Source organism: Bartonella sp. OC68QHHN (genome assembly GCF_042193875.1).
GTDB classification, from domain to species: Bacteria; Pseudomonadota; Alphaproteobacteria; order Rhizobiales; family Rhizobiaceae; genus Bartonella; species Bartonella grahamii_A.
Genome location: NZ_JBHIME010000017.1, coordinates 57,672 through 115,342 on the forward strand (window position 1 = coordinate 57,672; position 57,671 = coordinate 115,342).

At 37.5% G+C, this 57,671-nt stretch carries 43 protein-coding genes; 20 read left to right on the plus strand and 23 right to left on the minus strand.

All coding sequences use genetic code 11. The annotated features are described in order from the left end of the window. Window positions 1-246 precede the first annotated feature (246 nt). Together uvrB and ACFIJ0_RS01450 are read right to left on the minus strand one after the other, a co-directional pair. Window positions 247-2,589 carry an excinuclease ABC subunit UvrB gene (gene uvrB, locus ACFIJ0_RS01445; protein WP_375644056.1) on the minus strand — a complete coding sequence of 781 codons (2,343 nt, stop codon included), beginning with the start codon at window positions 2,587-2,589 and terminating at the stop codon, window positions 247-249. Between the two features lie 260 nt (window positions 2,590-2,849). Further along, window positions 2,850-3,164 carry an SH3 domain-containing protein gene (locus tag ACFIJ0_RS01450; RefSeq protein ID WP_375623421.1) on the minus strand — a complete coding sequence of 105 codons (315 nt, stop codon included), beginning with the start codon at window positions 3,162-3,164 and terminating at the stop codon, window positions 2,850-2,852. A 338-nt stretch (window positions 3,165-3,502) separates the two neighbouring features. Between ACFIJ0_RS01450 and greA the strand changes: the two genes are divergently transcribed. Continuing rightward, window positions 3,503-3,976, plus strand: coding sequence for a transcription elongation factor GreA (greA, locus tag ACFIJ0_RS01455; RefSeq protein WP_007347010.1), 474 nt, complete (start codon window positions 3,503-3,505; stop codon window positions 3,974-3,976). 17 nt (window positions 3,977-3,993) lie between these two features. After that, complete coding sequence (locus tag ACFIJ0_RS01460; RefSeq protein ID WP_375623423.1) at window positions 3,994-5,082, plus strand: glycosyltransferase family 4 protein; 1,089 nt, start codon at window positions 3,994-3,996, stop codon at window positions 5,080-5,082. Window positions 5,083-6,080: 998 nt separating this feature from the next. Here the strand turns inward: ACFIJ0_RS01460 and ACFIJ0_RS01465 are convergent. After that, window positions 6,081-7,475, minus strand: a complete 1,395-nt coding sequence (locus ACFIJ0_RS01465; RefSeq protein ID WP_375644057.1) for a TrkH family potassium uptake protein — start codon at window positions 7,473-7,475, stop codon at window positions 6,081-6,083. Window positions 7,476-7,785: 310 nt separating this feature from the next. On the opposite strand from ACFIJ0_RS01465, the gene trxB reads away from it, so the two are divergent. Both trxB and ACFIJ0_RS01475 read left to right on the plus strand, forming a co-directional pair. Beyond that, entirely contained in the window at window positions 7,786-8,742 is a 957-nt protein-coding gene (gene trxB / locus ACFIJ0_RS01470; RefSeq protein WP_375644058.1) for a thioredoxin-disulfide reductase, read from the plus strand. 42 nt (window positions 8,743-8,784) lie between these two features. Continuing rightward, window positions 8,785-9,690: a LysR family transcriptional regulator gene (locus ACFIJ0_RS01475; RefSeq protein ID WP_375623429.1), complete on the plus strand. Its 906-nt coding sequence runs from the start codon at window positions 8,785-8,787 to the stop codon at window positions 9,688-9,690. 1,148 nt (window positions 9,691-10,838) lie between these two features. Here the strand turns inward: ACFIJ0_RS01475 and ACFIJ0_RS01480 are convergent. From ACFIJ0_RS01480 to ACFIJ0_RS01495, 4 genes are all read right to left on the minus strand, one after another. Continuing rightward, the gene (locus ACFIJ0_RS01480; protein WP_375623431.1) at window positions 10,839-12,041 is read right to left on the minus strand and encodes a pyridoxal phosphate-dependent aminotransferase; all 1,203 of its coding nucleotides are present in this window, start codon (window positions 12,039-12,041) and stop codon (window positions 10,839-10,841) included. Between the two features lie 321 nt (window positions 12,042-12,362). After that, a complete protein-coding gene (locus ACFIJ0_RS01485) occupies window positions 12,363-12,572 on the minus strand; it encodes a cold-shock protein (protein ID WP_012754908.1) in 210 nt (69 codons plus the stop codon). Window positions 12,573-12,818: 246 nt separating this feature from the next. Then, complete coding sequence (gene carB, locus ACFIJ0_RS01490; protein ID WP_375623433.1) at window positions 12,819-16,304, minus strand: carbamoyl-phosphate synthase large subunit; 3,486 nt, start codon at window positions 16,302-16,304, stop codon at window positions 12,819-12,821. Window positions 16,305-16,544: 240 nt separating this feature from the next. After that, complete coding sequence (locus ACFIJ0_RS01495) at window positions 16,545-16,673, minus strand: hypothetical protein (RefSeq protein WP_375623526.1); 129 nt, start codon at window positions 16,671-16,673, stop codon at window positions 16,545-16,547. Window positions 16,674-17,117: 444 nt separating this feature from the next. On the opposite strand from ACFIJ0_RS01495, the gene ACFIJ0_RS01500 reads away from it, so the two are divergent. Next, window positions 17,118-17,642 carry a methylated-DNA--[protein]-cysteine S-methyltransferase gene (locus ACFIJ0_RS01500; RefSeq protein ID WP_375623435.1) on the plus strand — a complete coding sequence of 175 codons (525 nt, stop codon included), beginning with the start codon at window positions 17,118-17,120 and terminating at the stop codon, window positions 17,640-17,642. Here ACFIJ0_RS01500 and ACFIJ0_RS01505 read toward each other — a convergent pair. The 9 genes from ACFIJ0_RS01505 to thiC all read right to left on the minus strand — a co-directional run bounded on the left by ACFIJ0_RS01505 (window position 17,639) and on the right by thiC (window position 29,261). Beyond that, window positions 17,639-19,960, minus strand: a complete 2,322-nt coding sequence (locus ACFIJ0_RS01505; protein WP_375644060.1) for an ATP-binding protein — start codon at window positions 19,958-19,960, stop codon at window positions 17,639-17,641. The two genes, ACFIJ0_RS01500 and ACFIJ0_RS01505, sit on opposite strands and share 4 nt — an antisense overlap. A gap of 285 nt (window positions 19,961-20,245) precedes the next feature. Continuing rightward, complete coding sequence (pepN, locus tag ACFIJ0_RS01510; RefSeq protein ID WP_375623439.1) at window positions 20,246-22,870, minus strand: aminopeptidase N; 2,625 nt, start codon at window positions 22,868-22,870, stop codon at window positions 20,246-20,248. A 69-nt stretch (window positions 22,871-22,939) separates the two neighbouring features. Then, complete coding sequence (locus ACFIJ0_RS01515) at window positions 22,940-23,767, minus strand: uracil-DNA glycosylase family protein (RefSeq protein ID WP_375644061.1); 828 nt, start codon at window positions 23,765-23,767, stop codon at window positions 22,940-22,942. A gap of 381 nt (window positions 23,768-24,148) precedes the next feature. Further along, the gene (locus ACFIJ0_RS01520; protein ID WP_375644070.1) at window positions 24,149-24,907 is read right to left on the minus strand and encodes a hydroxymethylpyrimidine/phosphomethylpyrimidine kinase; all 759 of its coding nucleotides are present in this window, start codon (window positions 24,905-24,907) and stop codon (window positions 24,149-24,151) included. Beyond that, window positions 24,898-25,503: a thiamine phosphate synthase gene (locus tag ACFIJ0_RS01525; RefSeq protein ID WP_375623443.1), complete on the minus strand. Its 606-nt coding sequence runs from the start codon at window positions 25,501-25,503 to the stop codon at window positions 24,898-24,900. Before ACFIJ0_RS01525 ends, ACFIJ0_RS01520 begins: the two co-directional genes overlap by 10 nt. Beyond that, the gene (locus ACFIJ0_RS01530; protein WP_375644062.1) at window positions 25,500-26,273 is read right to left on the minus strand and encodes a thiazole synthase; all 774 of its coding nucleotides are present in this window, start codon (window positions 26,271-26,273) and stop codon (window positions 25,500-25,502) included. Before ACFIJ0_RS01530 ends, ACFIJ0_RS01525 begins: the two co-directional genes overlap by 4 nt. Before the next feature lie 4 nt (window positions 26,274-26,277). Further along, window positions 26,278-26,475: a sulfur carrier protein ThiS gene (thiS, locus tag ACFIJ0_RS01535; RefSeq protein WP_375623447.1), complete on the minus strand. Its 198-nt coding sequence runs from the start codon at window positions 26,473-26,475 to the stop codon at window positions 26,278-26,280. A gap of 3 nt (window positions 26,476-26,478) precedes the next feature. Beyond that, window positions 26,479-27,429 (minus strand): FAD-dependent oxidoreductase, encoded by a 951-nt coding sequence (locus ACFIJ0_RS01540; RefSeq protein WP_375623449.1) that lies wholly within the window; start codon window positions 27,427-27,429, stop codon window positions 26,479-26,481. After that, window positions 27,426-29,261 carry a phosphomethylpyrimidine synthase ThiC gene (gene thiC / locus ACFIJ0_RS01545; RefSeq protein WP_375623451.1) on the minus strand — a complete coding sequence of 612 codons (1,836 nt, stop codon included), beginning with the start codon at window positions 29,259-29,261 and terminating at the stop codon, window positions 27,426-27,428. Before thiC ends, ACFIJ0_RS01540 begins: the two co-directional genes overlap by 4 nt. A 3,336-nt stretch (window positions 29,262-32,597) precedes the next feature. Between thiC and ACFIJ0_RS01550 the strand changes: the two genes are divergently transcribed. Then, window positions 32,598-33,572, plus strand: coding sequence for a tail fiber protein (locus ACFIJ0_RS01550; protein WP_375623453.1), 975 nt, complete (start codon window positions 32,598-32,600; stop codon window positions 33,570-33,572). A 1,141-nt stretch (window positions 33,573-34,713) separates the two neighbouring features. Here ACFIJ0_RS01550 and ACFIJ0_RS01555 read toward each other — a convergent pair. The 5 genes from ACFIJ0_RS01555 to ACFIJ0_RS01575 form a co-directional block, all read right to left on the minus strand. Continuing rightward, window positions 34,714-35,547: a heme ABC transporter ATP-binding protein gene (locus ACFIJ0_RS01555; protein ID WP_375623455.1), complete on the minus strand. Its 834-nt coding sequence runs from the start codon at window positions 35,545-35,547 to the stop codon at window positions 34,714-34,716. Then, the gene (locus ACFIJ0_RS01560) at window positions 35,544-36,644 is read right to left on the minus strand and encodes a FecCD family ABC transporter permease (RefSeq protein WP_375623457.1); all 1,101 of its coding nucleotides are present in this window, start codon (window positions 36,642-36,644) and stop codon (window positions 35,544-35,546) included. The genes ACFIJ0_RS01555 and ACFIJ0_RS01560 overlap by 4 nt, the downstream gene beginning before the upstream one ends. Window positions 36,645-36,649: 5 nt before the next feature. Then, window positions 36,650-37,552: a hemin ABC transporter substrate-binding protein gene (locus ACFIJ0_RS01565; RefSeq protein ID WP_375623459.1), complete on the minus strand. Its 903-nt coding sequence runs from the start codon at window positions 37,550-37,552 to the stop codon at window positions 36,650-36,652. A gap of 22 nt (window positions 37,553-37,574) precedes the next feature. Continuing rightward, window positions 37,575-38,615 carry a hemin-degrading factor gene (locus ACFIJ0_RS01570; RefSeq protein WP_375623461.1) on the minus strand — a complete coding sequence of 347 codons (1,041 nt, stop codon included), beginning with the start codon at window positions 38,613-38,615 and terminating at the stop codon, window positions 37,575-37,577. Between the two features lie 263 nt (window positions 38,616-38,878). Continuing rightward, on the minus strand, window positions 38,879-41,056 hold the full coding sequence (locus ACFIJ0_RS01575) for a TonB-dependent hemoglobin/transferrin/lactoferrin family receptor (RefSeq protein WP_375644064.1): 2,178 nt from the start codon (window positions 41,054-41,056) through the stop codon (window positions 38,879-38,881). Window positions 41,057-41,302: 246 nt separating this feature from the next. Between ACFIJ0_RS01575 and ACFIJ0_RS01580 the strand changes: the two genes are divergently transcribed. Next, window positions 41,303-42,073 (plus strand): energy transducer TonB, encoded by a 771-nt coding sequence (locus ACFIJ0_RS01580; RefSeq protein ID WP_375623518.1) that lies wholly within the window; start codon window positions 41,303-41,305, stop codon window positions 42,071-42,073. 1,032 nt (window positions 42,074-43,105) lie between these two features. On the opposite strand, the gene ACFIJ0_RS01585 is transcribed toward ACFIJ0_RS01580, so the two are convergent. Beyond that, window positions 43,106-45,196 (minus strand): lytic transglycosylase domain-containing protein, encoded by a 2,091-nt coding sequence (locus ACFIJ0_RS01585; RefSeq protein ID WP_375623463.1) that lies wholly within the window; start codon window positions 45,194-45,196, stop codon window positions 43,106-43,108. 251 nt (window positions 45,197-45,447) lie between these two features. Between ACFIJ0_RS01585 and dapA the strand changes: the two genes are divergently transcribed. Together dapA and smpB are read left to right on the plus strand one after the other, a co-directional pair. Next, a complete protein-coding gene (dapA, locus tag ACFIJ0_RS01590; RefSeq protein WP_375623465.1) occupies window positions 45,448-46,332 on the plus strand; it encodes a 4-hydroxy-tetrahydrodipicolinate synthase in 885 nt (294 codons plus the stop codon). Between the two features lie 18 nt (window positions 46,333-46,350). Further along, window positions 46,351-46,827 (plus strand): SsrA-binding protein SmpB, encoded by a 477-nt coding sequence (gene smpB, locus ACFIJ0_RS01595; RefSeq protein ID WP_375623467.1) that lies wholly within the window; start codon window positions 46,351-46,353, stop codon window positions 46,825-46,827. A 49-nt stretch (window positions 46,828-46,876) separates the two neighbouring features. Here the strand turns inward: smpB and ACFIJ0_RS01600 are convergent, their stop codons facing one another. Further along, entirely contained in the window at window positions 46,877-47,545 is a 669-nt protein-coding gene (locus tag ACFIJ0_RS01600) for a uracil-DNA glycosylase (protein WP_375644072.1), read from the minus strand. Between the two features lie 557 nt (window positions 47,546-48,102). Here ACFIJ0_RS01600 and rpoZ point away from each other — a divergent pair. From rpoZ to panB, 11 genes are all read left to right on the plus strand, one after another. Then, complete coding sequence (gene rpoZ / locus ACFIJ0_RS01605) at window positions 48,103-48,501, plus strand: DNA-directed RNA polymerase subunit omega (protein WP_273791104.1); 399 nt, start codon at window positions 48,103-48,105, stop codon at window positions 48,499-48,501. A 127-nt stretch (window positions 48,502-48,628) separates the two neighbouring features. Then, the gene (locus tag ACFIJ0_RS01610) at window positions 48,629-50,854 is read left to right on the plus strand and encodes a RelA/SpoT family protein (protein ID WP_375623469.1); all 2,226 of its coding nucleotides are present in this window, start codon (window positions 48,629-48,631) and stop codon (window positions 50,852-50,854) included. A 16-nt stretch (window positions 50,855-50,870) separates the two neighbouring features. Then, window positions 50,871-51,449, plus strand: coding sequence for an orotate phosphoribosyltransferase (gene pyrE, locus ACFIJ0_RS01615; protein ID WP_375623522.1), 579 nt, complete (start codon window positions 50,871-50,873; stop codon window positions 51,447-51,449). Window positions 51,450-51,543: 94 nt separating this feature from the next. Beyond that, entirely contained in the window at window positions 51,544-52,134 is a 591-nt protein-coding gene (locus tag ACFIJ0_RS01620) for a DUF2062 domain-containing protein (protein ID WP_375623471.1), read from the plus strand. 20 nt (window positions 52,135-52,154) lie between these two features. Continuing rightward, window positions 52,155-52,556: a holo-ACP synthase gene (gene acpS, locus ACFIJ0_RS01625; RefSeq protein WP_375623473.1), complete on the plus strand. Its 402-nt coding sequence runs from the start codon at window positions 52,155-52,157 to the stop codon at window positions 52,554-52,556. Between the two features lie 80 nt (window positions 52,557-52,636). After that, the gene (gene lepB / locus ACFIJ0_RS01630) at window positions 52,637-53,449 is read left to right on the plus strand and encodes a signal peptidase I (protein WP_375623475.1); all 813 of its coding nucleotides are present in this window, start codon (window positions 52,637-52,639) and stop codon (window positions 53,447-53,449) included. After that, on the plus strand, window positions 53,430-54,137 hold the full coding sequence (rnc, locus tag ACFIJ0_RS01635; RefSeq protein WP_375623477.1) for a ribonuclease III: 708 nt from the start codon (window positions 53,430-53,432) through the stop codon (window positions 54,135-54,137). The genes lepB and rnc overlap by 20 nt, the downstream gene beginning before the upstream one ends. Beyond that, entirely contained in the window at window positions 54,130-55,035 is a 906-nt protein-coding gene (gene era, locus ACFIJ0_RS01640; RefSeq protein ID WP_375623524.1) for a GTPase Era, read from the plus strand. Before rnc ends, era begins: the two co-directional genes overlap by 8 nt. A gap of 25 nt (window positions 55,036-55,060) precedes the next feature. Continuing rightward, window positions 55,061-55,807 carry a DNA repair protein RecO gene (gene recO / locus ACFIJ0_RS01645; RefSeq protein WP_375644065.1) on the plus strand — a complete coding sequence of 249 codons (747 nt, stop codon included), beginning with the start codon at window positions 55,061-55,063 and terminating at the stop codon, window positions 55,805-55,807. 23 nt (window positions 55,808-55,830) lie between these two features. Next, a complete protein-coding gene (gene panC, locus ACFIJ0_RS01650) occupies window positions 55,831-56,691 on the plus strand; it encodes a pantoate--beta-alanine ligase (protein WP_375623481.1) in 861 nt (286 codons plus the stop codon). Continuing rightward, window positions 56,688-57,503 carry a 3-methyl-2-oxobutanoate hydroxymethyltransferase gene (panB, locus tag ACFIJ0_RS01655; RefSeq protein ID WP_375623483.1) on the plus strand — a complete coding sequence of 272 codons (816 nt, stop codon included), beginning with the start codon at window positions 56,688-56,690 and terminating at the stop codon, window positions 57,501-57,503. Before panC ends, panB begins: the two co-directional genes overlap by 4 nt. The last annotated feature ends 168 nt before the right edge of the window (window positions 57,504-57,671 follow it).

Consider the following 57,671-nt stretch of genomic DNA (forward strand, 5'->3'; position numbering starts at 1 on the left):
CATTCTCTTTAAATTTGTCTGCGTTTTTTAGAGTTTAGAAGTTTTTTAAAGTTTTAGAGATTTTTTATAACGTGGTTTAACAAGAAAAATTGCTTAAAAAGTCAATAATTTTAAGCGTTTTTTGTAAAATTTTCTTTCTTATGTTGTTTTAGACAAATTGGAGCATCCTTGATGTTTGAGGTTATCTATTTTTCGGATAATGCTGTTTGCTTTTGAGCTTTAGTCGTTTTTTAGAAGAGCAAAAGCTTATTTTAGGCGGTTTGAAATTTCTTGCTCCTTTGTTGGTTGCGTTTTTTTTCGTTTTATTGTTGCTTGATTAGGGGTACTTTTTCGAGATTTTCCTTTTTGTTTTTTCAAAATACCAGTGTCCATGGTTGGTCCCATGTGTGCAAGGTCTGGTTTGGAGAAAAGACTTGGTTGTAACACGGGTTCACGAGTGGATTGTTCGCTATGATTTGTTAAGGGATTCTCTGCGATTTCTAGTTCTATTTTTTGTAGCTGTTTGATTTCATCACGAAGCCGTGCTGCTTCTTCGAAGTTGAGATCAGCAGCTGCTTCATGCATTGATTTTTCAAGGTGTTTAATATGAGATGCCAAATTGTTGCCGACCATATTTTTTCTCTCGATGACATCAGGGATATTTGTGCGAATATGGTTGTTTTCATAGCCTGAATTGAGAATATCTCCGATATTTTTTTTGATACTTTTCGGTGTGATGTGGTGTTCTTCATTATAGGCTATTTGTTTTTGTCGACGTCTTTGTGTCTCCTGTAAGGCTCGTTCTATGGAACCAGTGATTGTATCTGCATAGAGGATGACACGGCCATCTACGTTACGTGCAGCACGTCCGATTGTTTGTATAAGGGAAGTTTCAGAGCGCAAAAAACCTTCTTTATCGGCATCTAGAATGGCAACAAAACCACATTCTGGAATATCTAAGCCTTCTCGGAGCAAGTTGATACCGATGAGGACATCAAAGGTGCCAAGCCGCAAATCGCGTAGAATTTCAATACGTTCTAATGTGTCAATGTCAGAATGCATATAGCGTACGCGAATGCCTTGCTCGTGGAGATATTCAGTTAAATCCTCTGCCATACGCTTTGTTAGAACAGTCACCAATGTGCGGTAGCCTTTTTGAATTGTTTTACGAATTTCATTCACAACATTATCGACTTGATTACTGGCTGGACGAACCTCTGTTGGTGGATCAACAAGTCCTGTCGGGCGAATAATTTGTTCAGCAAAAGTGCCGTGAGATTGTTCTATTTCCCAGCGTCCTGGTGTTGCAGAGACGGCAATAGTTTGCGGGCGCATGGCATCCCATTCTTCAAAGCGTAAAGGACGATTATCCATACAGGAGGGGAGGCGAAAACCATATTCTGCGAGAGTTGCTTTTCTTCGAAAGTCTCCTCGGTACATACCACCAATTTGGGGAATGGTTACATGGCTTTCATCGATAAAAACAAGAGCATTGTTTGGAATATATTCGAACAAGGTTGGTGGTGGTTCACCAGGTTTTCGTCCTGTTAAATAGCGTGAATAATTTTCGATTCCAGAGCACGAGCCGGTAGTTTCCAACATTTCTAAATCAAAAATTGTACGCTGTTCCAAACGTTGTGCTTCTAAAAGACGTCCAGCTGCGTTTAATTCAGCGAGGCGTTGTACCAGTTCTGCTTTGATTGATTTCATTGCTTGGTTGAGTGTTGGGCGTGGTGTTACGTAGTGTGAATTGGCATAAATTTTAATCGATTGAAGGTCATCTGTTTTTTGCCCTGTGAGAGGATCAAATTCAGTAATTGTTTCTACTTCATCGCCAAAGAGCGAAATACGCCAAGCTCGATCTTCAAGGTGGGCAGGAAAAATTTCGATTGTATCTCCTCGGACACGAAAAGAACCGCGAATGAAGTTAATATCTTGTCGATGATAGTGTTGGGCAACTAAATCAGTCAGGAATTGTTGTTGATCGAGTTTGTCACCTTTTTTTATTTGCAAGGTCATCGCAGTATAGGTTTCTACTGAACCAATTCCGTAGATACAAGATACGGATGCAACAATAATGACGTCATCACGTTCAAGTACGGCCCGTGTGGCAGCATGGCGCATACGATCGATTTGTTCATTAATAGAAGATTCTTTTTCAATATAGGTGTCAGAGCGTGCAACATAAGCTTCTGGCTGATAATAGTCGTAATAAGAAACAAAATATTCGACAGCATTATGGGGAAAAAAACTTTTAAATTCACCGTATAGTTGTGCTGCTAGAGTTTTATTTGGTGCTAAGATCAGAGCTGGACGCTGTGTTTTTTCAATGACTTTGGCCATGGTATAGGTTTTTCCTGAGCCGGTAACACCTAAAAGCACTTGAGTGCGCTCATTCTTCTCAATTCCCTCAACCAAAGCTTTAATTGCTTTAGGTTGGTCCCCTGCAGGCTCAAAGGATGTTGCAAGTTGAAATGGAATACCACCTTCAGATTTTTCAGGACGAACAGGGCGGTGGGGTGTCCATAATGCGCCATTCTTAAAAAGAGGGTTGCCTGAGGCAATTAGAGCAGAAAGAGCTTCTACGGTTGCTGTAACACCATTTTTCATTGTTGTATCCTTTGATAGAAAAGTGCTGGTGATTTTAAAGAAAACACTAATTTTTACAATTTCATTACGACAACAGCAAAACGTTATTGAACAGATTTATTTTGGTTTATTGGAGCTTTCATTAGGATATTGACCAAGTTTTTTCTATGAGACGAATTCTTCGAAGTGTTTCTTTGGAAGGGGCATATTTGTGGTTGTTCGTGGACACTATTGCATTTTTGCCATGATGATATTCAAGATGGCATAAGTTATTATGGCTGTTATGGAGAATAATCGGTACGTTTGGGCACTAAAGACATTGTGTATGTGTGATAAAGATCATTTCCATCTTTAAATGAAAGATAACGAGATGACACCCAACCTATTTGAGTGTTATATCGAATATGGCACCAATTTCCTGCACAGTTTTTAACAAAAACCAATTCTCCAGCAGAGATTAAGCCGCAACGTGCATACTGAGTGCTGGGACCTGTTCTAAAATTAAGATTTCTTGTAACAAAAGCATCTGCAGCTTCAGATACTGTTGTGGCGAAAAAGAGAGAGCCAAATATAAAAAAAATGACGATTTTTTTCATTTTTCTGTAAAGAATTTCTTTAGAGATTTTCTATCCTTCTCTCTTCGTATCTCATATGAGTTCTTTTTCTAGATTATGATAAAATAGAAAAAAATACAATTCTTTCTTCTTTAGGTCAATTTAAAGAGAAGAGTGAAGTTTAACGTTTTAAACACCAAAATGAGATGTTTTAATCACTATTTGTGCATGTTTTGTTTCCTTTATTTATTTTTGTATGGAAAATAGCGATACTGTACTATATAATGAAAAAGATCGTAGTTTTCGGATTCCAAAAGTAATTTTGGAAGCCGTTTTTTGTGTTTTTATTAAACCTTCCGTGTAATAGAAAGGGACGGATTATGGAAAAAGTTCCGATGACTACAGCTGGTTTTGAGAGTCTTAAAGAAGAGTTGCGTTGGCGTCAACAACAGGAGCGTCCGCGAATTATTGAAGCAATTTCTGAGGCGCGTGCACATGGTGATTTATCAGAAAATGCTGAGTATCATGCAGCGAAAGAAGCGCAAAGTCATAATGAGGGGCGTATAAATGAGCTTGAAGATTATATCGCTCGAGCAGAAGTTATAGATGTCTCGCGTCTTTCAGGCGACAAAATAAAATTTGGAGCAACCATTAAACTTTTGGATGAGGATACCGAAGAAAAAAAAGTGTATCAGATCGTAGGAGATCAAGAAGCTGATGTAAAGGTTGGTAAAATCTCTATTTCTTCGCCTATTGCACGTGCACTCATTGGCAAGCAAGAAGGTGATGTGATTGAGGTGAATGCACCCGGTGGTGCGCATAATTACGAGATCATTAAGGTTCAGTACATCTAAATAACATATGGATTATTATGCGTGTATCTTTGGACGAAACTGAGATTATTGCGCCTCACTTTAAAAGGCGTTTATCGGGAGTGACATCTACGATTATTCAGCTTATTCCACTGCAACGCGAACAGGGGGTGCGTATATCCGCTTTGGGATTTGGTTTACCACAAACTTTGCCGACTCTTGCCTTTAGAGACCTTTTCGGACTTTGGAAAAGTCCGAAAGGGAAGCCATTTCGTATTTGGCATGCACGACGCAATATTGAGATGCTTTGCGGGGTTTTTTTACGCGATGTTTTGCGAATGAAGCTTAAACTCATCTTTACTTCGGCATCTCGACGCAAACACAAGCCTTTTACCAAATGGTTGCTTCGTCGTATGGATAAGGTTATCGCTACGAGTGTATGTACGGGAACCTATCTAGAAGTGCCTCATAAGGTTATTATGCATGGAGTGGATATTAGGCGTTTTTCACCCCCACAGACTCTTGATGATTGCTTTTCTTCAACAGGATTTCCAGGAAAATATGCGGTAGGATGTTTTGGGCGCGTGCGCTATTTAAAGGGTACTGATTTGTTTGTGGACGCGATGATAGCACTGCTGCCATGCTATCCAGATTGGACTGCAATTATTGCTGGTCGGACTACAGAACAGCATTATGGTTTTGAAAAGAAATTACGACAGAAGATTGCTGAAGCTGGTTTAAACGACCGCATTATTTTTCTTGGTGAGAGGCTTGATATACCTGTGTGGTATCGCCGTCTGTCACTTTATGTGACTCCTTCTCGTTTGGAAGGTTTCGGTTTGACACCATTGGAGGCAATGGCATCACAGACGGCTGTAGTGGCGAGTGATGTAGGAATTTTTAAAAAATTGGTGGTCGAGGGAACAGGAACGGTCGTTCAAGCAGGAGAAGGAGCGGCTTTAACAGCAGCAATTGAACCTTATTTTGCTGATGTAGAAAAAACATTGGTAGCCGGAAAGAAAGCTTTAACCCATGTTCGTACTCACTTTCCTTTGGAAAAAGAGGCAAGCAAGATTGAAAGTGTTTACAAAGAACTGTTTGCGGAAAAAAACTTTGATTTTTATATCAAAAATCTTTTTGAGGAATGATAAAAAGTGTTTTCCTTAAAGGTTTTTCATAGTTATCAAGAAAACAGCTCAATGATATAAATGTTATTTTACAAAATTTTGGATAAAAGATTAAAAATGTATACGCTTAAGAGCGATATATGGTTTATGATAAAGCATACTAGGAGAGAGGAAAGCTATAACTCAAGTTTAGAGATTTATGCACTATCTTATACAGTGTCGTGCTGATATTATTCGTTTTGTAAGACTTAAATAGATAGCAAAAAACGTTTCCTTGTCTTAAAAAAGATAATGATGGTATATCCATAGATAAAATAGTCGTATATATTTTTAATAAATTCATAATAAGATAGATCTAAGATCAATATATATATGATTATCTATAGATAATTTACCTTTTCAATTTGAATAAGAGCTTTGAGTATCGTAAGATTTTCTCATGTCAAATCTGTTAATATTAAATCAATGAGAGCTATCCTCTTGCACATCATAATTGGAAGAAGGCATGTGGTGGATAAAAACTATTGAAGACAAGGTGTAAAGAGATTTCTTATAAATTGTCTGAGATGCAGGCTGTTACGACATTAACAGAAAAAAATAATATTGTGCTACTAATTTATATCTTATTTTGTAGTACCGATTTGCACCTTATTATTATTTAAGTAAAAATGATGATGCCCATTTATATCTTTCATGAGGGCTGTCGTGCAATGGGGGTGATGAGTATTGTGAGATGTTTTTTTACAAGCTTGTGAATTCGTAATATAATAGCATTTTATTTTCTATAAGGATGTAACTCTATTAAAGAAAGAACACTTTTATCAGCAAATATTCATATTTTTTCATGAGAGATTATTCGTAAAAAAGGATGTTCTATGCATCCACTTTATTTGATAAAGAAGATCAATAAAGTGAAGTTTTATATGTTATGGCTTTGAAAGCTCTGAGTATTTGATTGTTCTTGTCGAATTATTTTTATATCAACTTTTTTATCATGGTAGAATAAAATGCTCTATGCATTAGAATTGTTCACGCCAGAAAGCGGGAATAAAAAGGACGAATATTGTTATGATTTCAAGGCGTCCAGCTAACATTAGAAAACTTAAAATCCATAAAGCATTATCGTTGATTGTAGAGAAATTACCAGCGGGGCCAATAATATCTCCAAACCCTGGACCAACATTTGAAAGTGCGGTTAAGACCCCTGTAAAGGCAGAGGTAAAGTCAAGACCAGTTGTAAGCAAAAGTGCAGTGCCGATAACAAGGCAAAACATATAAAGACAGACAAAAAACAAAACGGCTTGAGCGACATCGTTTGATATATTTGAGTGATCGTAGCGCGCCTTTACAACGACATTCGGAGAAAGAAGTTTTTCTATATTTGTTTGTGTAATCCGCCAAAGAATAATGAGGCGATTAATTTTCATGCCACCAGAAGTAGAACCAGCACATCCGCCTGTAAAAGAAACAATGAAGAAAATTCCAAGCGCAAACGGTCCCCAAAGTTGATAATCTTCAGCGCTGTAACCTGTGGTGCTAATAATGGATGAAAGGTGAAAAATGACATCAAGGAAAATCAAGTGAAAAGCGCGATGATCATAAAATCGTAGCCATGCTGCTAAAGCAAAGCTGAAAAGGAGAACGATATGGAGAAAAACAATCACTTGTGGGTCAAGGAAGCGTTTGGAGTGTCCAGGAAGGACTAATTTAACATAAAGTACGAAGGGCAAAGCAGAAAGCAACATGAAGATTGTTGAAATAATTAAGATGGCTGGTGTATCAGAAAAATAGCCAAAAGAAGCATCATGCGTTGAAAAACCAGCCGTTGCTACTGTACTCATTGCATGGTTAATGGCATCAAATAAATTCATGCCTGCAGCAAAATAAGAAAGCATACAAGCCAATGTGAGTCCAACATAAGCGATGATAATTCCGTTAGCAATTTGGTTGATTCGAGGCAATATTTTTTCAGATTTATCAGATGATTCCATATGAAAAAGTCGTACGCCACCCACACGTAGCGAAGGCAAAAGCAAGAGGGCTAAACCTATAAAACCAATGCCCCCAATCCAGCATATAATAGAACGCCATAACAAAATACTTCGCGATAAATTATCAAGATCAGAAAGGACTGTGGAGCCTGTTGTTGTAATTCCAGAAACAGATTCAAAAATGGCTCCTGCTAGAGAAATGGGAAGAGGAGAAAGATAAAGAGGTAGGGCACCTACGATGCTTCCTGTTAGCCAAAGACAAACAGTAAGCATAAAGCCGAGCCGTGCTGAAAAACGACAAGTAGCTCCCTTAGTTGCTAAAAGAATCAGTGTTGCTAACATGGTGGTTATGGCACAAGAATAGAGAAAGATTATCCAATTACGATTTTTGTCATGCAAATCCACAAAAATTGGCAAAAGCATCGCTCCTCCCATGATTAACGCAAAACGTGCACAGACATTGATAATAAACTGAAAAATGACCGTTCCCTATCTTTGTATCTCTTTTTATTATGGTTTGGTGCTCATAAGAATTTACGTTTTTCTTTTTATAGGATAAAGATTAATTCTTAACATTAGCATGCCTTGATGAATTGGTAATCAGACCTTTTCATAAAACTTGAAAAGAAGTATCTATAACATAATTGAGGCTTTTGAAAAATATTTTTTTAAAAGGCTGCCTTCCGTTATCATTTATAGAATAATTAAGTTATAATAAAGTGAAGGGGATTTAATGATACAATCGCATATTCGTCTGCTGATTATAGGCTCAGGTCCGGCTGGTTATACAGCGGCGATCTATGCAGCAAGAGCAATGCTTAAGCCGGTTTTGGTGACGGGCTTGCAGCAGGGTGGACAATTAACAATTACAACTGATGTTGAGAATTATCCAGGTTTTGCAGATCCCATTCAAGGACCATGGTTGATGGAACGAATGGCGAAACAAGCTGAGAATATGGGGACAAAAATTGTCTATGATACAATTATAAAGGCTGATTTGTTGAAGTATCCTTTTGTCTTATATGGGGATTCAGGAACACAATATTCTTGTGATGCACTGATTATTGCAACAGGAGCTCAAGCACGCTGGCTTGGTTTAGAAAGTGAACAGACCTTTATGGGCGGTGGTGTTTCCGCTTGTGCTACATGTGATGGTTTTTTTTACCGTGATAAGGACGTTATTGTCGTGGGAGGAGGAAATACGGCTGTTGAAGAAGCACTTTATTTATCGCATTTGGCTAAAAGTGTAAGCGTGGTTCATCGCCGAGATCATTTTCGGGCAGAAAAAATTTTGCAAGATAGGTTGCTTGCATGCAAGAACGTACGTATCATTTGGGATCATGTGGTGGAAGAAATTGTTGGTTTGCCAGCTCAAGATTCAATGGGGGCTGTTGTAACAGGGGCACGTCTGAAAAATGTTAAGACAGGTCACGAGATGAAAGTGAATGCAGAGGGCATATTTATTGCCATTGGGCATGATCCTGCTGTTTCTCTGTTTGAAGGACAGTTGAAACAAAAACGAGGAGGCTATTTATGGACAGTGCCGGACTCAACAGCAACAAGCATTGCTGGTGTTTTTGCTGCTGGGGATGTAACAGATGAAACATTCCGCCAAGCTGTAACAGCTGCGGGAAGAGGATGTATGGCAGCGTTGGAAGCAGAACGGTTTTTGGATATACTTAAGCGTTAGCAACTCATTGAGAACATAGAGAATCTAGAGGTAGAATTAATTGTGGCGCCACCGTTGGATTGGGATAAGCTAAGGGTTTTTCACGCTGCAGCAGAAGCGGGATCTTTTACGCATGCTGCGCAAAAACTTCATTTATCTCAATCAGCCGTTTCACGACAGGTTTCGGCTTTAGAACAAGAGGTTGGGGTATCCTTATTTCAGCGTCATGCGCGTGGTTTGGTTCTTACAGAACAGGGAGAAACTCTTTATCGTACAGCTCATGATGTTTTGATGAAGCTTGAAAGTGTACGTTTGCAATTAAGTGAAAGCTATGCAAAACTAACGGGGCACTTGCGTGTGACCTCGACCTTTGGAATGGGAGCAGGGTGGATTGCAGAGCGTATGCCAGAATTCCTTAGTCTTTATCCTGATATGCAGGTTCAGCTTTTGCTTTCCGATGAAGAGCTTGATTTGACAATGTGTCATGCGGATTGTGCTATTCGCTTACATCAACCCCAACAACCTGATCTTATACAAAGAAAACTCTTTACAATTCATATGCATGTTTATGCTTCGGAAAAGTATATTGCAAATTATGGAAAGCCGGAAAAATTGTCTGATCTCGATGAACATCGTATTATTTCGTTCGGTGAACCTGTCCCACCTTATTTGTCTGGTTTAAATTGGTTGGAAAAGGCTGGTAGAAGTGATGGATCATTGCGCGTTTCAGTTCTACAAATCAACAATATCATCTCAATAAAGAATGCGCTTATGCGTGATCTTGGGATTGCTGTGCTGCCTGATTATATCGTCAATAATGATGAGCATTTGGTGCGTCTTTTTCCTGATATGGTTGATATTCCTTCTTTTGATACTTTTTTTTGTTATCCTTATAATTTAAAGAATTTGGCAAGGTTAAATGCTTTTCGAGATTATATTTTTTTAAAAGCCCGTCAGTGGTCTTTTTAATGTTAATGCCTTAATTTATGAGGAATAATTAACTGTTTTGCAATTTGAGACTCCTTAATATTCTTTCGTTTCAAATTTGCCCATAATTGAATCAATAAAAATTATTCGTTGCACATTAAAAGTGGAGGGAATCCGTGTAGAGAAGGGATAAAAGTTTTTTATGAATGCTAGCAAATGTGAGGGTTATTATATATTGAAAACCGCACAATCGTGTGATGGTGTAGCTTACATTTTTATATTTAATTAAAGAGAGTGGTACATGATGAAGACAAATTGAAAGCTATGTTTTTATTGCATAGCAGATACGCTTAAGTCTTTATTGTACTTCTTCTTATAAAATGACATAGAATACTATCTCTTGATTATGTTGCTTCCCAGTGCATTTTCTTGAGTGTTCCCTTACGAAGATCTATCAGATTGATTTTATCTCTGAGGATTTTCCAAATTTGCCGGACATATGTCCGGCTTTTTTTTATTTATTTTTGAAATAGTTCCTAGAAATTGCAATATCTGGGAAGATGATAAGAAAAAAATTTAGAAACTTGTGGATACCCAACAATTTTTTAAGAATACTAAAATTCAATGAGGAGTTTGAGAGAGATTTATCCTGTTGTACCATAAAAGTCTGTCTTTTAGGGGCGTGATATAAAATATTTAAAACTTTATACATGAAGTGCTTTTTATTAGAGTGTGAGGTGAATATTTAAGGCAGCTCTTGTTCATAAAGCCTATGAAGTAAATCAAGTAGTTATTAAATAGAACTTAAAGGAAACTGGATTGTTTATATAATGATGGGAGGTGGATTCTTCTTCATTTTAGGACGAAGAAGAAGCCGAGAGATAGAAAAGATTTGATTGTAAGGGCCGTTGATTATAAGGGCAATTGTGTTTAAAAGTGCTCGATCTTTTTTAAAGTTATAAATTGAATAGAGAAAGCAGAATAGGTTTTTCATCTCTCATGATAATAGACCGATTCATTTATTTGATCGTTAGATTTTTTTGATCTTTATCTACAGCCTCTATTGTTGTGTTTATTCATGGACATTTTTGCTGAATCGATTGATTCAGACTATGATACAGTTGCCTATATTTTCTCGGATATACTGACATTCGGCAAAAAAACGATCACAAGAGATGATATTAAAAATTTTAAATTAAACTGTTGCAAAAGCGCTGTATACGTATACAAGCTTCTTCAAGTAATTTTTCTGATGTTGCATAAGAAATACGAAAAGCTGATCCAAGTCCAAAAGCAGATCCTTGAACGACAGCAACAGCTTCTGTTTCTAGAAGCGCTATGGCAAAGTCTTCATCATTCGTAATACATTGACCGTTGGGTGTTTTTTTTCCAATAAGTCCTGTGCAAGAAGGATAAACATAAAAAGCACCTTCGGGAGTTGGACAGTGAATGCCAGGAGCTTGGTTTAGCATGGAAACAACGAGATCACGGCGTGCTTGAAAAATACTTTTATTTTTAGCGATAAAGTCTTGTGGCCCATTGAGTGCTTCAACAGCAGCCCATTGTGAAATGACACTTGTTCCAGATGTTTGCTGACCTTGAATGGTATCCATAGCTTTAATTAATTCTTGTGGTCCACCTGCATAGCCGATTCTCCATCCCGTCATCGCATAGGCTTTGGAAACACCATTCATTGTGAGTGTACGCTCATAAAGCGCTGGTTCTACTTGAGCTGGAGTAACAAAGGTAAAACCCTCATATGTGAGATGTTCATATATATCATCGGAAAGGATATAAACATGAGGATATTGTACTAAAACATCTGTGAGTTTTTTCAATTCATTATGTGTATAAGCGGCACCTGATGGATTTGAAGGAGAGTTAAAGATGAACCATTTGGTTTTGGGGGTAATGGCAGCTTCTAGCTCTTGTGGTTGGAGTTTATAAGAAAATTCAGCTTTTGTTTCTAAAAAGACAGGCGTACCATCGTTGAGTGCGACCATTTCTGGATAACTAACCCAATAAGGGGATGGAATGATGACCTCATCGCCTTTATTCAAAGTTGCCATGAATGCATTAAAGAGAATTTGTTTTCCACCGGTACCAACAATAATTTGTTCTGGCTGGTAAAGAAGGTTATTTTCTCTTTTAAACTTTGCAGAAATTGCTTGGCGCAATTCTGGAATTCCAGATATGGGAGGGTATTTTGTTTCTCCTCTTTGAATAGCTTCAATGGCCGCGTTTTTGATGTTGTCTGGGGTATCAAAGTCTGGCTCTCCAGCGCTTAAAGCAATAACGTTGTGCCCTAAAGTTTTTAAATGACGGGCTTTTTGGGAAGTAGCAATTGTTGCAGAAGGTTTGATACGAGACAGTTTGTCGGCAATAAAAGCCATAATTTTAAATCCTTATATTATATCAACAAATGGTCATTGCTTTAAGGATATTTTATAAGAGATTATATTGTATGCAATAAAAAACTTCCAAAATACTCTTACACGGGCTTTACATTCTTCTTTTTTGAGATTTTTACAAGATAATCTCTTCTTAGATTTTATGAAAGTTTTTGAAGAAGTATAAAGGAGGTTTGATAAATTGTGCAAAGGAGATAAGCAATCTTTTATTCTAACAAGGAAAAATGATGCTTTATACAAAATAAAAAAATCTTCGTCGTTACAGACGAAGATTTTTAAATAAAATATTGCAGAATTTAAACTTTAAAGGGCTGCAAGGTTGCCAGCGGCAAATTTTCCTGAACGACGATCTTGAAGAACATCATAAGAAATTTTCTGCCCTTCATTAAGACTGTTTAGACCAGAACGCTCAACAGCAGAAATGTGTACAAATACATCTGCACTACCATCACTAGGCTGAATAAATCCAAAACCTTTTGTTGTATTAAACCACTTAACTGTTCCTGTAGACATAGGAAACTCCTTAGAATATATAATTATATTGAGTATTGAAGCTTTCATTCCTTCAATACGGTTGTAGATCGAAATTAGGTGGGAGAAGTTTCGTCAAAAGTGCAGATTGCACAGGAAAGAAAGTCACGTAACCGAAAATTCGATAAAGCTTCTATAAAAGTCTTTAGAACAAAAAGCAAGTCTTAATCAATTTTTATATAAAGAAAAAATAAGAAAACAGTGTACATTTTGCTGAGTAGAAAAAATTCAACTGAAATAACTTTGTAGTGAACGTACTTCAAGGCGCCTTTTTTTGAGTGCTTTAATCGCCTCTACGACAGCTTCGGCTCCAGCTATTGTTGTATAATAGGGAACATTTTGCATGAGTGCTGCATAACGTAATGATTTTGAGTCTGAGATGGCACTGGCGGTGCTAGTTGTATTAAAAATCAATTGAATTTGGCGATTACGAATAGCGTCTTCAATATGAGGGTGTCCCTCTAGAACTTTGTTGATTTTTTTTGCTTCAACGTGGTGTTCAGTGAGAAATTTTTGTGTTCCACTTGTGGCGACAACAGAAAAGCCAAGCTCAGTTAAACGTTTTACAGGATTTAAGATGCGTTTTTTATCTTCATCTCTTACAGAAACGAACAAAGTCCCCTCTTTAGGGAGTTTTACACCAGCTCCAAGTTGGGCTTTAGCAAAAGCAAGCGAAAATTCATAGTCAAGTCCCATAACTTCACCGGTTGAGCGCATTTCTGGACCAAGAAGTGTATCCACACCTGAAAAACGAGCAAAAGGAAACACTGCTTCCTTGACGGCAATATGTTGTTTTTCCTGCAAAGAAGGTAATCCACCATAAGCTTGAAGAGCATCGTGAAGCGTTTCTCCTGCCATAATACGTGCAGCCATTTTAGCAATAGGGCGACCAATCGTTTTTGCAACAAATGGAACGGTACGTGAAGCACGGGGATTGACTTCTAAGACATAAATGGTGTCATCTTTTATAGCATATTGTACATTCATTAAGCCGCGAACATGAAGTGCTTGTGCTAATGCTTTGGTTTGGCGCTCTAATTCACTAACTATTTTATTTGAGAGCGTACGGGCTGGTAAAGAACATGCTGAATCACCAGAGTGGATGCCAGCTTCTTCAATGTGTTCCATAATACCAACGATCAATGTTTCTTTGCCATCACATAAACAATCAACGTCTACTTCAATTGCTTCTGTTAAATAGGTATCAAAGAGAAGCGGATTTTTACCAAGCAATATATTGATTTGTCCTGTTGTGTCGTTAGGATAACGGACTTTGATATCTTCTGAAATTAATTCAGGAACACTCTCAAGTAAATAATTTTGTAAGCTACGTTCATCACGGATAATTTGCATAGCACGTCCTCCTAAAACATAAGAGGGACGTACAACCAATGGGAAGCCTAGTTCGTGGGCAATGAGGACTGCTTGTTCGATGGAGTAGGCAATACCATTTTTAGGTTGTGTTAAGTTAAGTTTAAATAACAGTTTTTGAAAGCGATCTCTATCTTCTGCTAAGTCGATAGCGTCAGGTGAAGTACCTAGGATGGGAATGTTGTGTTTTTCTAGAGCGCTTGCCAATTTCAAGGGTGTTTGTCCGCCAAATTGAACGATGACTCCAACCAACTCTCCTTTTTCCTGTTCTGCTTCTAAAATAGCGATAACATCTTCTGTTGTTAAAGATTCAAAGTAAAGGCGATCAGAGGTATCATAGTCGGTTGAAACTGTTTCAGGATTACAGTTAATCATAATCGCTTCAAAGCCTGCATCACGCAGTGCAAAAGCAGCGTGGCAGCAACAGTAATCAAATTCAATACCTTGCCCAATGCGGTTTGGTCCACCGCCTAAAATAGCAATTTTTTTGCGTTCAGAAACGTGTGCTTCCGAGTGCTCTACACCTGCAAAGGGAACTTCATATGTTGAATACATATAGGCTGTAGGAGAAGAAAATTCAGCGGCACAAGTATCAATCCGTTTGAAGACGTGTTTAACATTCAGTGATTTGCGTAAAGCTGCAATATAATCGGGTTCTTTTCCAGTAAGGGAGGCTAATCGCGCATCTGAAAATCCCATAGCTTTTAACATACGTAAGTTATCTGCGTCTTTAGGTAATCCATGAATGTGGATACGTTTCTCCATTTCAATGATGGAGGCTATTTGTTCTAAAAACCACGGATCAATTTTGCTAATTTGGTGAATCTCATTTAAGGGTAAGCCCGTGCGCATGGCTTGAGCAATATAGCGTAGACGATCAGGGCTTGGTATGGCAATGGCTGAGCGTATAGAACTTTTTTCATCACCTTCAGCATGCTCTGGAATCACAATTTCATCAAGACCCGTAAGTCCTGTTTCAAGTCCACGGAGTGCTTTTTGTAATGATTCTTGGAAAGTGCGTCCAATTGCCATGACTTCTCCTACAGATTTCATCGCAGTTGTGAGAACAGGTGATGAACCGGGAAACTTTTCGAAAGCAAAACGAGGAATTTTTGTCACAATATAGTCAATAGAAGGTTCAAATGATGCTGGTGTTGCACCACCCGTGATATCATTTTTTAATTCATCAAGTGTATAACCAACAGCCAGTTTAGCTGCTACTTTGGCAATGGGAAATCCCGTTGCTTTTGAGGCAAGCGCTGAAGAGCGAGAAACACGCGGATTCATTTCAATAACAATGAGGCGCCCATTTTCAGGATTGACAGCAAACTGTACATTGGATCCCCCCGTTTCAACACCAATTTCACGCAAAACAGCAATCGAAGCATTACGCATACATTGATATTCTTTATCTGTTAAGGTGAGAGCAGGTGCTACAGTAATCGAATCACCGGTATGAATCCCCATTGGATCAATGTTTTCAATAGAACAAACAATGATACAGTTGTCGTTCTTATCACGAACAACTTCCATCTCATATTCTTTCCACCCTAAAACACTTTCTTCAATTAAAACTTCTGTTGTAGGCGAAGCTTCAAGACCGCGTTCGATAATTTCATAAAATTCAGAACGATTGTAAGCGATTCCACCACCGGTTCCACCAAGGGTAAATGAAGGACGAATAATAGCTGGAAGTCCAACAACATCAAGAGCTTGAACTGCTTTTGCTGTTGCATGAGCGATATAATGTTGTTTGCGATCAGTTTCGGTATGTCGCCAGTTGCGCTCAAGTTCTTCGAGTGCTTTGTCAAGTGCAGCACCAGAAAGTTTTGCTTTAAGTTCAGTACGCGTTTTTGCGTGCTGTCGGCGATTTTCTTCTTTTAGTTCTGTTGCATTGGCCAACATAGAGCGTGGCGTTTCCAAACCGATTTTTGCCATCGCTTGGCGGAATAAAGCACGATCTTCAGCTTTATCAATAGCATTAGCATTGGCCCCTATCATTTCAACATGATAGCGGTCTAAAATACCCATACGCTTTAATGATAAAGCAGTATTGAGGGCAGTTTGTCCTCCCATAGTGGGCAAAAGGGCATCGGGACGTTCGTGGGCAATAATTTTGGCAACTATTTCAGGAGTAATAGGCTCTATATAAGTTGCATCAGCTAGATCTGGATCTGTCATAATCGTAGCAGGATTAGAATTTACCAAAATAATTCGATAACCTTCTTCTTTTAATGCTTTACAGGCTTGTGTGCCGGAATAATCAAATTCACATGCCTGACCAATGATAATAGGTCCTGCTCCGATGATAAGAATAGATTTTATATCTGTGCGTTTGGGCATGGCTTTTTCCTATGACAAATATCTGTGCGCGATTTTTGCGGGCAAAATATTTCAGTTCTGAGGCTACAGTCATTTTATAAGTTAAGTGACAAAGAAAGTAAGCACTAAAATACCTTTTCCATGCTTTTTTTCATAAAATTGAAGATAAATTTCTTTTTTGAGTTGAGTCATCCCCCCAGTTTATCAAAAGTATGACCTTTGATAAAAAAATAATAGTAGAGCTCCAACAAATTAGAATATTCAAGCATACTGTGGAGAATAAAAAGCCGGAACATCTTTCCAGTCTCTTGCCGGCATATTTTGTGTTTTATGACGTTGTTTGCCTAAGAGCGCGCGTGCTTTTTCTGTTGCTTGTAAAACATAAGCCATTATTTATGGTTCGATGAGATTTCGTAAAATGAAATGGGAAGTTTATCTTGTTGTTCCGTGAAATATTGCGTTTAGAGCTGTGATATAAGGTATGAAAATTTACCAGATTAAGGTGTTTTTTGTTAGAGTATATGATAGAATTCAGGACAGTATTTATCTATAGAGAGCTTATGAAATAAGCCATATGAAATGGTCTCAGTTGGAATCTGTTAGATAAAAAGCAAGATTTTTGATAGAACGGCTCTGACCGAAGTTTCCGTTTTAGGGAAAGAAGAAAGTCAATCTATATATGTTTCCATTTCGTAAAAGGGTGAGAGTGTATTTTAATACAATAGCTAAGGAGATAATTTCAGAATGATTTTGTTTGTTTTTAAATATAGTGAATACTCTTCCTTTACTTTATGGATGATGTTCAAAACTTTTTAAAATATAAAAAAGGCTAAAATGCGGAACATTTCTCAAACGAGAGTATTCTGTCTGAAAGATGTATCAATAGGAAAGCTTTTGGTAGCTAGGTCTCAAAAAGGGATTTGTCATATAGCGTTAGGAGACACTATAGAGCAATTATTACAGGAGTTTACGATACGTTTTGGCAATGTACAACAAGTTGTAGGTGACAATACATTTAAGAGAGAGATTGCTCATATTATAGCCATGATAGAAACACCTAAGTTGGTAAAAAAATATAATTTTCCCTTAGATATAAAGGGTACAGTTTTTCAACGACAAGTATGGGCAGTATTATGTGATATACCATGTGGTGAAACAATTTCATATGAAGTCTTAGCGTGCCGTATTGGTATACCGAACGCTTTTCGTGCCGTTGCTAATGCGTGTGCGCGTAACGAATTGGCTGTTATCATTCCTTGTCATCGTGTTGTGCGTAAAAATGGTGTTATTTCAGGGTATCGTTGGGGGGACAAACGGAAACAGATTTTGCTACAACGAGAACAAAATGAAGAAATTTAACTTTGTGTGATGGGCATTATAATAGTTACAGTTGTCCCTTTCATTTCTTTTGAAGTAATTTCAAGTTTTCCTTTGTGGAGTTCTAGCAAGGAGCGTGAAATAGCTAAGCCAAGACCTGAGCCCGTGTGAGATTTAGTAAGCTGATTTTCGACTTGTTCAAAAGGTTGCCCAAGTTTTTTAATTGCTGATTGAGGAATACCAACACCTGTATCTGTAATTTTAAAAATAAGGTTATTTTTTTTCTTGAAAGCGCAGACATCAATATTTCCGCCAGAAGGCGTAAATTTAACGGCATTAGAGATGAGATTAAGGAAAATCTGTTTCATTGCACGACCATCAACTTCAGCATGAAGTTCTGGGGTAATGTTTGTTGTAACAACAATATTTTTTTCTTGAGCTTGAGGCGTTAGTGTTCGTACTGCTTCACTAATGATAGGCTCAAGATCAGTATTTTTACAATCAAGCGTAAATCTTCCAGCTTCAATTTTTGACATATCAAGAATATCATTGATAAGGGTTAGAAGATGGGTTCCTGAATTGTAAATATCATGCATATATTCGTTATAGCGTTGTGAACCAAGAGGGCCAAAAGTCGATTGCAACATGATATCTGAAAAACCGAGAATAGCATTCAGTGGCGTGCGCAATTCATGAGACATATTGGCTAAAAATTCTGATTTAGCTTTATTAGCACTTTCGGCGCGTTCTTTTTCTGCTTTCAAACTTTTATTAAGTTTTTCAACTTCTGTTGCACGTTGTTGAGCACTCCCTCGCGCGCGCTTGAGTTCTTGAATGAAAGAAAAAAGACGCCTTTCACTATCTTCAAATTTTTCCTGTTGTTGTTTAAGCTCAGAAATGTCAGTACCAATACAAACCAATCCTCCGTCTTGGGTTCGCCGTTCGTTAATTTTAAGCCAACAACCATCTGCCGTTTGGCGAATACTGGTTAAGTTACCAGTACCATCATCTTTAAGGGGATATTCACTGATAGCAGGGCGTGCCATGGCTTCGACAGTTGCACGTTGGATACCTGATTGTAGAATTTGTTTAGGAATAGCGGCATATTCGCAAAATTTGCTGTTGGACATGACTAAACGTCCTTCTGAATCCCACAAGACAAAAGATTCTGAAATGTTTTCAATTGCATCACGGATACGAAGGTCGGCTTGCGCTGTTTGTTCAGCTAATTGTCGCTGTTCACTAATATCGAAGGAAATACCAACCAAATGGGGTTCTTCTTCTTCAGTAACTTCGGCACGAATGCGCATCCAGACATAATGTCCATCGGCATGGCGCATGGGAACGTTAATATCGATATGCTTTTTTTTACCGCTCATTAATTCCTGAGCAAGATCAAAAAAATTTGCATCATTTGGATTGATAATGGCGCTAATTTGCGAAATTGAGAGCAATGCATCTTGAGGGACATAGCCGAGCATTTCGTACATTGCTCGTGACCAGTAGACGCGTCCACTTGCCATATTCCAATCCCATAGTCCACAGCGTCCACGCATCATTGCCATATCAATACGGTTTTGAATTTTTTCTGAAACAAGATCCGTTTTGCGTGCTCGTACAATTTGGTTGTAATAAGCATAAAGAAGAGCGAGGATAACGCCACTAGTTCCAATGAACAGGGTTATATTTAATGAGAGAATTTTCCGCCATTTCATGGCGCTATCTTGCATCTTTTCGCTAATGAATACGCCATATTGCCCATTTTCTGTTTGGTGAAATGAAGCAAGAGCAGGGACATTTTTTCCTATTGTGATTTTCATAATTCCAACGTGCTGTCCAAGAGATTGTAAAGCAATGCTGTCAGAGATAAAGTCTTGTAAAGGTTTTCCTAAAGCAATCTCTGAACTGGATGAAGCTAAGACATTTCCTTTTTGATCAACAATGGCGATCAGAGTGCTAGGATTAATAAGATCTTGATTACGAAAAGTGGTGAGGATATTTTGCAAATGAGTATGAGAAAGGGCAGAGACTTTTCCTTTTTGAGAAGCAGCCAGTAAGTCATGATTAATTGTATTGGTAATATGAGAAGCTAAGAGAGTGATGGTAGAACGCGTGTTCTTATCAATCATGTTATGCCAATCATAGAGTGATACAAAACGAATTGATGCAAGTACAATAAGAAATGCTACAATGACAAATGGAAGTGAGCGACGCAACCAAGGTTCAATAAAGAGGATCTTTTGATAAGCAGAGCCAGAAAGCAGATGAATACGTTTTTTCTGCGCTTTATGACTTGGAGCGCTCGATTTTGAATCAGCATATATCTCTCTTGGCGCATTATATGCGTCCAATTTAGCCATCTCTTCTTCCTTTAATTCCGGAATAATGTGATTTTAAAACTGCTTCGATATTCATAGTAACCCCATCGAGTGCAATGAATCAAAACAGGAGTCTTCTGTCCAGTCTTTTTTTTTAAAAAATAATTTTACTTCTATGAACTTGGAATATGAAAAGGAAAAGGCACTTTAAATATGATCTATAAACAGGCTTAGATTGCCTGTTTATAGGTTTAATGATGATCAAATAGTTTGTAGAATTTATTTTAAAAAATATTATAGAATATTGATTTAAAATAAATTTTCGTTTCAAGTGAGCAGACGATTGATGATATCAGCGACATCGCTTGATAATTTTGGCGCAGCAGCAATCGTTTTTAATTCAGTTTCAAGTTTTTGTTGTCGAATGGGTTCTAATTGTCGCCAAGAGCGCATCGTTGTTAATAATCGTGAAGCGAGCTGTGGATTTTTTTTGTCAATTTCCAAAATGATTTGGCAAAGAAAATGATAAGACGCTCCATCCATTCTGTTAAAGCCCGTGAGATTGTTAGAGGCAAAGACACCGATTAGGGAACGTACACGATTAGGATTATTTTGTGAAAATAGCGGGTGTTGCATGAGCTTTTGAACATTCTCAAGCGTTGATGTGCCAGCAACCATTGCTTGAATAGAAAACCATTTATCCATGACCAAAGGATCATGCCGATAGCGGTTTTCAAAATCATTTAAGGCATTTTGTGCCTGCTCACTTTCATTAAAATGTTTCACGAGAACAGCGATACTAGCCATACGGTCAGTCATATTATCAGCTGTTGCATATTGTATGGCAGCACGATTTGGATTGGCTTCAGTAATGGAAAGATAATCCAGTATTATATTCTTTAATGCTCGTTTCCCAGCTTGTGCAGCGTTTGGTGAATAGGGCTCTTTGATTTGCATTTGCCCATAAAATTTTGTTAAGATTTTTTGATGTGTTTGTGCAAGTGAAGTTAAAAACTGATTGCGTACATAGTGAATACGATCTGGATCAATATTTTTACCGATTGTATGGGCAAGCTCAACTTCACTAGGTAAATTTAAACAGAAGGCACGAAATTCAGGCTCTAAGCTTTCATCTGTTATAATCTTTTCAATTAGGTTTAGCAAAGCAGAGGGGATTGTTTCTTGTGCTTGTGTTTTATCTTGAATGCTTTGAATCAAAGCTTGCGTCATTAAATGATTAAGAGATTGCCAGCGATTGATGTGATTGTCATCATGTTGTGCAAGAAAAATAAGTTCGCTTTCATTGAATGGAGTTTGTAGGTTGATTGGCGCAGAAAGGTCTCTAAGCAGTGATAAAATAGGTTTTTCACGCAGACTCTTTAATGTAAACGTTTGGCTTTCCTTGGATAAAAGCATAACATTTGATTGAATATCTGTATCCGCTTCATAGGTGAGGTTTTCTCCATTAGGTCCCAACAAGCCAAATAATATAGGGATAAGCATGGGCTTTTTTGTATTTTGTTGTGGGGTTGTGGGAACCTGTTGCTTTGCATGAATTGTTAAAACACCATCGCTATAATGACTATTGATTTCTACATTGGGTGTTCCGGCTTGTTCATACCACAACATGAATTGGGAGAAGTCTTGACCAGATACTTCAGCAAAACAAGCGATAAAATCTTCAATTGTACAAGCTTGTCCATCATGACGTTGAAAATAAAGATCAGTACCTTTACGAAACAGAGAGGGTCCTAAAATAGTCCGTATCATGCGAACAACTTCAGCACCTTTTTCATAAACAGTTGTGGTGTAAAAATTGTTAATTTGGCTATATTGACGAGGGCGTACAGGATGAGCGAGGGGACCAGCGTCTTCGACAAATTGAGTAGCTTTTAATGTTTTTATATTTTCAATTCGCTGTAGGCTGCGTACATTTTGATCTGATGAAAATTCCTGATCACGATAAACAGTGAATCCTTCTTTTAAACAGAGTTGAAACCAATCGCGACAGGTAATACGATTGCCGCTCCAATTATGGAAATATTCATGTGCAATGACACGTTCAACATTTCTATAATCCTGATCGGTTGCTGTTTCAGGATCGACAAGAACATACTTATCATTAAAAACGTTAAGTCCTTTGTTTTCCATTGCTCCCATGTTAAAGTCGGACACAGCAACAATATTGAAAACATCAAGATCATATTCACGCCCAAAACATTGTTCATCCCAACGCATGGAACGTTTAAGAGCATCCATTGCATAGGTTGCGCGTTTGGTTTTTCCTTTTTCTACATAGATACCAAGCTCGATACGTCGTCCAGATACAGTTGTAAAATGGTCTTCTAACTTATCAAGATCTCCACCTACTAAAGCAAAGAGATAAGATGGTTTGGGATAAGGATCTTCCCAAATGGCAAAATGGCGATTATTCTCCAAAGTCCCTGTTTCCACCAGATTACCATTTGAAAGCAAGATTGGGATTTGGGAATCTGCTTCAATTTTTACTCTATAGGTAGAAAGAACATCTGGGCGGTCGTAAAAATAAGTAATACGACGAAAACCTTCCGATTCGCATTGTGTGCAATAAACACCATTTGAAAGATAAAGGCCCATAAGTTGGCGGTTGCTTTCAGGATTCAGTTCCGTAACCAATTTCAATGTAAAAGGAGCCGCTGGTGGCGTTGTAATTTCTAAACGTGAAGGCGTTACTTTATAGGTGTTTGGGGCTAATGTTTCATCATTAATAGAAACGGAACTTAAAGTAAGATCATCGCCAGAAAGAACAAGAGGTGTTAATTCTTTTGTATTGTGACGGGATTCAATAGACAATATGGCTGTAACATAGGTTTTTGTTGGGGCTAATTGAAAGGAAAGTTGTGTTTTAGGGATAGCGTAAGGGGTTGGCTGGTAGTCTTCCAAACGATAAATAGATGTTGTTGGCTGTTCCATAGTTGTTCCCATTCATATTTTAAGAGTTAAAGAAGGTGTTTAATTTTAGAGTCAAAGAAGATTAAAGAATTACAAAAGGCTATCGAGGCGATTTTTTACTTCTAAGAAGTCTATCCATGTAAGTTTTTTTTGACTAGGGGTTCGGAGAAGGTAGGCAGGGTGGAAAGTTGGCATAACAGGTATTTTTATATTATCCTCACTTTCGTAAATATGCCATTTTCCTCGTGTTCGGATAATCCCATTTTGAGATCCCGTAAGAAACTGTGCAGCAATGCCTCCCAGTGCTATAAGTACACGAGGACGCGCTAAATAAATGTGCCGTTCAATAAAAGGGCGACACAAGGCAACTTCTCTTGGTGTTGGTGTACGATTTCCTGGTGGACGCCAAGGAATAGTGTTAGCAATGTAAACATTATTTCTTGTTAAGCCAATTGATGCGAGGATTTTATTAAGCAACATCCCTGCTTTTCCCACAAAAGGAATTCCTTGTATATCCTCTTCTCGTCCTGGTGCTTCACCTATAAGCATCAGGGGACTTCCTGCTATTCCATCTGAAAAACAGGTATTTTTTGCGGTCAATTTTAATGAACAGCCATTAAATGCAAGGAGAGCAGATTTTAATTCATCAAGTGTCTTTGCACTTTTTGCACTCTCTATAGCTGTGGGTTCGTTTTGTATAGCCCTAGAGTTATGCAGCGGATGATGATCTAATTTTACGGTGGGAGATGTTTGTTGATTATGAGAAATGTTCACGACAGATATTAATTTTCTCTCTGAACAAGCAGACTGCTTAAAACGATCAATAGGAAAATCTGTCAGAACAGCATCCGCACCACTTTCTTTATAAAAGTTTAAGAGTTCTTCATAGGCAATTGGGCACGGCATCTGATTTAACATTTTATTTTTTCTAATGATCTAGCAATTATAGATCAAACAAAATCATCCTTCAAGTTTTATAAATGTACTCGCGAGCCGTTAATGGATAAGAACGATGATAGGATTCTCTCTTTTCACAAAAAGGTAAATCGTAAAATGCAAGCACTCACAACTATATACATCTTTAAATGTACAATTTGTTTAAATTACGCTATTTTAACTTTTTAAACAGACCAAGACCTTTATAGTAAAATAATTCTCTACTGAATGCAAGTGGTATGATAACATTTTTGATCATTATATTCTTATATTATTATATATTTTAAATAATTTTTATTAAAAATATTAAATATATGAGTGAAATATATAAATATTACTTTTATATGAGAAAATACTAAGACTTTACAAACTGTTTTTACAATGAGTTAAAAGCAATGTGTGGATATATGTTTTTGCTTTTTTTACAGCTGAAATGAGAGGTTCATTTAATGCTAAATGCGCTGAAATAGCGCTTGAGAGAATGCAACCTGTTCCTCGCATTGTTCCTTTTAAACGTGGAGTAGAAATATTTATGACTTCAGTTTTGTCAATGAAGCTATCAATTGCAAGAGGACCTTCTGCATGTCCCCCTTTTACTAAAATAGAGCGAGCTCCCAATGACAAAAGTTTTTTTGCTTGTTGTATTGCTTGTTTATCATGAGATGCCAATGGACTTTTGCTAAGAAGAGAGAGTTCTTCTCTATTCGGTGTTAAAAGCTCAACATGAGGAAGCAGTTCATCGATCATAGTGTCGATGATTGTTTCCGTCGTTAGTTTTCCTCCTGATGAAGCGACAAGTACAGGGTCGAGAATAACTGGAACATGGGGATAGTTTTTGAGTACGTTACAAATTGCGGCTATAATTGCTTTTGTCCCCGTCATACCAATTTTTATTGCGCTTATTGGATTTGCTTCTAGGGCAGCACGCATTTGCGCAGCGACGAGGTCTTCACGCATTGGAATGATTTCGACAACGCGATTATCATCTTGTACGTTAACACAAGTGATTGCTAAATTTGCTTTTATTTTAAAATGTACAGCGGTTTCTATATCACGAACAATACCGGCACCTCCTGTTGGATCAGTGCCTGCAACAATAAGAATGGAAGGTATCAACGCCATATTTGTGTCACTTTTATCCACTGCTGTACACGCTCTTCAGGTTTTTTATGAAGGATAATATCAGTTACAACAGCAGCACTATTTGCTCCTGCTTTTAAAACACCAACTGCGCGTTCTGGTGTTAAACCACCAATACCCACCAAAGGTAAAGCACCAATCCGCTTTCTCCATTGTTTGATTTTTTCTAGTCCTTGCGGCATCCATTTCATTTTTTTTAAGATTGTTGGATAAATAGGACCAAGCGCAATATACTCAGGACTAACAGAGAGCGCGGTATCCAATTCATGTTCATCATGTGTACTAAGACCAACTTTTATACCACTTTTGCGAATTGCGTGAAGATCAGCATTGCTTAGGTCTTCTTGTCCCAGATGAATAAAATTGCACTTTTCATCAATTGCTATTTCCCAATGATCATTAATAATTAATTGTGCTCCCAATTTATTGCATATGTTTTTTGCGCGCTTGATATGTTGACAGATTATTTGTTGATTTTCATGTTTCATACGCAATTGTACGAGTTTAACTCCAAGAGGGAGCAAACGTTCAATCCAATCAGCGTTATCAACGATGAGGTAAAATGGATCCAGTTTCATGAAAATGCTGCTTTTCCAATGACTGGCGTTGAAGGGACTGCTACATTGCGTGCTTCTATAATGCCAGCTTTATATCCCATACGTCCTGCTTGAACAGCTTTAGAAAATGCTTCAGCCATTAAGACAGGATTACCTGCTTTAGCAACTGCGGTATTAAGCAGTACTGCATCATAACCGAGTTCCATCGCAATGGCGGCATGTGATGGGCGTCCAATGCCGGCATCAATAACAAGAGTAGCATCAGGAAGGTAAGCACGGATAGAACGCAATCCATCAGTATTATGAGGTCCTTTGGCAGAACCAATAGGAGCACACCAAGGCATAATAACACGGCAACCGATGTCAAAAAGTTTTTCAGCAACAATGAGATCATCCGTTGTATAGGCAAAAATTTTGAAATCTTCATTGTTTAAAATTTGCGCAGCTTCGAGTAAGGAAAAAACATTTGGCTGTAAGGTGTCTGGGTTTCCTATGACTTCGAGTTTAATCCAAGCTGTTTTAAAAAGATCTCTTGCTAATTGCGCTGTGGTTACGGCTTCTTTAACAGTATAACAACCAGCAGTATTAGGAAGCACTGTTACCCCAAGTTCTTGAAGAAATTGCCAAAATTGTCCGCCTTGTTTTCCACCTGCAGTTTCACGGCGTAAGGAAACAGTTACAATTTCCGTATTCGATTTATGAATAGCATCACGAAGGATTGCTGGTGAAGGATATTGCGCTGTACCTAATAGAAGACGGGAAGAGAATTGTCGTTCATAAAGATTCAGCATAATTTTAGCCTCCTTGCATTGGGCTTAAAATTTCAATTTTATCTCCTTCATGCAAGACAAATTGGCTTCGTGCATCTATAGGAACAACCTCAGCGTTAACAGCGGTTGCAAGCCAATTTCCTTCATAACCCAATTCTTCAAGCAAGAGACCGAGAGTCATAACTTCTGTTTGGACTGTTTCACCATTAACAAATATTTTCATGCTTTATTCCAATGCCAATTTCATTGCTCGTTTTGCCATTTCTGGAGACAAAAGAAAACCATGTCTATAAAATCCATTAATAGAAATACAGTTACCATCTTTATGCACAGAAGGGAAGTTATCAGGATAACATGGACGAACACCAACGCCAGATTCAATAATTTCTGCTTCAGAAAAAGCAGGATGTAAAGTATAAGCCGCGTTGAGCAGTTCCACCATTGATCTCACTGAGACTGCACCATCAAAGTCACTTTCAATCATTGTTGCGCCAATCATAAAAATATTATCTTGTCGAGGTACAATGTAGAGAGGAAACCGTGGATGAAGAAGACGAATTGGACGCGAAATTTTAATATCGGTGCAGCGCACGAGAAGCATTTCGCCGCGCACGCCTCGTATATTTTTATCTTTTCCTAAACGTGCTATTCCTGTCGCATCAATAACAATATCAAAATTTGTTTCAGCCGTCTCTACATCAACAAAACACGCTCCATTGTTGAGAAGCTTTTCCTTTAAAGCCATAAGTGCTTTGCGAGGATCAATATGGGCTTCATTTTCATAAAAGAGCGCACAGTTAAAACGTTCCGCAAGATCTGGTTCAAGATGAGCTATTTCTACAATATCTATGGTTTTGTGATTATGCGTGCGCACAGAAAATTGTTCAAGCTCCCCTCTATCTCGTGTAGGTGCAACCACTAAAGTGCCTTTTTGTATGACAAGGTTGGGGAGAGTTTTACGCCACCACTGTATAGCTTGTATACCAAGATCTTCAACAATCTGTTCTGCATTTTCTCTTTCACAGTAAGGTGCGAGCATTCCTCCTGCATACCAACTAGCCGTTCCTATAGGAGAATGAGGGGGAGCCGATACAGTAACAGAAGCACCTTTTTGCTGTAACATAAAGGCAACGGTTAAGCCACCTACACCCGCACCTTTGATAAGAATGTTCTTCAACTGTTTACCTTCTTTTTTTGAGGAGGAACACGTTCCATATAAAGATCACCATTTTTTTGATATTTCTCGGCCATGGCGATCATACCTTCTCCTTTTGTTTTTCTTATTGCTGCTGCCTCACGAATATCATGAGAAATACGCATAGAACAGAATTTGGGTCCACACATGGAACAAAAATGCACCAATTTATGGGCTTCTTTAGGCATTGTCTCATCATGAAAGGCACAGGCTGTTTCCGGATCAAGAGAAAGGTTGAATTGATCATGCCATCTAAAATCAAATCGTGCACGCGAAAGAGCATTATCGCGCAATTGTGCTCTAGGCAAACCTTTGGCAAGGTCAGCGGCATGAGCAGCAATTTTATAAGTGATCACACCAGTTTTTACGTCATTCCTATCGGGAAGTCCTAGGTGTTCTTTAGGCGTTACATAACACAACATGGCTGTTCCAAACCATCCAATCATAGCGGCACCAATTGCTGATGTAATATGATCATAACCAGGAGCAATGTCCGTTGTAAGAGGTCCCAAAGTATAAAAAGGCGCCTCATGACAAAGATCTAATTGCTGCTCCATATTTTCTTTAATTTTGTGCATTGGGACATGCCCAGGACCTTCAATCATAACCTGTACATCTTTTCCCCAAGCAATTTTTGTCAATTCTCCCAAAATTTTAAGCTCTGCAAATTGGGCTTCATCATTGGCATCGGCAATAGAGCCAGGGCGTAATCCATCCCCCAATGAAAGAGAGATATCATACGCGCGTGCAATATCACAAATTTCATCAAAATGTTCATAGAGAAAACTTTCTTTATGATGATGCAAGCACCATTTTGCCATAATAGAACCACCTCGTGAAACAATACCTGTTACCCGCTCAACGGTCAAAGGGATAAAAGGTAATCTTAATCCCGCATGAATGGTAAAATAATCAACACCTTGTTCTGCTTGCTCAATAAGGGTATCACGGAAAATGTTCCATGTTAAGTTTTCGGCAATACCCTGTACTTTTTCGAGTGCTTGATAAAGTGGAACAGTCCCGATGGGAACAGGGGCATTTCGAATAATCCACTCACGAATATTATGAATATTTCGACCTGTTGAGAGATCCATAACTGTATCTGCTCCCCAGCGAATGGCCCAAACCATTTTATCAACTTCTTCTTCCATAGATGAAGTCACTGCTGAATTGCCAATATTGGCATTAATTTTAACACGAAAATTACGCCCAATAATCATAGGTTCGCATTCTGGATGATTAATGTTTTGTGGAATAATGGCGCGTCCACAAGCAATTTCATTGCGAACAAATTCGGCAGTATAAATTTCTGGTATTGATCCAGCAAATGTTTCATTTGATGGTACATTCTGCCGTTCTTTTACTGCTAATCCTTCATTTTCTCGTATAGCCACATATTCCATTTCTTCGGTAATAATGCCTGCGCGCGCATAAGCCATTTGTGTAATTGCTTTGCCATTTTTTGCTCGTAAAATGGGACGTTTTTGTTTAAAGGCTGGTGTAAGGTTTTTATCAGAATCCAATCCATTATCTTCAGGTTTAACTAATCGTGCAGGATAAGTTTCAGTATCATCTCGCTTAGAGAGCCAAGGCAAGCTAATTGCTGGCAAGCCTTTTGTAATATCAATGATCATATCTTTATCTGTGTAGGGGCCAGAAGTATCGTAGACGTTTAAAGGTTTTTCACCACTGCCATCAGTTAGTGAAATTTCACGCAATGGTACGCGCACATCAGAAAAGAGAAGGCTCTGTTGATAAATTTTGCGTGAAGCGGGAAAGGGGCTACAATTGATCGATGGAGTATTTTTCTGCACAAACTTTTTCCTTATAGACACAGAGTTCAAAAATAGGTTGCGATGTTAATGGGGATGTATTCAAATTATCAATCACGAGCATTTGGATGAATAGGAATAGTATTGCTTTATAGCAAAGCAAATCCAATAAAGCTCAAGAAAATTTATTTTGAAAAATTGATACAATATCTATACTCATATTCGCATACCTTCTCCACTTAAAGTATTTTTGTTAATACGAATATGGTTGGCTTAAATATCTATATTGTCAATCATAAAAATATATTTTAAACGATTTTGGTGTGTTTTTTAAGAGTGAAAATAGATATCATAAAGTGATAAACTATGATATTGAAGCTTTTATAAACAAGAATAAAGTTAAAAACGGATTATCAAGGAAAAAGTAGATAGTTTATAGCTCTGATTGAGATTTTTTTTCATATTAAAATAATAACTCAGAATACCATAAGATTCTTTCATCATACATCTTTTCATATAAAATCACTTCCTTGCACGTCATAAGTAGGAGCGTATGGGCAAAACACTTGAAGAAAGGAAGCCAAATGTCATTTATGAATATTCTCAGATGTGAGGACTGTCACAACGTGGGGCCAAAAAATGTATGATGGGTTCCACCTTGTATCTTAAAAAGTTTAAAGATGATGATCTATAATGGCTTACTATTATATCATTGACGTGCGCTGTCGTAAAATGAACGGAGTATATTTTGAGCAATATTTCTTAAAAAAGTGCGTGATATGCAATATCATTATATTTTGTTTTGGGTATTCTATTCTTCATGAAGGGGATGTTCCTATTAAGAATGGGATAAACAAAAGCGTGAAACAATGCCTGATCTTTATTATTAGAAATAATATTGTCTTGAATGTTTTGAAAATCGTAAAGCTGAATTAAAAAATGATGATAAAAATGAACAAAGGCTTTTTGAAATTTCATCAACACTTTTAAATAGTTGGAAGAGAGAGGAAAGCAAAAGGATGTATCTCAGCATAAATTACTACGTAAATTCATTAATTAGTTTGCAATAGAAATGCGTGCAAAGCGCTGTGTTTTAGCTTAAGATGAGGTAAAAATTCATTTTCTGAGATATAAAGCTCTTTGTTTTCAAGGTAAAGTTATTCAAGAGTCATGTGTTGTCGTGCAACAATATTACAGATAAGAAATTATTAATTATATACAAAAAGCTATCTAATTATAATGAAGTGCTCTTATTATTATAATACAACAAGAGAAAAATTGAGTAAATTTGCGTCAAAAAAATTTTAAAACAATAAAATGGGTAATAAATAAAAAAAAGCAAACAAAGAATTATTATGATAGTAATTAACAAAGCCAAAAACCAAATTTTGAGTAAGTCGGGAATTATGAGGAAGAGTAACCAAATTCCCACTAACATTGCTATTATATTAGCAATGTTACAATTGGTAGCCATATAAAAGCTGCAGCTATGCGGGAAAAGATGATTGGTATACCTCAGAGCAGAGATAGACAAATTTGTTAATAAGAGATTCATAGATAAATTCGTTAGTGAATTCTTTATTTGCACTATCATAGCATTCTATAATCGCTTTGCATTGTCCCACTAACATCATAAAACTCTTTATGCACATTAGGAAGGATATAAAAACAGCTTATCTTTTAGATCTTGTTAAAAAAATCATATTTAAGTAGTGCAATTATACTAAATAATGAGGTAAATGGTGGAAGGAATAGAAAAGAACACCTAAAATATTCCTTTTTCCATTCTGCTGTAACGATTTTGAGCATTCACCCACCCCCTAATGAAAAGATTATAAATAAAAATCCTACCATACTGCATACTATAAGATCTCCAAAACTCATATCTCCATCGTTCTTTTTGAGTGTTCATTTTGTGGATTCATTAATATATTTATATTAATACGTATTATATTTTTTGTAGATTAGAACAGATCACATTTCATTCATGTATGGTAAGATTATATATGGCGTTATACATCTAGAAATTCTGAAATTTCTCAGTTTTTTATTGCCTAAAGAAAATGTTTCTGACATTAGAAAATATAGCGATAACTTTAAAAACAGTAAAAAATAACCCCATCTAGAGCTGGTAAAGGGCGTAGCTAATAAATAATGCGTATTTTTAAAGGGAAGATAGAAGTTAAAGGTGCAGAGAACACTGAAAATAAAGTTGGTAATGAGAGGAGGGGATATTCTATGTGGAAACACAAGCCATAGATAGTTTAATTGTCTGGCTACTTATTTAGAAAGACTTTTTCTTTGATAGTTAAGGGTATAGCAAGTGTTAAATCGATGGAGCGTATTTTTGTTTGGATTGATGAGGCAGATGAGTTAGCAAAACAGTTTGGAAAATGCTTTTTGATATTGCCATGAATTAAGAAGAACACCGATAATTACAAGATGTTGTTGAGAATGATTTATTGTTCTTGCAAAAAAAATATACATATAATAATATATAGAGAGATGTACTAAGTGCAGGAGGGGAGAAGTTGGTTACGGGGCGTTTAAAAAACAAGGATATTGTTCATAAAAATTGGGGGAGGGCGCTAGGTTATGCTTTTTAATGTTTTCCGGGTCGGATACATCCTTCAAATGTAGTGAAGGTGTGTGATATTTCTTTAGTATTTCAAAGTATTTCATTTCCAGTTCAATGAAAGTTGGAAGAAATGGCCATATTAAATATATTCTCTATGGTGCATTTAGATTGAACAAAGGCTTGTTCAAAAAAACATTTATGCTGATCTTGTAACATAATTATCAGGGATAAATTAAATAAAATAGAACAAAGTATCTGCATGTGAATAAAAACATAATGAAGCATGCAAAGAATTTAAAGGTAACTTTTAAAATTTTATACAAATGATAGAGTTTCTTTGTTTAAAATATATGGTATAAAATCTCGACGAGATAGATTTAACCTATTGAAAAAAGATAATTTTTAAGTCAGAAACTTTTTATGTTGATGATAATTTATTACATTCAATAATGGTTATATGAAATCCATAATAAGAAAAATTTTGAACAGTATTTATAATTTTGTAACAAGATGCAAGATTGGAAAATAATTATATAACAACAGTAAAGCAGCAAAACAAGATATTAAGTAACATCAGGTGAGGTGGTTAGATTACACATTAGAAGAGAAAGTATTAATACTAATGTTATGAAAAGCGTCTGGTGAATTTAGGTTATTAAATTGCAAGGAGTGAAGAGAGGTAAAATACGTAAATACGGATGGTGCAGTGGTTATGATGTACCAATAAACAGCGGTGGCACATTTTGGTGCACAGAACGAGAAGTTGTTAGAAAAACTATGAAAATAATGGGGGATTTATAATGTCTAATATTTACGATTGGTCTCTAAAGGCTGATGAAAATGCTTATTCAGATAGTATCATTAATTGGGCAGAAGGTCAGCCGCCTAGTTCTGTTAATGATAGTGCACGGGCGATGATGCAGCGCGTACGTGAATATCTTGCAGATAATGGTGGATCTATTAATTCAAGCTTTATAGTAAATGTGGAAGATAAAACAACATTAATTACCTTAAAGACAGTTTCGCCTATAAAGAAATACAACAATGATATCGTCATACGTTTTAAAGCTTGTGGTGTAAATATTGGCGCGACAACAATAACTGTTAATAATATAGGAGAAAAGCTTATCTATAAAGCTACTGATGCGGGGGTTATACCATTAGAAGGTGGAGAATTTCAAACAGATGGCATTTATGAAATGGTATATAATAATGGTGTTTTAATAAAAGAGCATGATGGTTGGTATTTATTAAATCCTACACCACCAAAGATAGAAAGTTTTCCCTCTGGATTTATTGCAACATTTGCTATGCAAAATGTGCCAAATGGTTGGCTTTTATGTGATGGTAAAGCCTATAAGCGTGAAGATTATCCGCAGTTATTCAGGGCAATAGGAGATAAATGGGGAAAAGACAGTAATAAAACTTTTAAAGTTCCTGATTTTAGAGGCATGTTTTTACGCGGCTTTGATAATGGTCGGGGTTTAGATGGTGATAGAAAATTTGCAGATGAACAACAAGATAGCATAAAATCGCATACCCATATTGGGAGCACTGAAAACGCAGGCGAGCATGCGCATAGTTTTAAGTATAAAGGAGTTGGATGGCCAGTTGGTGATATTGGGAGATTACCGAATCATTATACCTATGATGCGACCCTGAAAGGAACAACAGATTCTGCTGGCGCACATACACACAAGGTAACTCTTTCCCATACGGGTGAGGCAGAAACGCGCCCTGTTAATACAACTGTTGTCTATGCTATAAAATCATGAGTAATAATAATCTATACACCCTGATAATTTTGTTAACGCGGAGAAATTCCGCGTTATTTTCTATGCATATGAAGAGGAAATCTATATTGTTAATACGATACTTGATAGAGTCAGAAAGACAACTTTAACATGATTGAAAGAAAGAGTTAAGGATATAATTTATTATAAGAAAAAGAAAATCATAATTTTTTTATAATTGTATGATAACATAGAGAAAATATGTAAAAATCATTCAAACTGTGTCGTGAAGTGATCTGGAGATATATTTTTTCATAAGGTGTTTTGATTGGGGGTAAGGTGATAAAATTATTCAACCTGACGCATAAAAAAGTACAATATTTTTAACTTTTTTTGTGCAAAAACAACATACCCCTGTATGAGTTAATTCATCTCATAAAGATATCTCTCATCTTGTTGTCGATTTCATTTTTTTGCATTGCCATGGTGTAGGCTTTATCTGTAAATGATAGTACTCCTTGAGTGGAATCATCTTTATGCTTGTGAAGCAGCAGACAAATGCTATTTCTATACTCTCTCCTTATCCCTATATTCCGCATTGTTTTTGCATTAGGGGGCTTACAAGAAACGTTATTGATTTTATTTTAAAGTTTTTATTCAATAGTTTAATTCTTTGTTATATGCTAATAAGCAATTTTTTAATAGAGAGAGAAAAGTAAAAAATAACATTATAAATCAATATTTATTTATAAAAAAAGCTAAAGTAGATGTGTTATAAAGAAAATATTACTATTAAAGCTACAAATAAATCTTTTATGGATGGGGAAAAGGTACTTGATTTCTCTATGGTCCTTAGAAGATATAAATAATACACCCCATTATTATAACAAAGGCATTTGTACGCATTTCTTGAATCATTTTTATAAAGATAAAGTGATAAAAAGAGTAGGAAAACGCATATTTATGTTGTATAAATCCGGATTGTCTAACAGTGTAATAGAAAAACAAAGTTTTACATGTCTTTAGTTACTTAAAATCTTGAAAGATTTTAAAGTAGGAGCTTTTTCCAAAAATATCTGTAGGGCGCTTGGTCTTCTTTTTTAAAATGACAGATGACAAAAAGGAGTTCTTATAAAAATAAAAAAGATTCTTAAATATTTGCGGTTTTATTTTGCTATGGACTTTAGTTTTTAGATTGAAGCCGATAGCTTAGAGATCTAATTTCATAGGAGGATGCCGTTTGAGGGAGTATAAATGGAATATCTTCTTTAGGTAATTCAGAAACGTTTAAAGAACAATGATAAACATCGCGGAGATTTTGTGTTGTCAAAACGTTAGTTGCATTTCCTTCGCAATAAATCTCTCCATCCTTGAGCAAGATCATTTTATCTGCATAATGTGCTGCGAGATTGAGGTCATGAAGAACAGCAAGAACGCCGCCACCAGAATGGGCAAATTGTTTAGCAATATCCATAACGATGATTTGATGTTGAATATCGAGGCTAGCAATAGGTTCATCTAATATCATCCAGCGAGGAATTCCATTATAAACAGGTTTCCAGATTTGGCAAAGTACACGGGCAAGCTGTACTCTAGCTTGTTCTCCACCTGATAATTGGTGATAATATAGGTTGCCATAATCAGAAAGGTCAACGCACTCTAAAGCTTTTTGGATAAGATTTTGCAATTCGGCTTTGGCAATGGTAAATTGGTTTACAGAAAGTCCAAGCCCTACAACTTCATGGACTAAAAATGGAAATACGAGTGTTGTTGATTGTGGTAGCACAGCGCGCATTTTTGCCATTTCATGAGTTTTTGTTTGGCATACATTATAACCATTTAAGGTTATTGTTCCACTGTAAGGAATTTCACCACTCAGAGCTTTGATAAAAGTACTTTTTCCTGATCCATTAGGACCAATAATAATGGTAAAAGCACCACTTTTAGCTTGAAGATTAATGTGTTTAAGAATTTGCTTCTTTCCGCGCCGAACACAAATATTTGTCGCTTCAATCATGAAAAGTCTGTTCCTCGTTTGCATATAAGGATCCATAGAAAGAAAGGTGCACCAAAAAGTGCTGTTACAATTCCAATTGGCAATTCTGCGGGGGTAACAATTAAGCGTGCAAACGTATCAGCAAAAATAAGTAATGCTGCTCCCAAGAGGGCAGAGCAAGGAATGAGATAGCGATGATCAGGACCAATGAGCTGACGTAAAATATGAGGAACAATAATACCAATAAAACCAATACCACCACTGACAGCAACAGCACTACCACACATAAGAGCAACAAGGGGAATAGCAATATTTTTAACGCGTTGAATATGGAAACCAATATGGACAGCAACAGCTTCTCCAAGAGCAAGGGCATTAAGTGCTCGTGATAAAAAGGGAGAGAAAAGAAGACCAATAACGATGAAAGGGAGAACGAGCCATACTTTCAACCATGTGGCGCCCGCAAGAGAGCCAAGACTCCAAAAAGTGATATCACGGAGTTGCTGGTCATTTGCGATAAAAATCAATGTTCCGACAACTGCACTGCTTAAGGCACCAAGAGCAATACCAGCAAGCAACATGGTTGCAATAGAGGTAAAGCTATTATGCGTTGCTATTATGTAGAGAACAATCGTTGATAAAAGTCCACCAAAAAAAGCACCTATGATAACTTTGTAAGGTTCTAGAAAAGGTGTAAATGAAACAGGAAAAGCAATACCACTGACAACAATTGCTAAGACTGCTCCAAGTCCAGCACCTGCTGATACACCTACAATTCCAGGATCTGCAAGAGGATTACGGAAAAGTCCTTGCATAAGAACACCGGAGACAGCTAAAGCTGCTCCAATCAACAATCCCAAGATAACACGGGGAAGCCGTATGTCGATAAGCACGAGGTAATCACGCGTTTTACTACTTACCGAAAAATCTTGTGTAAGCATCACATGGAGGAGATCAACGAAAGAAACCTTTGCTGCACCATTCAAGAGCCCACCAAAAATACTCAAGGTAAGGAATATTATTAAGCTTAATAATAAAACCTTCCCCTGCTTTGAACGGTTTATTTTTTTACCTTCTTTTGCTTCAGGTAAATGCATCATGGATGTACCGTCTACCATTTTTATCAGCTCTTACCGTTTTGATTTGGACCATAAAGTATCTCAATAAGCTCTCTTGATGCATCTGCAGTGCGTGGACCAAATCCTAAAAGATACATAGCATCCATCTGTTTTATAGCATGATTTTTTGCTGCAGTTGTTGCTTGAACTGCCGGTATGGCTAAAATCTTATCAATGCTGGTTGATCTTGCACTATGTTTTACAAGTAAGATAACATCAGGATCTAATTTCAATAACGCTTCGCCATTGAGTAGTTTATATCCTTTATAATCGGTGATAGCATTGATAGCACCTGAAAGTTTTATCATACCATCGGCTGCTGTCCCTGTGCCAGATGCCATGACGCGTCCATTTTGTACGGATAAAACAAAAAGAACACGCTTTGGCTTTGTTACTTTCGCCAAAAGCGCATCGTTGTCTAAAAAATTACGCTTCAATTTTTCAATCAACGCAGCTGCTTGCACTTCCCGATGAATGGCTTGGCCAACGAGGCGAATCTTTTCTATCACATTTTCACGGGAGTAGTTTTCTGGTATAATCACCAGAGGTATTGATGTTTTTTTGAGAATATCAATTGTTGAAGCAGGTCCGCTTCCTTCAACAAGCAATATGCCTTCTGGGGCAAGTGATAAAACCCCCTCAGGTGAAAGAGCGCGCATATACCCAAGCACAGGAAGCTTGAGTGCCTCTTGCGGGTAGACGCTTGTACTATCACGGGCGACAAGTTGATCTTGGGCTCCCAATGCATAGACAATTTCTGTAAGTGCTCCGCCGATAGAAACAATTCGAGCATTTTCAGGAAAATGGGTTGTGGGTTCAGCAATTACTTGTTTAAAAAAACAGGTAAGAGAAAGCAGTAAACACATAAGAAAAAGGTTTGATAACCTATGCAAAAGAGATATGAACATGTTCGACCTTGCCTTATCTTAGTTACTGCTGTTTTTTTTGGCACGATGGTAAACTATTTAATAAAGAGCGCCAATCTTCACGTTCTTTTTGACCTTCCTTGCGTATGCCAAAGAATTGAATAATCATCTCATCATCTTTATCAAAAACTTCAAGTGAGCTGACATAACCATCAATCGTAGGTTTGCGGACACGCCATACCTTATTGATCCCAGAAACGAGTAAATGGAGGTGAAATTTTTGATCAAGAACATTAAGCCAAGGTCCCATTTGCTTAATGTTCTTTACTTGCCCAGTGAAGATTTGGATACATCCTCGATTACCAACAAAACACATAATTGGTAACTCTTCTTGTGCAACTTTTTTGAGCATCATCTCAACAGCTTCTATTTTTAACTCATCGGCAAACTCATTTCCGGCATGTTTTACAGCAACATGTCGATTAATTTTCAGTTCAGAAATAATCCCGTGAAGCTGATGTACATCAGTCATCTGTCGCCAACGATCTCGGAGTTTTTCAACATCGAGCTTTGCCGTATCACATTGTACTGCAGTAGGAACGGGAGAAATATCAAGTACAGTGGACTGATCGTCATGAAGCAACTTTTCAACAAGTGCAGCCCATTCTTCCATATTTGTCGTATCTTTAGAATAGACCTTGAAGACAGCAATACCATATTGATCAAAGAATTGCAAACTTTTCATAGTTTTTCCGAGAATTGTCACGTCATGCTCGAAACCAAATTTCCATTGTTTTGAAAAAATACGCAGGTCAATTTCACCAAGTGTTATCGGGATATGCTGGCTTTGAACAATTTTCTCAAAACATCCTGTTATTTCATGAACAGCATTTTCATTACGTGTCAATGCCATAACTGTTCCAAGTTTAGGAGCATTTTCCAAGAGAGTAGTGACATTAGCGCGTAGTTTTTTTGCTTTTCCAATTGTACAATAGGCCGCAATAAGTTCTGCTTCGGATATACCAATAGAGACCGCAAAATCGCGGCTACGCATTTCTTTTTTTTCTTCACGCAAACGAATAATCATCTCGGCTGTATATGACATGGACTTTCCTTATCTTGCCTATTTGAGAGTTAATTTTTTCAATTTTACAATTCAAAGATAGTAAGTCGAACCATTATCAACTAAAGGTTCAACCCACTACCAAATAAGCCCTTATTATCAACAGCAGAACAATAAAAATCGATAAATTACAAAAAATTAAAGCATCTAGCTCATTTTTTTAAAGAACAATGAGAACAGAAATGCAACAGTTTATTTTTTACCGATATAACCCTTTCAATTGATCAAATAGTTAACAAAAGTGACTAAAATTTTTGCACAAACGATACCTTGAAATTACGACCAGGTTGGCTGTAATAATCCTTTGGTGTTGTACTTTTAGCAGAAGGAAGATCTGATACATCCCAATATTTTTCATTGAACAGATTATAAACACCCGCTTTTACAACAAGTCCTTTTTCGCCGAATGGCTTCAACCAACATGATACATCAAAGATTTTGTATCCAGGAATCTTTTGATAATCAGAATCCTTAGCAACTTTATCGCGTTTGGCAGATGAGGTAAGCACGACATCTGCTCCCCAGATTTCTTTTGCGTATCCGATCCCAACAATCGTTTTTAAAGCTGGAATCGAGTTAAGATATTCATCCTTATCGAGATCTTTTCCCTGCGAATAGGCAAGAGTAAAATTGCTATGGAATCCACCATTAAGAGCTAAATGTATTTTTGCTTCAGCACCATAAATACGCACATTCGCACGATTTGTGTAATGGCGACGCGCAAATCGAAATTCCTCGGATGTCCCTTTATCTATAGTATCTATGAAGTCTTTATATTGATTGAAAAAGGCACTGAGTGAACCATCGAAATTTTTATTTTTATATCTTATACCAACATCATATCCATTGCTGGTTTCTGCTTTAAGATCAGGATTTCCTTTTACATAATAAGCAGAGGGTTTTATATAAGAGACGTAGAGTTCTGAAACACGTGGTGCACGAAAAGCTTGCGCCCATTGAGCGTAGAGCGTTACTTGATTACGAACATCCCACTCCATACGTAATTTTGGAGAAAAACGCGCACCACTTCTTTCTGAAGGAAATTTGTCAGAAAATAGTGCTTTCTCATAAGAGGACGTTTTCTGAGGGACGTACTTATACCAATCATAACGAACTCCAGGTGTTATACGGAAATGGTTATCAGCAAAGCCAATTTCATCTTCAAAAACAAAACCAAAATTGTAGCCATTCGTATCCGGTGAATCTGACCGATTAGCAGGCAAAAAGAGGCACCCTCCTGCATTTTCCGCCAAATGACAATTATCTTTACCTAACAAATAATGATGAAATTTAGATGACAAAACATTAGTGGCAAATTTTAACGTATGATCTAAAGTGCCAATATGAATTTTCTTGAGAGTATCGGCATTAAAACCATAATTGGTATTACGCAAAAAATTATCTCTCAAATAATCGCCTTTAGGTGCCGCAACACGAAACCCAGTCATAATATAACGATTTGACTGTTTTTGCCAATAAATCTGCCCACGAAACGCATCAAAAACAGCATCTTCATTGCCGTTATAGTCATAAGAAAGAGAAAGGCGTTCACGGAGTTTGTTGTCTTTATCATAAACGGAACCTGGAGCATATTTTTTAGAAGCATCCAATGAATGTATATCAACATTGTAACCAAAACGCTCCGCGGTAAAACCAAGCCGGTGATTGTCATCAAGGTATTGGTGAATTTTAAAGAGCAAATTATTTTGGTCAAAATGAGCAGGGTTTTTACGTGTGCGTTCTTCATAGCCTTCTAGAGTTCCCATATTTTTGCGCTCATGACCTTCCGCATAAGAACCTTGGAAAAGTAAAAACGTTTGTTGAGCACGCACTGCAACAGCTTGATTTATGTGCCAACTATTATCAACAGAATGATAACCACCTTTTATAAGAGCACCCCAATTCTTCTCTTCTGTGATAAGATCTTCAGGATTAAGGGTACGCAACGCAATAACTCCTCCTAGTGCACCAGATCCGTAAAGACTAGAATCCGATCCCTGAATAATATCAAGTGTAGAAAGTGCACTAAAGTCAAACGTTGTGTTACCACCATTCCCACGCAGTATATCGTCGAACCATGGAAGAACAATACCATCCATTGTTGTGAGAACACGGTTTGCCTCTAAACCACGAATGACAAAACTGTTGTTTCTTGGGTTATAGGTTACGGATGGATCAAGACGACTAATATCATAGGCACTAGTTATTTGTTTTTCACTAATATCCTTAGCAGTTTTACGATCTGTCAGAATAGTTACTGAATCCAAAACCGATCCTATTTTTTTCTCTTCAATAACAATTGGTTTAAGTTCAGTTACAGCACCCTTATTTTTACTCTGTGCAAAAACAAAAGAAGGTACACAGACCGATAACGCACTTAAAATCACACAGCTTTTATAGATATTTTTTCGTCTTATTTGCATGATACATCACAACCCTTTTAAGCATCCCCTCTCTGTTTGGAAATTTTATATTACATACAAAAAGGCTGGACTCGCTGATTAAAACTTGCCAGCCAAGCAGAAATGATTTTGCCAACAACACAAAATCACTAGAAAACCATATTAAACATGACAAAATCAGTCAAGAAAAAAGTTGCAATTTCAAAATAGCCTGTTTTAATGAGATTGAACACCAATAATAAGCTTAAAATAGTGGCAGAAGAAACGATGCATTTTATAAATACGAAGCAATTATTAACTCGTTGGATTGGTGCATTTGTTGGAGCTTTCTTTTTGCATGTATTATTGGGAGCGCAGTTTTATTTTCAAAGTATTGGTGTAAGTAATGGCTTGCTCTCGTCGGAGATTATGCTGACTTTTGTGCAAGAAACTGTATATCCGGATGTTGATACAGACTTGTCAGATATTCATACAGAGTCGGATATTAATACAGAGCCAAAAGTATTACAGTCTGATCTTTTAGAGAAGGAGTCAGAGGAATTGGAATCCGTGGATGAAGTTCAATCGGAAGAACCTCAGCATATGGTAGAACAAGATGACTTAAAGTCTTTGGAAGACCCCCTTCCTCAAAAAGTGGAGCATAAAGCGTTTATCAAAAAAACAATACCGATGCCAAAGGCTGTAGTAAAGCGCTCCAATGCAAAGGCGGTACGTTCTTCTTCCACCAACAAGGGCGTCGGGACAGCAGGGCTTGAAGATATGTTGTTAATGGAGTGGTTAGCAAAGGTACAGTCACAATTAGAAAGGCAAAAAAATTATGTTGTAGGACAGCGTACTAGCCGAGCAAAAGGAACGGTGAAGTTAGAGTTTAGGGTGCATGAGCAGGGAAGCATTTTTTCTAGCCGTGTTGTCGCTTCTGCTGGAGATCCAGAACTTGATCGATTAGCTATGGCAGCACTTCACCGCGTTGGTTCTTTTCCACCACCACCACCATCAAAAGCGAATAAAAAAATCAGAGTATCTCTGATATTTAGCTGATTTTTATGCGGGGAATTTTTCTTATAAGATATTGATTTATAATGATTGTTTATAATTTTAATGAAAGTGCAAATATAGTTCGTTCGAATTTTTTGACATTGAATCAATCAAAACTATCCGCTTACTTATGACACAAGTTGAGGGGAAGCATGGATAAAAACTTCTAAAAAGCAGTGAATATACTTCTTATGAATGCTCTAAATGAAAGGGCTGTTGCAACATTGGGAGTTAAGGATGATAGAGCTATAGCTTTTATTAAGTAAAGGTTAATCGTGTCTAATCGATTTTTATACCATTCGTGAGAGGGTTTTTGTAAGTACTTTTCAGATACACCGTTGTGAAATGGACTTAGAAACATTAAAATAAAACAAGAATATAAATAAGAAAAACATACTATTTTGGGGTGCTCTGTTTTGTGTAAAGGATATGAGCTTATATGCGAAAATGAGAAAAATAAAAAGCAAAGCTTTATCTTCATCATTAAAAGATATTGACATATTTAAAAGTCGTAAAACCGAATGAAAAGGGAAGGGGCAGAAGAGAATTGTTTGGCTTTAAGGCTTTCTAACTCAATGATTCTGTTTTTCTGTTATTAGAGATAATCCAAATGATATATATAATAACGTACTCTTCTTTGGTATAGAAATGTTATAAGCAGAACAAAATAATCTTGAAATATGCTGTTGTATAAGATTTGAATATTGAGTAATAAGCAACAGTAAAAGGATGAGCCATTTGTTTCACTCTTCTCTTAATATTTGTAATCATCTATGATATTTTTGTTTATGTTGAGAAGAAATGAACTATTTATACGACATGTTGATTTATAATGATAATTCATCATTTTGTATTTGGTATAAAAGACCCAAATAGCATAGGGTTTTCTCATTTTGAATTTATTGATACTGAATTAATTAAAATTACTTGCTTATACATCATAAGTAGGTTGGTATGTAGGTACTATTAAATAAGGAATAAAAACACTTTTTATGAACGCTTTCAAATGCTATTTGGGAAGTTAAGGCATATTATTTATTTCCATCGACCAGAAAGAAGGTCGTTTTTTATATCTATTTTTCCAGTGAGTCTTGCTTTGTAGACACCATAATTTTCCATGACACGCATCACGTAATTACGTGTTTCTGTATAAGGAATACGCTCAATCCAATCAATGACGTTATCGAGAGATTGTCCTCGAGGATCGCCATAACGTTTTATCCATTCATTGACTCGACGGGGACCCGCATTATAGCCAATAAGAGTTAGTATATAGGATCCATTAAAACGTTCCAATTGTTCATTGAGAAAATGGGCACCTAATGTTGCATTATAATGAGCATCACTACTAAATTTTTTAGGGGACCATGCGATTGAATATTTTTTTGCCAGTGCTTTTGCTGTTGTAGGAAGCAATTGGAGTATACCTTGTGCACCTGCTTTTGATATGGCTGTTGGATTAAATTCGCTTTCTTGGCGTGCAATGGCATAGAGAAGCGATTTTTCTTCTACAGAAATATTAGCAGAAGCTGGTATAGCACCTAGAGGATGAGAGAGTGCACCAACATTTTTTCCCTGAAAAACAGCCATTTTTCCAATTTTGAGGCTGGTATAATAGTCTCCATTTTTTTCTGCCATAACAGCCAGAAGAGCTAATTCACCGGGGCTTTCTATTTTTTTTCCGAGCTCTCTATAAAAAGTTTTAGCAAAATCAGCATAGCCGGCTGCTTCAAGACGTTGAATTGCTTTGATTGCTTTTCGTGCACTAAAATGTTGTCGCTCAGCGGTTGTGGGTTTTGGAAAGGAAACTTTAAGCTTTTTTTGGTTGAGTCGTGCAGCGGCTAATTGACCATAGTAAGTTGCGCCAAAATGAGCTGCGCGATGAAAGTATTGTTGGGCATTTTTGTGTTCTTCTAGCTTTTCTGCTGTTCGTCCCATCCAGTAATATCCACGTGATGCAGAAAAAGGTAAAGAAGAGAGTTGAGGAATACGTGAAAAATGCTGCATTGCCAATTTAGGGTTATGAAGAAACCGTAGTGCGTACCATCCTGCATGAAATTCAGCATCGACGGCTAATGCAGATGTTATACCAGTGTGCATTGCAACGAGTTGATAAGCAATTTTTGGTTTGTTTAAATCGAGCATTTCACGAGAAAGGGCGCGTTGTTCTTTCCACAATGAATGAGGGTTCATAAGGCGGAATGCATTTTTTGATGTTTTCATCATGAGTGCTGCGGCTGCATCATATTGCTCTGTTCGTCGAAGATGGCGTATTTGAGCAAACTGAAAAAGAGGATCTTTTTGCCATGATCTCTCTACAGCTTTTAATTTTTGTGTAGCTCTAGGGTCATTTTTTTCAACGGCCACAAAAGCATCAAAAAGAGATGGAGCATGGGCTAATTTTGCAACGCGTGCTGCTGAATCAAAACGATACGCATACAGCATAAACTGCATGCGTTTCAAGTGATCAATAGGTTTTAATGCAGCACTTGCATTTTTAAGAACAAAGATTTCTTCTTTTGCATTAAGCTGTGTTTTATGCCACCATGGTGCAATAACGTGTTGAGCACGAGTGGTTTGTCCCGTTGCGATAAGTGCTTTAGCGAAGAGAGCCATCCCTTGTGCTGTTTGGGGCGGGTGATAAGAAAATTTTTGGATGATTGCGCGTGTGTCATTGGTTTCGTTAAGAAAAGCACGTTCAGCATTGCGTTGCATTGTTTCTATACCTGGCCATCCTTTTAGCATGTTGATTGCATTAAATATTTCAGAACTTGGTATATTAGCTTGGTTTGATACCCCCAGCGCCCATGTCAAAATATGACGATCAAGGCTGTGTTTTTCCATTGAATTACGAAGATTTATTGTTTTTGCAATATTGTTGTTTGCTAGTGCATCTAGCCCAGCTTTCAGTTGCTGAAGTGTAGCAGTATTGTGTGATGTCGTGTGTATCTGTTGAAGAGGCTCTTGAGCTTCTTTTTCGGTAAAGGGAATAGGGCGCACCAAAGGGATTGGCGCTTTCCCGTGCAAAAGGGGTGTTTGCGCGTATGCACTTGAAAATAAAATTCTTATTGCCAGTATAAGTGCAGTAAAGGTTGATACGAAAAGAGAGGTAGAAAATACATGCATAGAGAAAAGACCTTGAGACCTTGCTTTTTGTAAAAACTTAAGGATTTATAGAACGCAAGCATGAAAAACGCGTTAATATAGACGGCTTATTTTAAAGAAATGTGCACATTTAAGGAGAGGCATTTTCATCTTATGAGGGCTTTTTTTGAAATTCATCTTGCTTCAATGATAGAGCAAGATTATGCTCTATTTAAAATTTATAAAAGGCGAGATTATTAAAAAATAAAAGCGAACATTATAGGGAGTTTATCATGCTCAAGGGAGCTATAACTGCGCTTATTACACCGTTTGATAGCAAGGGCGCAATCGATGAGAAGGCGTTTTGTGATTTTATTGAATGGCAGATCACACAAGGGATTAACGGTGTAAGCCCAGTTGGGACAACGGGTGAATCAGCAACGTTAAGTCATGAAGAACATAAGCGGATTATAGAATTGTGTGTTGAGCAGGTCGCAAAGCGTGTTCCTGTTGTTGCTGGAGCGGGATCAAATAGCACAAGTGAGGCTGTAGAGCTTGCACAATACGCGCAAAAAGCTGGTGCAGATGCAGTTTTGGTTGTCACTCCCTATTATAATAGACCAAATCAATCTGGTTTATACAAACATTTTTCTTCCATTGCCAAGGCTGTTTCTATTCCGATTATAATTTATAATATTCCTGGTCGTTCTGTTATCGATATGGCTGTTGAAACGATGAAAGACCTTTATCAAGATTTTAAAAATATCATTGGTGTAAAGGATGCAACAAGCAGAATTGAACGCGTTAGTGAACAACGTGAAAAGTGTGGGAAGGATTTTGTACAGTTTTCCGGTGATGATTGTACAGCGTTAGGTTTTAATGCACATGGAGGTATGGGGTGTATTTCAGTTTCCTCCAATGTTGCTCCAAAGCTTTGTGCAGAGCTTCAAGCCGCTTGTTTTCGTGGTGATTATAAAACAGCACGAGAATTAAATGATCGTTTGATGCCTCTTAATCGTGCTGTGTTTATTGAACCTAGTCCAGCAGGTATTAAATATGCTGCTGCAAAATTAGGATTTTGTGGTGATACTGTGCGTTCTCCGATTGTTCCATTAACAGAAAGAACAAAGAAGATTATTGATGCAGCCCTCAGTCATGCTGGTCTTTTAAAAGCATAAAATGATATTGACAAAGCCATGAATAAAAAAAAGAACGCGTCCGTACGGAAAATAATTGCTGACAATCGTAAAGCACGTTTTAATTTTGAAATCCTTAATAATCTCGAGGCTGGTCTTGTCCTTCAGGGAGCGGAAGTAAAGTCCTTACGTTCTAATCATGCCAATATTGCTGAAAGCTATGCGAGTTTTGAGAATGGGGAATTATGGTTAGTAAACAGCTATATTCCTGAATATACGCAGGCTAATCGTTTTAATCATGAACCGCGACGTTTGCGCAAGTTATTACTTTCAAAACGTGAGATGGCACGTTTTTTTAATGCAACGTCTCGTGAAGGAATGACACTTGTTCCTCTTAAACTTTATTTTAATGAACGAGGGTGCGTTAAATTGGAGATTGCTCTAGCGCGGGGAAAAAAGCTTCATGATAAGCGCGAAACAGAAAAAAAACGCGATTGGGGACGTGAAAAAGCAAGGCTTTTAAAAAGATATGGATGACGGATGCTATTTAGATATCCTTTATTTATAGTGCTGGTTTAAAACAGTTTTAGCATTGATCTAAGTATATTTTTGCTGCTTGAAAAATTTGGTGAAACATGGCGTCTGTCAAGCGTCCAGTATTTGTATTATAACGAGAACAGTGATAGCTCGAAAAGATCCGTAATCTGCCGATGTTATTGATTTCGCCGTGTCTAAAAGGGTGAGCTAAAACTTTTGTATTAAGGGCACGTATCGTTGAATGGTGCGCAATGGTACCTAAGGTAATAACGGCTTTAAGTTTAGGAAGATTTGTTAAAAGAGGTGAGAAGAAATAGCGACACGTGTTAATTTCTGCACCGGTGGGTTTATTTTCTGGGGGAACACAACGAACAGAGTTAACGATTGCTGCATCAATCAATTCAAGAGTATCGTCTGCTTTTTCTTCAAAGGTTCCTTGGGCAAAACCAAATTTTTTTAAAGTTGAATAAAGTAAGTGTCCAGCGTAATCACCAGTGAATGGACGTCCAGTTCGATTTGCTCCGCGTAATCCAGGAGCAAGCCCAACAATAAGAAGGCGCGTTGTGTTTGCTCCTTTATAAGGAAAGAATGGGCGCACCGGTGCGTTATACCAACTTGGTTCTTTTACACGCCAGTCAGCGATAAACTGATGGAGCCTAGGACATAAATTGCAATTTTGGGGTGGTTCTGGGCAAAGTGATGTTAATTGGCTATTCATGGTGTTAGGCATCAATCGTTTTTTCTATTTTTTTGAGTCTTTTATAGCGTATATGATGGATTATGTTTTGAGAAACAATCTATTAATGAATATAAATAAAATTTAATATAAACGTATTGCTCATTATTATGTAAAGAGAGGTAATCTTTCAGTAATTTATTTGATGAATAAGAGTGCAATACACATGATGTTCAAAGAAAAAAGTTCTCTCTTTAAATCAAGATATTATCATAAAAAGTATGCATAAGGCTGCCGTTATTGCAAAGGATTTTAAACAGCTGGTATTCCTTTTAAAAGGATGAAGACTCCGGACAAGTATTTTGTCAAGAAAGACCTTCCTTTGTTTGAAGCCAATTTATTGGAATGCTTTTAAGAGCAGCTTTGATAACGAGCATAAATAGATTATACCTTTTTATAAATTTTCCAAGAATTTTCTTAAATAAGTTCTTTAATCAAAAAATATAAAAGTTTGTGTTGTTTTTCTTGTGTTTTATTTTGATTATTGTATATACTTTTTTATCCGCTATTAAATTTTTTTATTTGAGAAAGAGGCATAAATGGCCCGCGTAACGGTAGAAGATTGTATTGATAAAGTTGATAATCGCTTTGAATTGGTGCTTTTAGCAGGTCATCGGGCGCGTCAGATTTCACAAGGAGCGCAGATTACGGTTGATCGTGATAATGATAAAAATCCAGTTGTTGCTTTGCGTGAAATAGCAGAAGAAACATTGTCGCCTGCTGATTTAAAGGAGGACCTTATTCATTCACTGCAAAAGCATGTGGAAGTAGATGAACCAGAAATGGCAAGTGAATTTATTACCCATTCAGGTGAAGCTGAAAGTGTTTTTAATACGTCGTCGCAAGAAGAAGGTACTTCATTTGATCATATGTCAGAAGAAGAGCTTTTAGCGGGTATTGAAGGTTTGGTTGTTCCAGAAAAAAGTGACGATTATTAATTGCGGCAATTTATATTACAGGAGTGAAGATATCTTGTCTGTAAGGAGCAGTTATTTTTCTTGTCTTTTATTGATAAGACGTGTTCAATAAGGATTAGGGGTGTGAAAAGATAAAGGATATGCTCTTATGATGCGTCAGTGTGAGCTTGTTGGACGTGTTCAACGTTACAAGTCTGACGTAGATGAGGCTCTTTTAAACAGGGCCTATGATTATGCGATGAGAAAGCATGCACATCAAAAGCGTGCTTCGGGTGATCTTTATTTTTCTCATCCTTTGGAAGTTGCTGCTATTTTGACAGATATGCGGTTGGATGAGGCAACGATTGCTGTTGCTCTTTTGCATGATACAATTGAAGATACAAGCGCTACACGAGCAGAAATTGATCAGCTTTTTGGTTCTGAAATTGGGAAGTTGGTTGAAGGACTTACAAAGCTTAATAAGCTTGATCTTGTATCAAAGAAAGCCGTACAGGCAGAAAATCTTCGTAAACTTCTTATTGCCATTTCTGATGATGTTCGTGTTCTTTTAGTCAAACTTGCTGACCGTCTTCATAATATGCGTACCTTGGGTGTTATGCGTGATGATAAACGTCGGCGAATTGCTGAGGAGACGATGGATATTTATGCACCACTTGCAGGCCGTATGGGTATGCAGGATATGCGCGAGGAATTAGAGGATCTTTCTTTCTTTTATTTAAATCCAGAAGGTTATCGTACGATTACCAATCGACTTTCTGAATTATTGAAACGCAACCGTGATTTGCTTTCCACAATTGAAAATGAATTGACAAAACTTTTTTTCGAGCATGGCATTAAAGCGAATGTTAAAAGCCGTCAGAAAAAATCTTATTCAGTCTTTCGCAAAATGGAAAGTAAAGCATTATCTTTTGAACAGTTATCGGATATTTTTGGATTTCGTGTGATTGTTGAAACAGTACATGATTGTTATCGTGCTCTTGGTGTCATTCATACGACATGGCCAATGGTTCCTGGTCGTTTTAAAGATTATATCTCTATACCAAAGCAAAATGATTACCGTTCTATTCATACAACAATTGTGGGTCCTTCAAGACAACGTGTTGAGTTGCAAATTAGAACGGCAGCTATGGATGAAGTTGCTGAATATGGGGTTGCTGCTCATTCCATATATAAAGAGCACGGTTCCAATTATTCGACTTTGAAGTTATCAAGCGAAATGAATGCCTATGCATGGTTGCGTCAAACGATACAATCTTTGTCTGATGGAGATAATCCAGAAGAGTTTTTAGAACATACAAAACTTGAGCTTTTTCAAGACCAAGTTTTTTGTTTTACGCCGAAAGGTCGATTAATTGCTTTTCCTAAAGGAGCTACGCCTATTGATTTTGCTTATGCCGTTCATACAGATATCGGTGATTCTTGTGTGGGTGTAAAAATCAATGGTCGTATTATGCCTTTAATGACCAAATTAAAAAATGGTGATGAGGTTGATATTATTCGTTCACACGCTCAAATTCCGCCAGCTGCATGGGAGTTTCTTGTTGTCACAGGTAAAGCACGTTCAGCTATTCGACGAGCAAGCCGTGCCGCGGTACGTAAACAATATTCGGGTTTAGGATATCGTATTCTCGAGCGTTCATTTGAATATATGGGAAAACAATTTTCAAAAGACGTGTTGAAGAAAGTTTTGCCACGTTTAGCACGTAAAGATGTAGAGGATGTATTGGCTGCTGTTGGGCGTGGAGAGCTGTTTTCCGCTGATGTGATTAAAGCGGTTTATCCTGATTATCAAGATCACCGTGTGGTACAAAAGTCATCTTTTAAGCCTGGGGAAGAAGGTTGGTTTAATATTGAAAATGCTCAAGGTATGATTTTTAAAGTTCCAGAAAATGAAAAGAATGCAATGGTCGAAAATCATCAATCTAAAGCATTGCCTATTAGAGGAACCCGTGGAGACATACCCGTACGTTTTTCACCGGAAGGAGCAGTACCTGGAGATCGGATTGTTGGTATTCTGCAGCCAGGGGCTGGGATCGTTATTTATCCAATACAGTCTTCAGCTTTGATGGCGTATGATGATCAGCCAGAACGCTGGATTGATGTTCGCTGGGATATTGATGCCCAAATGAATGAACGTTTTCCTGCACGGATGAATGTTTTGGTTGTAAATAGTCCTGGTTCTTTGGCTGAAATTACACAAATAATTTCTGCTAATGATGCCAATATCCAAAATTTATCTTTTATCCGTACAGCCCCAGATTTTACAGAAATTATGATTGATTTGGAAGTGTGGGATTTAAAACATTTGAATCGTATTTTTTCTCAGTTAAAAGAGGCAGGTTCAGTAAGTACAGTACGGCGGGTTCATGGATGAAAAGAAAGATTTTGCAATGAATACACAAGATGTCATTGATATTTTTAAACAAGCAGATGCTATTCTAGAAGGGCATTTTATTTTAACATCGGGGCGCCATAGTGCGACTTATATGCAAAAAGCGAAAGTATTCATGCATGCTGACTTGACGGAAAAGTTATGTCGTGGATTGGCTGAAAAAATCAAAAAATCTATCGAGGGAAAAATTGATTATGTTGTTGGTCCCGCAATTGGTGGTCTTATTCCTTCCTATGAAACTTCACGTCACCTTGGTGTTCCTTCTCTTTGGGTAGAGCGTGTAAATGGCATCTTTGAATTGCGTCGTTTTGAAATCAAGAAGGGTGCACGGGTTGTTATTGTCGAAGATATTGTGACAACGGGTCTTTCCATTCGTGAGACGGTTGAGGCGCTCGTTGCAGCAGGAGCAGAGGTATTGGCCAGTGCATGTATCCTTGATCGTTCTGGTGGTAAGGTCAATGTTGGAGTTCCATTGATTGCGCTTGCTGAATATGAGATAACCTCTTATACTAGTGATGCACTTCCTGCAGAGCTTTCTGTTCTTCCAGCGATTAAACCAGGCAGTCGAAATATTTAATTGTCTTTCTATTTTTTTTTGTGCAAAAGCTTAAAAAGATTAATTTGGATGATATAGATTATTTCATCATCAAAAGATGTATATTGAGAGTCATATGCTTTTTCGTCGTCGAGAACCAATAGATTTTGTAACGCGTATTCGACTTTGGTTATGGCCACGTCGTTCATTTTCTCGCTCATTTTGCTACATACATAAACGTATTTTGCGTATATCAGCAACACCGCATGAAGTAGCATTAGGGGTTGCTGTTGGCATTTTTTTAGCTTGTTCCCCTTTCTTTGGGTTGCATATTATTTTGGCAATATTTTTTTCTTGGCTTTTGCGTGCAAACTTCGCTGCCGCAATCATTGGGACGATTTTTTCTAATCCACTCACATTTTTATTGATTGTCATGGCTGATTATAAAGTAGGATATTTTTGTTTATCATTTTTTAGCGATGTCAAAGAGATTTCTCTTTCGCAAATTCGTTCTCTATTTAATGGTTTGACATTGTCAAATCTCTCTCTCCTCTTTAAAGGTGCATGGGACACAATTATGAGTCCTATGATTTTAGGTGGAACTCTTTTAGGTATTGTTTTTGGTGGTTTATCTTATATAGGTGTTTACAGAGCAACGGTTCGTTTTAAACAAAAGCGATATCAAAAGATTATAAAAAAAAGGCGTTTAAAGAAGCGTTCATCGTAAGAAAGATCAGGTAATATCTTATGATTGTTGGTCTTGGAAATGATCTGGTTGATATACGACGTATTGAGAAAATGTTGGTTCGTTATGGTGAGCGTTTTATCCAACGTATTTTTACGGATATTGAAAGAAATAGATCCGAAAATCTCAAAAAAAGCTCCTCTTCCTATGCAAAAAGATTTGCTGCTAAAGAAGCATGTGCTAAAGCCTTAGGAACGGGAATCGCTTGTGGTATCAATTGGAAAGACATGGGGGTAGTTAATTTGCCATCTGGTAAACCAATAATGCAATTAACAAATCGTGCGCAAGTGCAACTTCAAAAGTTATTACCTCCTCATCATGAGGCAGTTATTCATCTTAGCATAACAGATGATTTTCCTTGGGCACAGGCATTTATTATTATCGAAGCACTTCCACGTGGATAGATAGTGTGAGAGATTGTGCTTTTGTGATTTGAATATTATGATGAAAAAAAATTATATCTGTGATGAGAAGGCAGTTGGTGATGATCCAAAAAGATAAAGTGCATAAAAAAGAAAAAAAAGGTGGGCTTCGTGAATTTATTTCTGTTTTAATACAGGCTCTGCTTTTAGCAGCGTTTATTCGGACACTTTTTTTCCAGCCTTTTAGTATTCCTTCCGGTTCAATGCGTCCTACTTTGTTGGTGGGAGATTATCTGTTTGTTTCTAAGTATGCATATGGGTATTCTCGTTTTTCCATCCCCTTTTCCCCTCCTCTTTTTTCTGGACGGATTTGGGCATCTCAACCTCAACGTGGAGATGTAGTCGTTTTTCGCTTACCAAGTAATCCGAAGATTGATTATATAAAACGCGTTGTTGGGCTACCAGGTGATCGTATACAAGTCCGTCAAAGTGTTCTTTATATTAATGATGAGGCTGTTTCACGTCACTTTATGGGGGAGATTGATAATTCTGATATAACAGAGATGAACTATCCTGTTGAGGTTTATCGTGAGACAATGCCTAACGGTGTCAGTTATGATACACTTGATTTAGCTTTCATCCCGAAAGTTGATGATACAAAAGTCTTTGAAGTTCCTCAAGGACATTACTTTATGATGGGAGATAACCGCGACAATTCAGATGATAGTCGTTTAGATGTAGGCTATGTTCCAGAAGAAAATCTTATTGGTCGCGCGAGCGTGATTTTCTTTTCTATCAGTAACGGTTCAAGTGCTTGGCAGATTTGGCGCTGGCCATTTGATGTGCGTTGGAAGCGTTTGTTTTCTTTCATAAATACGGTTCATGATTTGCCGCTTATCAATCAAGGAAACAACGATGAAACGACTAATGATTGATCAGCTTTTCAAGCTGACGGGACATCGTTTTAAAGATGAAGAGAGGTTAAAGAAGGCATTAACACACTCGAGTGTACAAGATTCGGAACAGGGGAATTATGAACGACTAGAGTTTCTAGGAGATCGGGTTTTAGGGCTTTTGATTGCAGAAATGCTGTATCAACTTTTCCCTCAGGCAAGTGAAGGTGAATTATCAGTCCGTTTGAATCATCTGGTCAATGCACAGACATGTGCTGATATTGCGCGTGAAATGAGGCTGCCTGATATGATCCGTGTTGGTTTTGAGATGAAAAATTTCGAGGGGCGTCGACTCATCAATATGCATGCAGATGTCGTGGAAGCTTTGATTGCCGTGATATATCTGGATGGAGGATTGGAAAGCGTTCGCCCTTTTATTCAAAAATATTGGCAAAGTCGGGCAAAGAAAATGGATGCTGGTCGACGTGATGCCAAGACAGAATTACAGGAATGGGCGCATATCCAAGGCAATGCACAACCACATTATCAGGTTATAAAACGTTCAGGTCCAGATCACGATCCTGTTTTTATGGTAGAGGTAAGTATTTCTGGGTTTGCTTCAGAGATTGGGCAGGGAAGCTCCAAAAGATATGCTGAAAGAATGGCAGCTGAAAAAATTTTGCGACGAGAGGGTGTATGGAAAACAGTGAGAAAAAATGATCATGAGTGACGTTATGAAAACGCGTTCTGGGTTTGTTGTGCTTATTGGGATGCCTAATGCCGGTAAATCGACATTGGTTAATCAATTGGTTGGAACAAAGGTTTCAATTGTAACACATAAGGTACAAACAACACGAACTTTAATCCGCGGTATTGTCATTCATGATGATGTGCAAATTGTGTTGGTCGATACACCGGGTGTTTTTCGTCCCCATAAGCGCTTAGAACGTGCCATGGTCTCTGCTGCTTGGGGAGGGGCTAAGAGCGCTGATGTTCTGCTCGTTTTAATTGACGCTCAAAATGGTCTTTCGGATGAAGTTGATATGATGTTAGATATTGTAAATAATATGAAACAAGAAAAAGTTCTTGTTCTTAATAAGATTGATACAGTTGTTAAATCATCTCTTCTAGCGTTAACCACCAAAATAAATGAACGTGTAAAGTTTGCGCAAACATTTATGATTTCTGCTCTAAACGGTTCTGGTTGCAAGGATTTACTTCATGCGTTGAGTAACATGATGCAGGAGGGTCCATGGTATTATCCGGAAGATCAAGTTTCCGATATGCCCATGCGTCATCTTGCTGCTGAAATTACGCGTGAAAAACTTTTTCTTCGTCTTCATGATGAACTTCCTTATTCCTCAACGGTTGAAACAGAAAGCTGGGAAGAGCGTTCAGATGGTTCCGTTAAAATTAATCAAGTTATTTATGTCGAGCGGGAGAGTCAGAAAAAAATTGTCTTAGGAGCAAAAGGCGATACAATTAAAGCGATTGGTCAAGCAGCACGTAAAGAACTCATGGAAATTATGGATCAAAAGGTTCATCTTTTTCTCTTTGTGAAAGTGCGTGATAATTGGGATACCGATCCAGAACGTTATCGCGAAATGGGATTGGATTTTTTAAAATAAGATTTTTAAAAATAATTAAAGTAAAATGAAGTGGAAAGAACAAGCCGTTATTCTTGGTACACGCCAATATGGTGAAACAAGTGTTATTCTTGAGGTTATGACACGTGAACATGGTCGTTATATGGGAGTGGTAAAAGGAGGGCGGTCGCGTCGGATGGCAGCTCTTCTTCAACCTGGAAATTTTGTGGAGGCTGAATGGTGGGCTCGTTTAGAAGAACATTTAGGACTTTTTCGGCTTGAAGCTCTTGATTTACATGCGGCGCGATTAATCTGTCTACCAGAAGCACTTTATGCTTTGCAATTGATAGCTTTTCATTTGCGGCTTCTTCCCGAACGTGATCCGCACCCCGTTTTATATGATATTTTACACCTTTTTATGCAGAATTTTGATGAACCATTTGTAAATGCAGAGTTGCTTGTACGTTTTGAAATGCGGCTTCTTGAAGAACTTGGTTTTGGTCTTGATTTATCTTGTTGTGCTGCAACAGGTCGTCAGGAAAGGCTTCATTACGTATCACCAAAATCTGGACGGGCTGTTTGTGAAGAAGCAGGGGAACCTTGGAAAAAAAAGCTTCTCATTCTACCACAGTTTCTTGTGCAAAGAACGACTCGTCCTGCTGATTCTAGTGACATAATAAATGGTTTTATACTGACGGGTTTTTTTCTTATGCGTCATGTATGGGAGCCACGAGATATAAAGCAGCCGTCAGTGCGCATGAATTTGATACAATTGTTTAAGCGCCAATTTGGTATACAAGCATTAATTTATTGATCTGATGATAATTGAATAGGAAAATGAAAGTTTTAAAGACAATTGCTGAAGTTCGCCAATATACTTCAGAGGAACGACGTTTAGGTTTTTCGATTGGTTTTGTTCCAACAATGGGAGCATTGCATGATGGTCATCTTGCATTAGTACAGTATGCAAGAGCAATGTGTGATCGCGTATTGGTTTCTATTTTTGTCAATCCAAAGCAATTTGGACCTGATGAAGATTTTTTTCAATATCCAAGAGATTTGAAGGGTGATTGTGCGTTATTGAAAAAAGGAGGGGTTGAATGTGTTTTTGCTCCTTCTGTAGATGAAATGTGGTCACCAGGAAATGATACAATTGTGCAAGTGAAAAAATTATCACGTATTTTGATAGGAAAATTACGTCCAGGACACTTTTGTGGTGTAACAAGCGTTGTTGCTAAACTTTTTAACATTGTCCAACCAGATAAGGCTTTTTTTGGAGAAAAGGATTTTCAACAAATTTTAATTATTCGGCGTATGGTTGAAGATTTGGCTTTTCCTGTTGAAATTGTTGGAGTTCCTATTCTACGGGAGTCAGATGGTGTAGCTTGTTCTTCACGCAATCAGTTTTTAACATTAGAAGATCGTAAAGCTGCCAAAATTATTCCTGAAAGTGGGAAAGCTGCTGAAAAGCTTTACCATGAAGGTGAACGGTCGGTTGATAAATTATGCAAAACTGTTCGTGATATTTTACAACAAGAAACGCGTGCAATCATTGAAGCAGTAGATTTACGGGATATGGAAACTTTATGCGTGGTTAGAGAAACATTGAATAAACCAGCAGTTTTACTTCTTACTGTTCGCTTTGGTGAGGTAAGGCTGATTGATCAATATATATTGCAAGAGAAGGGCGGAAAATGAGTGTACATAAAACCGTAAAGCGTATAACATCTTCCGAAATACGTGCAAGAAAGGGACAACAGCCAATTGTTTCTTTAACAGCTTATCAAGCTTATACTGCGCGGATTGCTGATCCATATTGCGATATCCTTTTGGTTGGTGATAGCGTTGGTATGGTTGTGTATGGGTTTGAGACGACGCTTCCTGTTAATTTAGATATGATGATTTTACACGGGCAAGCCGTTGTGCGTGGATCTCAAAAAGCTCTTGTAGTTATTGATATGCCTTTTGGCTCTTATGAGGAAAGTCCAGAGCAAGCTTTTTTAAATGCATCGCGTATTCTTGCTCAAACGGGGTGTGGTGCAGTTAAGCTTGAAGGTGGTGTTTATATAGCGGAAACAATTGATTTTTTGTCTAAACGTGGCATTCCAGTGATGGGGCACATTGGTCTTACACCCCAGGCAGTGAATCGTTTTGGTGGCTTCAAAACACAAGGACGAAAACAGAGTGATTGGCAAAGAATTGAAGCCGATGGGGCTGCAATTGAGGAGGCAGGTGCTTTTGCTACTGTTTTAGAAGGGATTGTCGAACCTTTAGCAGTAAAACTGACAGAAAAACTTTCTATCCCTACGATCGGTATTGGTGCATCCAATCGGTGTGATGGACAAGTATTGGTTATGGAAGATATGTTGGGTTATGGTGCTCACGTGCCAAAATTTGTACGCCGTTATGGAGACCTTGAACAAGCCATGGAAACTGCAATAAAGAATTATGCAGAGGATGTCACATCTCATGCTTTCCCAGCGGATAATGAAGTTTATAAACTAAAATAAACTTCAGTCTAAGATAAAAATTTTAACAAGAGAACATTTGTTGTTTTGATAATGAATGTGCATTATTTCATATATTCTGTATGCAATTTGAGCTGTGCTTTTTTAAAAGAAACATCTCTTAAGTCACCCAATCCCATTTCACGGCGGTGTCCATGAATGGTATATAAA

Excerpts from the sequence above, each read along its gene's own strand:
- uvrB (WP_375644056.1), bottom strand. The coding sequence starts at position 2,589 with ATGAAAAATGGTGTTACAGCAACCGTAGAAGCTCTTTCTGCTCTAATT.
- ACFIJ0_RS01450 (WP_375623421.1), bottom strand. The coding sequence starts at position 3,164 with ATGAAAAAAATCGTCATTTTTTTTATATTTGGCTCTCTCTTTTTCGCC.
- greA (WP_007347010.1), top strand. The coding sequence starts at position 3,503 with ATGGAAAAAGTTCCGATGACTACAGCTGGTTTTGAGAGTCTTAAAGAA.
- ACFIJ0_RS01460 (WP_375623423.1), top strand. The coding sequence starts at position 3,994 with ATGCGTGTATCTTTGGACGAAACTGAGATTATTGCGCCTCACTTTAAA.
- ACFIJ0_RS01465 (WP_375644057.1), bottom strand. The coding sequence starts at position 7,475 with ATGCTTTTGCCAATTTTTGTGGATTTGCATGACAAAAATCGTAATTGG.
- trxB (WP_375644058.1), top strand. The coding sequence starts at position 7,786 with ATGATACAATCGCATATTCGTCTGCTGATTATAGGCTCAGGTCCGGCT.
- ACFIJ0_RS01480 (WP_375623431.1), bottom strand. The coding sequence starts at position 12,041 with ATGGCTTTTATTGCCGACAAACTGTCTCGTATCAAACCTTCTGCAACA.
- ACFIJ0_RS01485 (WP_012754908.1), bottom strand. The coding sequence starts at position 12,572 with ATGTCTACAGGAACAGTTAAGTGGTTTAATACAACAAAAGGTTTTGGA.
- carB (WP_375623433.1), bottom strand. The coding sequence starts at position 16,304 with ATGCCCAAACGCACAGATATAAAATCTATTCTTATCATCGGAGCAGGA.
- ACFIJ0_RS01495 (WP_375623526.1), bottom strand. The coding sequence starts at position 16,673 with ATGGCTTATGTTTTACAAGCAACAGAAAAAGCACGCGCGCTCTTAGGC.
- ACFIJ0_RS01500 (WP_375623435.1), top strand. The coding sequence starts at position 17,118 with ATGCGGAACATTTCTCAAACGAGAGTATTCTGTCTGAAAGATGTATCA.
- ACFIJ0_RS01505 (WP_375644060.1), bottom strand. The coding sequence starts at position 19,960 with ATGGCTAAATTGGACGCATATAATGCGCCAAGAGAGATATATGCTGAT.
- pepN (WP_375623439.1), bottom strand. The coding sequence starts at position 22,870 with ATGGAACAGCCAACAACATCTATTTATCGTTTGGAAGACTACCAGCCA.
- ACFIJ0_RS01515 (WP_375644061.1), bottom strand. The coding sequence starts at position 23,767 with ATGTTAAATCAGATGCCGTGCCCAATTGCCTATGAAGAACTCTTAAAC.
- ACFIJ0_RS01520 (WP_375644070.1), bottom strand. The coding sequence starts at position 24,907 with ATGGCGTTGATACCTTCCATTCTTATTGTTGCAGGCACTGATCCAACA.
- ACFIJ0_RS01525 (WP_375623443.1), bottom strand. The coding sequence starts at position 25,503 with ATGAAACTGGATCCATTTTACCTCATCGTTGATAACGCTGATTGGATT.
- ACFIJ0_RS01530 (WP_375644062.1), bottom strand. The coding sequence starts at position 26,273 with ATGCTGAATCTTTATGAACGACAATTCTCTTCCCGTCTTCTATTAGGT.
- thiS (WP_375623447.1), bottom strand. The coding sequence starts at position 26,475 with ATGAAAATATTTGTTAATGGTGAAACAGTCCAAACAGAAGTTATGACT.
- ACFIJ0_RS01550 (WP_375623453.1), top strand. The coding sequence starts at position 32,598 with ATGTCTAATATTTACGATTGGTCTCTAAAGGCTGATGAAAATGCTTAT.
- ACFIJ0_RS01555 (WP_375623455.1), bottom strand. The coding sequence starts at position 35,547 with ATGATTGAAGCGACAAATATTTGTGTTCGGCGCGGAAAGAAGCAAATT.
- ACFIJ0_RS01560 (WP_375623457.1), bottom strand. The coding sequence starts at position 36,644 with ATGGTAGACGGTACATCCATGATGCATTTACCTGAAGCAAAAGAAGGT.
- ACFIJ0_RS01565 (WP_375623459.1), bottom strand. The coding sequence starts at position 37,552 with ATGTTCATATCTCTTTTGCATAGGTTATCAAACCTTTTTCTTATGTGT.
- ACFIJ0_RS01570 (WP_375623461.1), bottom strand. The coding sequence starts at position 38,615 with ATGTCATATACAGCCGAGATGATTATTCGTTTGCGTGAAGAAAAAAAA.
- ACFIJ0_RS01575 (WP_375644064.1), bottom strand. The coding sequence starts at position 41,056 with ATGCAAATAAGACGAAAAAATATCTATAAAAGCTGTGTGATTTTAAGT.
- ACFIJ0_RS01580 (WP_375623518.1), top strand. The coding sequence starts at position 41,303 with ATGCATTTTATAAATACGAAGCAATTATTAACTCGTTGGATTGGTGCA.
- ACFIJ0_RS01585 (WP_375623463.1), bottom strand. The coding sequence starts at position 45,196 with ATGCATGTATTTTCTACCTCTCTTTTCGTATCAACCTTTACTGCACTT.
- dapA (WP_375623465.1), top strand. The coding sequence starts at position 45,448 with ATGCTCAAGGGAGCTATAACTGCGCTTATTACACCGTTTGATAGCAAG.
- smpB (WP_375623467.1), top strand. The coding sequence starts at position 46,351 with ATGAATAAAAAAAAGAACGCGTCCGTACGGAAAATAATTGCTGACAAT.
- ACFIJ0_RS01600 (WP_375644072.1), bottom strand. The coding sequence starts at position 47,545 with ATGAATAGCCAATTAACATCACTTTGCCCAGAACCACCCCAAAATTGC.
- rpoZ (WP_273791104.1), top strand. The coding sequence starts at position 48,103 with ATGGCCCGCGTAACGGTAGAAGATTGTATTGATAAAGTTGATAATCGC.
- ACFIJ0_RS01610 (WP_375623469.1), top strand. The coding sequence starts at position 48,629 with ATGATGCGTCAGTGTGAGCTTGTTGGACGTGTTCAACGTTACAAGTCT.
- pyrE (WP_375623522.1), top strand. The coding sequence starts at position 50,871 with ATGAATACACAAGATGTCATTGATATTTTTAAACAAGCAGATGCTATT.
- ACFIJ0_RS01620 (WP_375623471.1), top strand. The coding sequence starts at position 51,544 with ATGCTTTTTCGTCGTCGAGAACCAATAGATTTTGTAACGCGTATTCGA.
- acpS (WP_375623473.1), top strand. The coding sequence starts at position 52,155 with ATGATTGTTGGTCTTGGAAATGATCTGGTTGATATACGACGTATTGAG.
- lepB (WP_375623475.1), top strand. The coding sequence starts at position 52,637 with ATGATCCAAAAAGATAAAGTGCATAAAAAAGAAAAAAAAGGTGGGCTT.
- rnc (WP_375623477.1), top strand. The coding sequence starts at position 53,430 with ATGAAACGACTAATGATTGATCAGCTTTTCAAGCTGACGGGACATCGT.
- era (WP_375623524.1), top strand. The coding sequence starts at position 54,130 with ATGAGTGACGTTATGAAAACGCGTTCTGGGTTTGTTGTGCTTATTGGG.
- recO (WP_375644065.1), top strand. The coding sequence starts at position 55,061 with ATGAAGTGGAAAGAACAAGCCGTTATTCTTGGTACACGCCAATATGGT.
- panC (WP_375623481.1), top strand. The coding sequence starts at position 55,831 with ATGAAAGTTTTAAAGACAATTGCTGAAGTTCGCCAATATACTTCAGAG.
- panB (WP_375623483.1), top strand. The coding sequence starts at position 56,688 with ATGAGTGTACATAAAACCGTAAAGCGTATAACATCTTCCGAAATACGT.